Origin of the sequence: Arthrobacter sp. NPDC056493, assembly GCF_042795115.1 — a bacterium.
Classification (GTDB): domain Bacteria; phylum Actinomycetota; class Actinomycetes; order Actinomycetales; family Micrococcaceae; genus Arthrobacter.
This window is the reverse complement of record NZ_JBHTSL010000030.1, coordinates 1587-59257: the sequence shown is the minus strand read 5'-3', so window position 1 is coordinate 59257 and position 57671 is coordinate 1587. Positions and strand designations below refer to the sequence as shown.

The following is a 57671-nucleotide window of genomic DNA, read 5'->3' as shown; positions in this document are numbered from 1 at the left end:
GTCGGCGAGTTCCGGGCCGCCCTCTTCCACAACCTGGCCGTTGACGAACACGTGCACGAAGTCAGGCTTGATGTAGCGCAGGATGCGGGTGTAGTGGGTGATGAGCAGCGTGCCCATGTTGCCGGTGGCGTGTGCGCGGTTGACGCCTTCGGAGACGACCTTGAGGGCGTCGACGTCCAGGCCGGAGTCGGTCTCGTCGAGCACGGCGAACTTCGGCTTGAAGAGCTCCAGCTGCAGGATCTCCACGCGCTTCTTCTCGCCGCCGGAGAAGCCTTCGTTGACATTGCGCTGGGCGAAGTCGGCGTCGATGCGCAGCTGCTGCATGGCGGCCTTGACGTCCTTGGTCCAGGTGCGCAGTGCCGGGGCTTCGCCGTCGATGGCGGTCTTGGCGGTCCGCAGGAAGTTGGTCATGGTGACACCGGGAACCTCCACCGGGTACTGCATGGCCAGGAAGACGCCTGCGCGGGCGCGCTCGTCAACGCTCATGGCCAGCACGTCTTCGCCGTCCAGCGTGATGGTACCGCGGGTGACGTTGTAGCGCGGGTGGCCGGCGATCGTGGACGCCAGGGTGGACTTGCCGGAACCGTTGGGGCCCATGATGGCGTGGGTCTCACCGGTGCGGATGGTCAGGCTGACGCCCTTCAGGATCTCCTTGGTGCCCTGCTCGGTGTCGATGCTGACGTGCAGGTCCTTGATCTCAAGAGTAGACATGTGTCTTGTTCTCCTCTGCACCGTGCCGTTCTGTCGGCGGTGCGGTCTTTGGTCTGGAAGTTGTTAAGTTCTGGTACAGGCCCGTTTGGGCTTCACGCTGGGCTGCGGATTAAGTGAAGTTCGGCGTTTCGGCGCCGTTCAGGACGTTGGTGAAGTCCACGTAGACGTCGTCTCCCTGGATCTCCACCGCGAACACCGGAACGGGGTCGTAGGCCGGCAGCTGCAGGGGTTCGCCGGTGCGCAGGTCGAACTGGGAGCCGTGCCCCCAGCACTCGATGGCGCAGCCTTCCACCTCGCCCTCCGAGAGCGAGATGTCGGCGTGCGAGCAGGTGTCACCGATTGCGTGGATTTCTCCCATGGAGTCCTTGACGATCGCGACCGGGTAGTCGTCGATCAGGATCCGCAGGGCCTGCTTGAGCTGGATCTCGTTCGCCTTGCAGACGAGTTCGCCCTTTGGCTGTTCAGTCATCCGTTGTCCTGTGCTGTTGTTTCCGGCCGGTTGGGCCGGGCCTGGTTCCGTACGGTCAGTTCTCGTTGGCGGCGAGCTCGCGCTCGACTTCCTCGGTCAGGCGCTCTTCGAGTGCCGGAACCTTGATCTGCTGGATGATCTCGTTGAGGAAGCCGCGCACCACGAGGCGCCGGGCCACATCTTCGGGAATGCCGCGGGCCATCAGGTAGAACAGGTGCTCGTCGTCGAAACGTCCCGTGGAGCTGGCGTGGCCGGCACCCTCGATGAGACCCGTCTCGATCTCGAGGTTGGGCACGGAGTCCGCACGGCAGCCATCGGTGAGCACCAGGTTCTGGTTCTTCTCGTACGAGTCGGTGCCCAGCGCCTGCTTCTGGATCAGCACGTCGCCCACCCAGACGGTGTGCGCGTTCTTGCCCTGCAGGGCGCCCTTGTAGAGCACGTTGGACTTGCAGTTGGCCACGTTGTGGTCAACGAAGGACCGGTGCTCCAGGTGCTGGCCGGCGTCGGCGAAGTAGAGGCCCAGCAGCTCGGCCTCGGCGCCCTCACCGGAGAAACGGACGTTGGAGTTCAGGCGCACCACGGAACCGCCCAGCGAAACGGCGATGTGCTTGTAGACGGCGTCCTTGCCCACTTGGGCGTCGTGCTGGCCCAGGTGACGGGCGTCGTCTTCCCAGAGCTGCACGGAGATCACCGTGAGGTGCGCACCGTCGCCGACGATCACTTCCAGGTTTCCGTTGTGGTCCGCCGCGCCCGTGTGTTCCACGATGACGACGCTGCGGGAGTTGGCGCCGGCTTCCAGCACGAAATGTGCGTTGGAGCGGCGGCCTGCGCCCGCGCCGTCGATCAGGATGCGGGCCGGCTCAGCCGGTTCGGCGTTGGCCGGGATGACCACGTGCAGGGCCTCGTCCGTGTTGGCGGAGGCGACGACGGCGGCCCGGTCGGCGGGGGTCAGGACGGTGCCGCGCGGGGCGGCTCCCTGTGCCAGGCTGCCGCGGACGTAGCCTTCGGGGGCTTCCACGGTGAGCGCGGCCGCGGCCTCGTCCGTCGCGGCGTCGGAGAACAGGTTGGCCAGTCCGCGGACCGGGGTGAAGCGCCATTCCTCTTCACGGCCGGTGGGCAGTGCGAAGTCGGCGACGTCGAAGCTCGTGAGCCGCTCGGCGCGCGAGGACATGACGGTGACGCCATGGTTGTGGCTGTGGTCTACCTTAGCGGCGACCAGCCCCTCGCCTTCCTCGGTGAAACCTGCGATGGAAGGCGCTCCGATGCGGGCCTTTTCAGTAGTAATTTCGGCAGTCATTAACCGACGGATCCTTCCATCTGGAGTTCAATGAGGCGGTTCAGCTCGAGGGCGTATTCCATCGGCAGCTCGCGGGCGATCGGCTCGATGAAGCCGCGCACGATCATGGCCATGGCTTCGTCTTCGCGCATGCCGCGGGACATGAGGTAGAAGAGCTGCTCCTCGGAAACGCGCGAGACGGTTGCCTCGTGCCCCAGCTGCACGTCATCCTCGCGGATGTCGATGTACGGGTAGGTGTCCGAGCGGCTGATGGTGTCCACCAGCAGCGCGTCGCAGCGCACCGTGTTCGCGGAGTGCTTGGCACCCTCGCGGATCTGGACCAGGCCGCGGTAAGCCGCGCGTCCACCACCGCGGGCAACGGACTTGGAGATGATCGAGCTCTTGGTGTTCGGCGCAATGTGCACCATCTTGGAGCCGGTGTCCTGGTGCTGGCCCTCGCCGGCGAACGCGATGGACAGGGTCTCGCCCTTGGCGTGCTCGCCCGTCAGGTACACGGCCGGGTACTTCATGGTGACCTTGGAGCCGATGTTGCCATCGATCCACTCCATGGTGCCGCCCTCTTCGCAGATGGCGCGCTTGGTCACGAGGTTGTACACGTTGTTGGACCAGTTCTGGATGGTGGTGTAGCGGACGCGGGCGCCCTTCTTGACCACGATCTCGACGACGGCGGAGTGCAGCGAGTCCGAGGTGTAGATCGGCGCGGTGCAGCCTTCGATGTAGTGGACGTAGGAGTCCTCGTCGGCGATGATCAGGGTGCGCTCGAACTGGCCCATGTTTTCCGTGTTGATGCGGAAGTAGGCCTGCAGCGGGATGTCGACGTGCACGCCCTTGGGCACGTACACGAAGGAACCGCCGGACCACACGGCAGTGTTCAGCGACGCGAATTTGTTGTCGCCCACCGGGATGATGGTGCCGAAGTATTCCTGGAAGATCTCCGGGTGCTCGCGCAGCGCGGTGTCCGTGTCCAGGAAGATGACGCCCTGGGCCTCAAGGTCCTCGCGGATCTGGTGGTAGACAACCTCGGACTCGTACTGGGCTGCCACACCGGAGACCAGGCGGCTGCGCTCAGCTTCCGGGATGCCGAGCTTCTCGTACGTGTTGCGGATGTCCTCGGGCAGGTCCTCCCAGGAAGCGGCCTGCTTCTCGGTGGAACGCACGAAGTACTTGATGTTGTCGAAGTCGATGCCGGAGAGGTCAGCACCCCAGGTGGGCATGGGCTTGCGGTCGAAGTACTTCAGACCCTTGAGGCGCAGGTCCAGCATCCATTCCGGCTCGCTCTTCTTTGCCGAGATGTCGCGGACCACGTCCTCGTTGAGGCCGCGGCGGGCGTTAGCGCCGACGTCGTTCTTGTCGGCCCAGCCGTACTCATAGGTTCCGATGCCGTGGAGCTCGGGATTCTTTTCCAGAATCTCCGCGATCACACCAGGCTCGGCAACCTTCTTCTCTGATAGTTGGTCCGTCATCACGGCCTTTCTTGCAGATGGTTGGATACTTCGTCCAGGTTGTCCGGTGCCCTATCGGCTGTTGCCAGTGTGACGGCCGGACGGCCTGTGGGTATATGGGTGGTGCAGACGTGTCCCCCGCGGGCGAGCGTGGAAAGCCTGCGGACATCGACACCAACGAGGCGCGAAAACATTTCGGTTTCCGCGTCGCAGAACACGGGAAACTGGGTGGCCAGCTGCTGGATGGGGCAATGGCCCTGGCACAGCTGGACGCTGGACAGTGCTGCGGGCAGCGGAGCTTTGGCTTCAATGGTGGCGGTGGAAGCAACAAAGCCGTCCCGGGACAGGGCGGCGGACAGGGCCTGCGCGCGGGCGGTGATGTCCGTTCCGGCCGCGTCCACCTCGGGGGCGTAGCGGCGTTCCATCTCCGCGAAACGCTCGACGGCGAACTGGCGGACGGTTTCATCGCCCGCCACCGCGCCGAGCTGCTTGAGCGCCAGGGTGGCAATATTCAGGTAGTCGTCGCCCAATGAGGACTGGCCCTGGGAGCTGAGGACGTAGCGGCGGGCAGGGCGGCCGGCACCGGCGCCTGCGCGGGCCACTCGCTTGACCTCGATCACGCCCGCGCGGGACAGGTGGTCCAGGTGGCGGCGGACGGCGGCCGGGGTGAACCCGAGCAGGTCGCCCAGTTCCGCGGCGCTGACCGGCCCGTGTTCCAGGACGGCACTGAGGACGCGGTCGCGCGTGCGCTCGTCGGCGTCGGCCGCGGTCGGCACGGAGGCCAGGGCAGCACGTTTTCCACCGCGCAGCGCACCCGCGGGCGCGCCCTGCCCGGCCAAGGGCGCGGGAGTGGTGTTGGTCATGGAATACACAACACAATCATGTCGTAATTTATTGCGGCCTTCCAGTAAGGCAAGGCTGACCTGTGCGCAGCACCCGCCTCCAGCGTGACAGTACTACTTCACGTAGAATATTGGGGTGCGATCCCCCAAATCCCCCGTATTGACCATCGACGGGCTCATCAAGGACGTCGGTCCACTCCCCAGCCTCGATGGCAAGACGCTCAGGGTTGTGAGCGACGTCTCACTCGTCGCCGGCCGCGGCGAGGTTACGGCGCTGCTTGGAGCCAACGGTGCCGGCAAGACTACCACCATCGAATGCGCCCAGGGGCTCCAGAAGCGGACGGGTGGATCTATTACGCTGCTCGGCGCCGATCCCGGCACCGCCGGTGCGGAACTGCGCGCCCGCGTCGGCGTCATGCTCCAGGACGGCGGCCTCCCGCCGTCGGCCCGTCCCATTCCCCTGCTTCGGCACATTGCCGGCATGTACAGCAATCCCAGGCCGCTGGATGAGCTGGTGCAGCGGCTGGGCATCGACACGTTCAGCAGGACCAACGTCCGCCGGCTGTCTGGCGGACAGAAGCAACGGCTGGCCCTCGCGGCCGCCCTGATCGGCAACCCGGAGGTCCTGTTCCTGGACGAGCCGAGCGCCGGCCTGGACCCGCAGTCCCGCCAGCTGGTCTTCGAACTGATTGCCGAACTCCGGGACGGCGGGATGGGGATCATCCTCACGACCCACCTTATGGATGACGCACAGCGGCTGGCCGATTATGTGTACATCATCGACGCCGGCAGGAATGTTGCGGAGGGCACCGTTGCCCAGTTGCTCCAGCACAACATGCCGGAGGCGCCCCACAGGGACCACGTCCGGACGCTGCACTTCGAGGCACTGCCCGGGCTGGACTTCACCGGCGTGCTTCCTGCCGAGATCGAGATCCGCGAGACGCGTTCCGGCAGCTACACGGCCACCGGGGCACTGACCCCCGAGGATCTTGCCGCGCTGACCGCCTGGTGGGCACACCACGGCATCATGCCGGGCTCACTGAGCATGGAGGCCCGGAGCCTCGAAGACGTGTTCCTTGACATTTCCGGAAGGGAAATCCGATGACGACAGCCACGGGCAGCGCACCCGCTCCCCTGCTCCGCCGGATCCTGCTGCAGGGCAAATACGAGGCCACCACCATGCTCCGGAACGGCGAGCAGCTGATCCTCGCAGTGGTCCTGCCGCTCCTTGCCCTGATCGGGCTGACGGTCACCCCGCTCCTCGACGGCATCGGGGACAGCCGGGTCAACGTTGCCGTCCCCGGCATCCTCGCGCTCTGCGCCATGTCCACCGCGTTCACCGGACAGGGCATCGCGACGGGCTTTGACCGCCGGTACGGCGTGCTGCGGTTCCTGTCCACCACGCCCCTGGGCCGTGCCGGCCTCATCGCAGGGAAGATCCTTGCGGTCCTGGCGGTGCTCGTGATCCAGGTGGTCATCGTCGCCGCCGTAGCCTTTCCGCTGGGATGGCGGCCCAATGCGCTGGGGATTCTGCCCGGTCTGGGCCTGCTGGTCCTGGGTGCGGCGGCGTTCACGGCACTTGGCCTGCTGGTGGCTGGCACCGTCCGGCCCGAGGCCACGCTGGCCATCACCAACCTGCTGTGGATCCTGCTGGGGGCACTCGGCGGCATCGTGATCCCCATGCAGCGGCTGCCGGAACTCGCCCAGAATACCGTTCACCTGCTGCCGTCCGGGTCCCTTGGCGAGGGGTTGCGCGACGCGTTCCTGCACGGCGCCGTGAACGGCAACGCTGTCCTTGTCCTGCTGATGTGGACGGTTCTCGCCGGCGCAGCAGCCATCCGCTGGTTCAAATGGAATTGAGAATAAAGTGAGCACGGCTTCGCGCCTCCCCCAGTTCGTCGGCCGCCTGGCATCCAAGCTTCCCGTCACCGTCGACTCGACCGTCCGCCGCCTGGCCGTGCTGTCCCTGATCGGGCAGACGGTCCTGGTGGTCACCGGCGGTGCCGTCCGGCTGACCGCCTCAGGCCTGGGCTGCCCCACCTGGCCCAGGTGCACGAACAACTCCCTGGTGAACACCCCCGAGATGGGCATCCACGGCTTCATCGAGTTCGGCAACCGCCTCCTGACGTTCGCCCTGGCCGCCGTCGCCGCACTCATGCTCGTGTACCTGTGGAACCTGCGCAAGGAGCGCAAGGACCTGTTCCTGCTGGCCCTCGGCCTGCTGGCGAGCATCCCGGCGCAGGCCATCATCGGCGGCATCACCGTGCTTACCCATCTGAACCCGTGGGTGGTTGGCCTGCACTTCCTGGTGTCCATGGCCCTCGTGGTTTTCGCGACGCTGCTGGTGAACCGGGCCTATGGCAGGACCGGCCAGTTCCGGACCTCGCCGCTCGCCGTCTTGCCGGGCGTCCTGCGGCCGGTGCTGACCGCCGTCGCGCTCTTCTCCGCCATCGCCGTGATGCTTGGCGTCGTGGTGACCGGCGCCGGCCCCCACGCAGGTGACGCCAAGGCTCCCCGCAACGACCTGGACTGGGACCTGTTCTCGCACATCCACGCCGTGCCCGCCTACCTGGTCACCGCGGGCACGCTGCTCGCCGTGTACTTCGTGTTCCGCCGCGGCATTTCCGGGACGTTCAGAACGGCTGTGCTGATGCTCCTCGGCGTCACGTTACTGCAGGCCGTCATCGGCTTCACGCAGTACTACAACGGCATCCCGGCGCTGCTCGTCGGCGCGCACATGCTGGGTGCGGCCCTGCTGATGAGCGCGGCAACCAACGCCGCGGACATCGCCCGTTCCAGCCCGGTCAGGTAGCCTCTCCCCGACGCTCGATCAGTTCCTGCGGCCTTTCCCCTGACGCTTCCTCAGATCGCGTCGTGTGAGTCCGGACGCTTCCTCAGATCTCGGCGTGTCGATCGGGACGCGTCCTCACCTCTGGCCGGCCGGCGCCGCTTGTTCCGTTGGTTCCATCTCTCCGGGCTGCTGAAATGCCTCTACCGGCCAATCGGGCGCTGTACCTCACAGGTAGGGCACGATGGGCTGCTCGCACAAAACAGCTTCGCCCTCAGCTTCGAGGGAAGAATCAACTACATGCCAGCCCAGGATCCACCGTTGAACGGACAATTCCATTCGCTACCAGACAAGAAATGCTCCCTCGCATAAGTGAGGGAGCATTTCCATATCCAGCGCAGGAGGTGAGGAAGCGTTGTGGGAAATCCTGCAGGAGGTGATGACGCGTCCGGGGGAAACCTGCAGGAGGTGAGGAAGCGTCGTGGGAAATCCTGCAGGAGGTGAGGAAGCGTCTTTGGGGCGGGGTGGGGCGGGTGCGCTAGCCCATGATCGGCGAGCCGACGAACGGGTCGACGGCCAGCGCGATGAAGAGGAGCGTCAGGTAGCTGATGGAGCCGTGGAAGACCTTCATGGCGCCCTTGTCGGAGAGGTCCCCGCCCTGCGCCCGCTTGTACAGGGCATGGGACTCGTATAGAAACCAGACACCGGCCAGCACGGCAACGGCGGTGTACACCCAGCCCGCGTTGCCGGCAGGGATCATGAGCAGCGAGCACGCAACCATGGCCCAGGCGTAGAGGACCACCTGTACGGACACGACCTTGGCGCCGGCGATGGCCCCGAGCATCGGCACGTTGGCGTTGCGGTAGTCCTCGCCGTAGCGCATGGACAGGGGCCAGTAGTGCGGCGGCGTCCAGAGGAAGATGACCATGAACAGGACGATGGCCGGCCACTCGACCGTGTTGGTCACGGCGGACCAGGCGATCAGCACAGGGAAACAGCCGGCGGCGCCGCCCCAGACGATGTTCTGGGCCGTGCGGCGCTTGAGAATCATCGTGTAGATGACCACATAGAACACGATGGCACCGAGTCCGAGCCACGCGGAGAGCGGGTTCGCGCCGAACCAGAGGATGGCGATGGCCGCGGCGCCCAGCAGCCACGCGAAGATGAGGGCCTCGCGCGGAGTGACCTCACCGGTCACCAGGGGGCGCTTCTCCGTGCGGTGCATGAGCTTGTCGATGTCGCGGTCGATGTAGCAGTTGAAGGCACCGGCGCTGCCGGCAGCGAACGCGCCGCCCACGAGGGTGGCGATGATGAGGCCGAGGGATGGGAAGCCGCGCTGCGCATAGATCATGGTGGGCAGGGTGCTGACCAGCAGGAGCTCGATGACCCTGGGCTTGGTGAGTGCAAGGTACGCCTTGGCCTTGCGGGCTAGTCCGGCTCTTCCGTGAACCCGGGAAGAGGTCAGCGGCGTATCTGTTGTGCTCACGTGGCAGTCACTCTGTTTCTGTCTGGCTGTTTATCTGATCAGTCCGTTTGGACACGCGGTCCGGACCGATCCCTCAACGGCGGTCGGCGGGGCTGGCATGTGCGCACTGAACCCGCCCTGTCCGCCGGTGGCCTCCCGATATCATACCGCGGTCCCGCATGGATCGCTGGCATCGGTGTGTGACGGCAAATCACTGAAAATGATTCGTTCGTGCTTGCTTCAATCACATTAACGCAGCCTCACGGCACGAATGATTCACAAAAGAGAAATTGCGTCCAACTGGTGAGATTTTGGCCGCTCGAAGTGTGGAATAGAGCTAAGCTGTCTGCAGATCAGCGCACACTGGAAGACGGGCAAGAAACCGCATTCCATAACGTCCGGCGACTGAATGAAGATCAACGTTTCAATGGTGAACGGCTGGTAGGCACAAAATGCAGCGGGCACCAATTATGCCCTGCCGCTGTGTGTCATTACCGCTTGCCGTTAACACAGAGAGGGGCCCGGTTACGTGGCACATTTGAAAGAGCAAGAACTGACTTGGACCGACCTCGACCAGCGCGCCGTTGACACTGTGCGCGTCCTGGCCGCCGACGCCGTGGAGAAGGTGGGCAACGGCCACCCCGGCACCGCGATGAGCCTGGCTCCGGCCGCTTACCTTCTGTTCCAGAAGCTGATGCGGCACGACCCGAAGAACCCGGACTGGATCGGCCGTGACCGCTTCATCCTCTCCCCCGGCCACACGTCCCTGACGCTGTACATCCAGCTGTTCCTTTCCGGCTACGGCCTGGAACTGAAGGACCTGGAAGCCCTGCGCACCTGGGGCTCGCTGACCCCGGGCCACCCGGAATACAAGCACACCGCCGGTGTGGAGATCACCACCGGCCCGCTGGGCCAGGGACTCGCCTCCTCGGTGGGCTTCGCGTACTCCCAGCGCCGCCAGCGCGGCCTGTTCGACGCCGACGCTCCCGCCGGCGAGAGCCCGTTCGACCACACCATCTGGGTTATCGCTTCCGACGGCGACCTGCAGGAAGGCGTGACCTCCGAGGCTTCGTCCCTCGCCGGCCACCAGGAGCTCGGTAACCTCGTGGTCATCTACGACGAGAACCACATCTCCATCGAGGATGACACCGACATCGCCTTCACCGAGGACGTCCTGAAGCGCTACGAGGCCTACGGCTGGCACACCCAGCGCGTGGACTGGACCAAGACCGGCGACTACAAGGAAGACGTCCAGGAGCTGTACTCGGCACTGCTGGCCGCCAAGGCGGAAACGTCCAAGCCGTCCATCATCTCGCTGCGCACCATCATCGGCTACCCGGCCCCCAAGAAGCAGAACACCGGCAAAATCCACGGTTCAGCCCTCGGCGCAGACGAAGTCGCAGCCCTGAAGGAAGTCCTCGGCTTCGACCCCGAGAAGTCCTTCGAGGTTGACGAGGACGTGCTGGCCCACGCCCGAGCCGTCGTCGACCGCGGTGCACACGCACGCAAGGAATGGGAAGAGTCCTTCTCCGCCTGGCAGTCCGCCAACCCGGAGGCCGCTGCCCTGCTGGAGCGCGTCGAGGCCCGCCAGCTCCCCGCCGAGCTCGACGGCGTCCTGCCGGTGTTCCCGGCCGGCAAGGACGTTTCCACCCGTGCCGCCTCCGGCAAGGTCCTGAACGCCATCGGTCCGGTTATGCCGGAACTCTGGGGCGGCTCGGCCGACCTCGCGGAGTCCAACAACACCACGATCGAGGGCTCGCCGTCGTTCGTTCCCGCGGGCAAGCAGACCAACGCCTGGTCCGGCAACCCGTACGGCCGCGTCCTGCACTTTGGTATCCGTGAGCACGCCGCAGCCTCGATCGTGAACGGCATCAGCCTGCACGGCAACACCCGCGCGTTCTCCGGCACGTTCCTGATCTTCAGCGACTACCAGCGTCCCGCCATCCGCCTGGGCGCCCTCATGGGTGTGCCGTCCCTCTACGTCTGGACGCACGACTCCATCGGCCTGGGCGAAGACGGCCCGACGCACCAGCCGGTCGAGCAGCTCGCGTCGCTGCGCGCCATCCCGGGTCTCGACGTCGTCCGTCCGGGCGATGCCAACGAGGTCGCGGCAGCCTGGAAGACCATGCTGGAGAACCACGAGAACCCGGCCGGCATCGTCCTGACCCGCCAGAACATCCCCACCTACGAGCGTGGCGAGGGCGCGGCCGAGGGTGACACCTTCGGTTCGACCGCTGGCGTTGCCAAGGGCGGTTACGTCCTGGCCGAGGCGTCCAAGGACGGCAAGACCGTGGACGCGCAGGTCATCCTGATCGGCACCGGCTCCGAGGTCCAGCTGGCTGTCCAGGCCCGCGAGGCACTCCAGGCCGAAGGCATCGCCGCCCGCGTGGTGTCCATGCCGTGTGTCGAGTGGTTCAACAAGCAGGACGCCGCCTACCGCGAGGCGGTCCTGCCCGCAGCGGTCAAGGCCCGCGTTTCGGTTGAAGCCGGCCTGTCCCTGGGCTGGAAGGAATTCGTCGGCGACGCCGGCCGGTCCATCAGCCTCGAGCACTACGGCGCATCCGCCGACTACAAGCGCCTGTTCCAGGAGTTCGGCATCACGGCAGAAGCAGTTGCCGCCGCCGCCAAGGATTCCCTCGCCGGACTCCAGTCCTGACAGCACCCCCACAGTTCAAGGAGATTAGAAATGACTAGCACTCCCACTCAGCAGCTTTCCGACGCCGGCGTTTCCATCTGGCTCGATGACCTCTCCCGCGGCCGCCTCAAGACCGGCACGCTGCAGAAGCTGATCGAAGAGAAGAACGTTGTGGGTGTCACCACGAACCCCAGCATCTTCCACGCCGCCATCACCTCCGGCACGGACTACGACGCCACCATCGCAGCCCAGGCCGCTGCAGGCGCCTCCATCGAAGAGACCATCTTCGAAATCACGACGACGGACGTCGCCGACGCCTGCGACCTCTTCGCCCCGATCGCCGCGGCAACCAAGGGTGTTGATGGCCGCGTCTCCATCGAGGTGGACCCCCGCCTCGCCTGGGACACCGCCGGCACGATCGCCGAAGCGAAGCACCTCTACAAGAAGGTCAACCGCGACAACGTCCACATCAAGATCCCTGCCACGCTTGAGGGCCTGGAAGCCATCACGGCTACGCTGGCCGAGGGCATCAGCGTCAATGTGACCCTGATCTTCTCGCTGGAGCGCTACCGCGCCGTGATCAACGCCTTCCAGAGCGGTCTGGAGCAGGCCAAGGACAACGGCCACGACCTGTCCAAGATCCACTCTGTGGCTTCGTTCTTCGTCTCCCGCGTGGACACCGAAATCGACAAGCGCCTGGACGCGATCGGCACCGAGGAAGCCAAGGCCCTCAAGGGCAAGGCCGGCGTCGCCAACGCCCGCCTCGCCTACCAGGTCTACGAGGAGCTCTTCTCCACCGAACGCTGGGCCGTGCTGGCCGAGGCCGGCGCCCTGCCGCAGCGCCCCCTGTGGGCTTCCACCGGCGTGAAGGATCCGGCGTACCCGGACACCCTCTACGTCACGGAGCTCGTCGCCCCGCACGTCGTGAACACCATGCCGGAGAAGACCCTGGACGCCACGTTCGACCACGGCGTGGTCACGGGCGACACCGTCACCAACGGCTACGATGAAGCGAACGCCACCCTCAACTCCCTCGATGCTCTCGGTGTGTCCTACAACGAGGTCGTCGCCCTGCTGGAATCCGAAGGCCTGGACAAGTTCGTGGCCAGCTGGAAGGAACTGCTGGCCGACGTTGAAGGCGCCCTCGCCACTGCACGGAAGGCTTCCTAACCCAACATGAGCACACTCAGCTACGACGCCACCGGTGCCGCCCGGAAGGCTCTTGAGCAGCACCTGCCCGCCCTCGTGGAGGACCGCGTGGCCACCCGCATCTTCGCCAAGGACCACACGCTGTGGGGTCCGGACGCGGAAGCCGAGTCGGCCATCCGCCTGGGCTGGGTCGAGGCGGCCACCGTCTCCCGGCCGCTGGTGGACGGGATCCTGGAACTCCGGGACGCGCTGAAGGCCGAGGGGGTAACCCGTATTGTCCTGTGCGGCATGGGGGGCTCCTCCCTTGCCCCTGAGGTCATCGCCGGCACCGCTGGCGTCGAGCTGACTGTGCTGGACAGCACCGACCCCGAACAGGTCGGTGCTGCCCTCGCGGACCGTCTGACGGCAACCGCCATCGTGGTCTCCTCGAAGTCCGGTTCAACCCTGGAAACCGATTCGCAGCGCCGGATCTTCGAGCACGCCTTCACCGAAGCCGGCCTCGATGCCAAGAGCCGGATCATCGTTGTCACTGATCCTGGTTCCCCGCTGGACAAGGCATCCCGCGACGCCGGTTACCGCGCCGTCTTCAACGCGGACCCGAACGTGGGCGGCCGCTACTCGGCTCTGACGGCGTTCGGGCTTGTCCCCTCGGGCCTGGCCGGCGTGGACATCGCTTCCCTGCTGGACGAGGCTGAGGAAGCCGCCGAGATCCTGAACGAGGATGCCCCCGAGAACATCGGACTGGTCCTGGGTGCGGCCCTGGGCGGCACCAACCCGCTGCGGAACAAGGTCGTCATCGCCGAAGACGGCTCCGGCATCGTAGGATTCGCTGACTGGGCCGAACAGCTCATCGCTGAATCCACCGGCAAGCTCGGCACCGGCATCCTGCCGGTGGTCGCAGGTCCGAACGCCCCGGAAGTCACCTCCGGCGCTGAAGACGTCCTGGTGGTCCGCCTGGTCAGCGCGGATGCCGACGTCGAACTCGGCGAGAACGAGGTGGCCATTGCCGGCGGCCTCGCCGCGCAGATGATGGTGTGGGAATTCGCCACCGCCGTGGCCGGCCGCCTGCTGGGCATCAACCCGTTTGACCAGCCCGACGTCGAAGCCGCCAAGGTGGCTGCCCGCGGACTGCTGGACGCGCAGCCGGAACCGACGCCTGCCAGCTTCGTCGACGGTGCCATCGAGGTCCGCGGCGGCGAATGGCTGGGCGACGCCACCACCGCAGCCGATGCGGTTGCGGCGCTGCTGGGCCAGCTGGGCAGCGATGGGTACCTGAGCGTCCAGGCCTACTTCGACCGTCTGGCCTACTCGCAGCTCGAGGGCGTCCGTGACGACCTCGCCGCCGTGAGCGGGCGTCCGGTCACATTCGGCTGGGGGCCCCGCTTCCTCCACTCCACCGGCCAGTTCCACAAGGGCGGCCCCGCCATCGGTGTCTTCCTGCAGGTCACGGCGGCGTCCGCACAGGACCTCGCCATCCCGGAGCGCCCGTTCACCTTTGGCGAGCTGATCGCGGCTCAGGCTGCCGGCGATGCCCAGGTGCTCAGCGAGCACGGCCGGCCCGTCCTGCGCCTGCACCTCACCGACCGCGCAGCGGGCGTTACCCAGCTGCAGGAGATCGTTTCGTCGCTGGCCAGCAAGGCAGCATCCGCCACTGAGAGCTAAGGCACCGATTCAACCATGCCAGATACTTTGAACGGCAAAAGGTCAGCGGGCCGGTCCGGGAACCCCTTGCGGGATCCGCGGGACCGGCGGCTGAACCGGATTGCCGGACCGTCCTCGCTTGTGCTCTTCGGAGTCACCGGGGACCTTGCCCGCAAGAAGCTCATGCCCGCCGTGTATGACCTCGCCAACCGTGGCCTGCTGCCGCCCAGCTTCGCGCTGGTCGGTTTCGGCCGGCGGGACTGGGACAACGAGGACTTCGCCTCCGAGGTGAAGGACGCCGTGAAGTCCTACGCACGGACCCCCTTTGATGAGGCGGTCTGGAACCAGCTGTCCGAGGGCATCCGGTTCGTGCAGGGCGCCTTCGACGACGACGCCGCGTTTGAGCGGCTCGGCGAGACAATCAAGGAACTCGACGAGAACCGCGGCACCCGCGGCAATCACGCGTTCTACCTCTCGATCCCGCCGAAGGCCTTCGAACAGGTCTGCCGCCAGCTGTCCAAGCACGGCCTGGCGCAGGCCGAGGGCGAGAAGTGGCGGCGCGTGGTGATCGAGAAGCCGTTCGGGCACGACCTCGAGTCGGCCCGGCAGCTGAACGACATCGTGGAGTCGGTGTTCCCGCAGGACGCGGTGTTCCGGATCGACCATTACCTGGGCAAGGAGACGGTCCAGAACATCCTGGCGCTGCGTTTCGCGAACCAGCTGTTCGAGCCGCTCTGGAACGCGAACTACGTGGACCATGTGCAGATCACCATGGCCGAGGACATCGGCACCGGCGGCCGTGCCGGGTATTACGACGGCGTGGGTGCTGCCCGCGACGTGATCCAGAACCACCTCTTGCAGCTCCTCGCGCTGACGGCAATGGAGGAGCCCATTTCCTTCAACGCCGATGACCTGCGTGCGGAGAAGGAAAAGGTCCTCGCCGCGGTCCGGCTCCCGGAGGACCTGTCCACGCATTCGGCCCGCGGGCAGTTCGCCGGCGGCTGGCAGGGCGGGGAGCAGGTCCAGGGGTACCTGGAAGAAGAGGGCATCCCGGCCGATTCCACCACCGAAACCTACGCCGCGATCCGGGTGGACATCAACACCCGGCGCTGGAATGGCGTGCCGTTCTACCTGCGCGCGGGCAAGCGTCTGGGCCGGCGGGTCACCGAGATCGCGGTGGTGTTCAAGCGGGCACCGAACCTGCTGTTCCGTGACCACGGCGACGACGACTTCGGCCAGAACGCCGTCGTCATCCGGGTCCAGCCCGACGAGGGCGCCACGATCCGCTTTGGTTCCAAGGTCCCCGGCACCCAGATGGAAGTCCGGGATGTCACCATGGACTTCGGTTACGGGCACTCCTTCACCGAGTCCAGCCCCGAAGCGTATGAGCGGCTGATCCTGGACGTGCTCCTGGGCGAGCCGCCGCTGTTCCCGCGGCACGAGGAAGTGGAGCTGTCCTGGAAGATCCTGGACCCCTTCGAAGAGTACTGGGCCGGCCTGGGCGAACAGCCCGAGCCGTACGCGCCCGGCAGCTGGGGCCCGGCCTCCGCTGACGAGCTGCTCGCCCGTGACGGACGCACCTGGAGAAGGCCATGATTGTAGATCTCCCCAACACCACCACCTCCAACGTTTCCAAGAAGATCCAGTCCCTGCGCGAGCAGGGCGGCGTGATCGCCCTCGGCCGTGTCCTCACGCTCGTGGTGGTCACCAAGTCCGGGCTGGAGGAAGAGGCGATCGAGGCGGCCAATGAGGCCAGCCGCGAACACCCCTGCCGGATCATCGTGCTCGCCGACGCCGGCTCGTCCGCGCCGAACCGGCTCGACGCGCAGATCCGGGTCGGCGGTGACGCCGGCGCCTCCGAGGTCATCGTGCTCCGCGGTTTCGGGGAACTCGCCGAGGAAAGCGAATCCCTCGTGGCCGCGCTGCTGCTGCCCGACGCCCCGATCGTGGCCTGGTGGCCGCACGGTGCACCGAAGAACGCCAGCGAGACTTCGATCGGCCGGATCGCGCACCGGCGCATCACGGACTCGGCGAACGAGGCCGAGCCGCAGGTGGCGCTGGAGAACATCCGGAACACCTACAAGGCCGGCGACACCGATCTCGCCTGGACCCGGCTGACCAACTGGCGGATCCAGCTAGCCGCCGTCCTGGACCAGGCCGGCTCCTCGCCCGTCACCGCCGTCGCGGTCGAAGGCGCCTCGGACTCGCCCAGCACCATCCTGCTCGCGGCGTGGCTGACCCTGTCCCTGGACGCTCCGGTCACGATCGTCGCGGACCCCGCAGGCACCGGCATCCGGCGCGTCCGACTCACCCGCTCCAGCGGCGACGTGCAGCTCTTCCGCCCCGGACTCTCCATCGCCGAGCTCACCCAGCCCGGGCAGCCCGCGCAGCGGATCTCCCTCCCGCGGCGCAGCCTCCGCGACTGCCTCGCCGAAGAACTCCGGCGCCTGGACCCCGACGAAGTATTCGGCGAAGTGATTACTATTGGACTGCCACGTACCAATCTAAGGAGTGTCCGTCCCAGTGAGCGCTGAGCCCAGAGTAAGCATCCATCCTGACTCTTCCGTGCTGATGGCCGCCATCGCGGCCCGCCTGATCACCAAACTCGTGGATGTGCAGGACCGATTCGGTGAAGCGACGGTGGTGCTTACCGGAGGCACGGTGGGCATCGGAACGCTGAAGGCTGTGGCCGATTCGCCGGCCGCGCCCGCAGTGGACTGGGCCAAAGTGAACTTCTGGTGGGGCGATGAACGCTTTCTGGGCTCCCAGGACCCCGACCGCAATGCGCTTCAGGCCCACGAAGCTCTTTTGAAGCACATCGATGTTGATCCCGCGCGCGTCCACGTGCCCGGGTCGACAGATGACTTTGAAACTCCGGAAGAGGCTGCAGAGGACTACGCACGCAGGCTCAGCGAGTCGGCAGCGGCCGAGCACGCCGCGGATACCTCGGACGACCGTCCCGAAGAACCCGGCCGGCTCCCCCGCTTCGACGTGGTGCTGCTGGGTGTGGGTCCCGACGCTCACGTGGCGTCCCTGTTCCCGGAGCAGGGCGGCATCCGCGAGAAGCAGCTGACGGTGGTGGGGGTGCGCAACTCCCCCAAGCCGCCGCCCGGGCGGATTTCCCTGACCCTGCCGGCGATCAACACCTCCGCGGAGGTGTGGATGGTGGTGGCAGGCGAGGACAAGGCGGGTGCCGTGGGCCTGGCCCTCGCCGGGGCCAACCCCGTGCAGGTGCCTGCGGCCGGTCCGGCGGGCCGGTCCCGGACGCTGTGGCTGATCGACGAGAACGCAGCCTCGCGTGTCCCTGAACAGCTAGTCAGGAAGGCGCCGGCTGGCTCTTAGCCGCTGCAGCGCTCCGGCCAGAACGTCTTCGGCGTCCTGGCTGGAGCGTCTTTCTTTAACGTATTCCAGATGGGTCTTGAAGCCCTCTTCCTGGGCTTCGCCGGGCACGTACAGACCGGGATTGCGCGACGCCGGCCGGCCGCAGCGGCGGCAGTCCCATGCGTCCGGAATCTGGTCGTCCGGCAGCCGAAGAAAAACAGGCCGCGTCTCATGTCCCATGGCGCACCAATACGAGACACAAATACGCGGCAGGGGCTCCCCGAGAGGATCATCCCCCTGGTTCTTCAATCCGGCCCCTTGAATGACACCCACACGGGTGCCGCGGAATCCTGAAGAGGAATGCACCATGGGAGAACTCCCTCGCTACTAATGGCGGCGCTGCCGTTAGATCCGATACCGACAGTTTAGTGCGTGCTCTCCCCTGACGGCAGGGAAAAGCCCGGCCCAATCAGGAATGGATCCTGATCGGGCCGGGCTTTTGGTGCAGGACGGCTGTGTCAGCCCTAGGAGTCAGCCACGCCCGTGAAACGCATCAGCAGGCCGAGCGCGATGATCACAACGCCCCAGGTGACGCCGAGGATGATGGTGAACCTGTTCAGGTTGCGCTCAGCAACACCGGAGGAGGCCAGCCCGGAGCTCATTCCGCCGCCGAACATGTCCGACAGGCCGCCGCCGCGCCCCTTGTGGAGCAGGATGAGCAGGGTCAGCAGAAGGCTGGTAATGCCCAGCAGGATCTGCAGAATCACATGAAGAACGTCCACGACGGCCTTTCCAAAGTTGGTGGATGCGGGAGCTTGCCGGATGAACGGACTAGTCCGTTACGAGGTGGCTCTCGAACTTGACAATATTAGCAAACTCAGCGGGATCAAGGCTCGCACCGCCCACCAGCACGCCGTCGACGTCGCGTTCCTTGAGGATGGCGGCAGCGTTGCTGGCCTTGACCGAACCGCCGTACAGGAGGCGGGTCTTGGCGGCCACATCGGCGTCGAACAGTTCGGTCAGTTCGGCACGGATCGCGGCGCACATTTCCTGGGCGTCCTCCGGGCCCGCAACCTCACCCGTGCCGATGGCCCAGACAGGCTCGTAGGCGACGACGAGCTCGGCCGCCTGGTCGGCGGTGAGGCCTTCGACGTCGGCGCGGAGCTGGTCCAGCGTGTGCTGGACGTGGGTGCCGGCCTGGCGGATCTCCAGGCCCTCCCCGACGCACAGGACGGGGATGACGTTGTGGCGGTAGGCCGCCTTGACCTTGGCATTGAGGACTTCGTCCGACTCGGCGTGGACGGTCCGCCGTTCGCTGTGGCCCACGAGGACGTACTTGCAGCCGAGCTTGTTCAGGAACTGGCCGGAGATGTCCCCGGTGTAGGCGCCGGAGTCGAACTGGGACAGGTCCTGGCCGCCGTAGGCGATGTCGAGTTCGTCGCCCTGGACGAGGGTCTGCACGCCGCGGAGGTCGGTGAAGGGCGGGAAGACAGCAGCTTCCACACGGCTGTAGTCGTGCTTGGCGTCGGACAGTGTCCAAGCCAGCTTCTGCAGGAGGGTGATGCCCTGGACGTGGTCCATGTTCATCTTCCAGTTGCCTGCGATCAAAGGCGTGCGGTCAAAGGTGCCGTTGGTTGACGTAGTCACGTGTTCTCCAATAGTGCCGGTCAATCTGCTGATCATGTGAACAGCCGGCAGGGCGCCTTTCGCGGTGCGGAAGGTGCCCTGCCGGCTGGTGTGTCTCTAGCGGTCCAGAACGCTCAGGCCGGGAAGTTCCTTGCCTTCAAGGTATTCCAGGCTGGCGCCGCCGCCGGTGGAAATGTGGCCGAACTGGTCATCGGCGAAGCCGAGCGTACGGACAGCAGCCGCGGAGTCGCCGCCGCCGACGACGGTGAACGCGTCCGTCTCCGTCAGCGCCTGGGCGATGGCCCGGGTGCCTGCAGAGAACGCTTCGAACTCGAATACGCCCATGGGACCGTTCCAGAACACCGTCTTGGCGCCCTTGATCTGCTCGGCGAACGCCCGGGCGGACTCGGGTCCGATGTCCAGGCCGATGCCCTGCGCCCCGAAGCTGCTGCTTTCGATGGCGTCGGCGCTGACCGTCTCATGGTCGGCGTCGGCGGCGAACTTGGCGGCCACCACGACGTCCGTGGGGATCACGAATTCCGTGCCGGCGTCGGCTGCGCGCTTGAGGTAGTCCTGGACGACCGGGATCTGGTCCTCTTCCAGCAGGCTGCCGGCCACTTTGTGGCCGTCGGCTGCCAGGAAGGTGAACAGCATGCCGCCGCCCACCAGGATGGTGTCTGCCTTGCCGAGCAGGTTGTCGATGACCGCGAGCTTGTCCGAAACCTTCGAACCGCCCAGCACCACAACGTAGGGGCGCTGCGTGTCTGCGGTCAGCTTGCGGAGGACTTCCACCTCGGTGCCCACGAGGTCACCGAGGTACGACGGGAGCCGGGTGGCGACGTCGTAAACGCTGGCGTGCTTGCGGTGCACGGCGCCGAAGGCGTCGTTCACGAAGGCGCCGTTGTCACCGGTGAGTCCCACCAGCTCATCTGCGAAGGTGCCCCGCTCGGCCGCGTCCTTGCTGGTCTCGCGTGCGTCGAACCGCACGTTCTCGAGCACCAGGACCTGGCCGTCCTGCAGCGCGGCTGCCTTCTCCTTGGCCGAGGGTCCCACCGTGTCCGCCGCGAGCGAGACAGGGAAGGAAGCCAGCTCGGCCAGGCGGGCGACCGCCGGCTTGAGCGAGTACTTGTCTTCAGGGGCGCCCTTGGGGCGGCCGAGGTGGGCTGTTACCAGCACGCGGGCACCGGCGTCCGTGAGCTTTCCCAGCACTGGCAGTGAGGCCCGGATGCGGCCGTCGTCAGTCACTGTAGAGCCGTCGAGCGGCACATTCAGGTCACTTCGAACCAGAATGTACCGCCCGCGGACACCTTCAGCGATCAGTTCGTTGAGGGTGTGAGATGTCATGTAGCTAACCCTAGCCCAGCTTCGCGGCAACAAGCTCCGTGAGGTCCACGAGGCGGTTGGAGTAGCCCCATTCGTTGTCATACCACGAAACAACCTTGACCTGGTTGCCAATGACCTTGGTCAAACCGGAGTCAAAGATGGACGAGGCGGGGTCGCCGACGATGTCCGAGGAGACGATCGGGGCGTCGGTGTAGGTCAGGATGCCCTGCCACTCGTCAGACTCTGCGGCCTTCTTGAGCGTGGCGTTGACTTCCTCGACGGTGGTCTCGCGGGAGACCGTGACGGTGAGGTCGGTGGCGGAGCCGGTGGGGACCGGAACGCGGATGGCATAGCCGTCCAGCTTGCCCTTGAGCTCCGGCAGGACCAGGCCGATGGCCTTGGCTGCACCCGTGGAGGTGGGGACCATGTTGATGGCGGCGGCACGGGCACGGCGGAGGTCGTTGTGCGGGCCATCCTGCAGGTTCTGGTCTGCGGTGTACGCGTGGACCGTGGTCATCAGGCCGCGCTCGATGCCGAACGCCTCGTTAACCACCTTGGCCAGCGGGCCGAGGCAGTTGGTGGTGCAGGAAGCGTTGGAGATGATGTGGTGGTTCTCGGGATCGTACAGGCCGTCATTGACGCCCATCACGATGGTGATGTCCTCGTCCGAGGCGGGAGCGGAGATCAGGACCTTCTTGGCGCCGGCTTCGATGTGCTTCTTCGCAGCAGCTGCCTTGGTGAAGAAACCGGTGGACTCGATGACGATGTCAACGCCCAGGTCCTTCCAAGGGAGGTTCGCGGGGTCGCGCTCGGCCAGGACCTTGATGGCGTTGCCGTTGACGACGAGGTTGCCTTCCTTGACCTCGATGGTCTCGGCCAGGCGCCCACCGACGGAGTCGTACTTGAGCAGGTGGGCCAGCGCCTCGGGGCTGGTGAGGTCGTTGACGGCAACGATCTCAAGGTCCGCACCCTGAGCAAGTGCAGCGCGGAAGTAGTTGCGGCCGATGCGGCCGAAGCCGTTGATACCAATACGGGTGGTCACTTTTTAGTCTCCTTTGTGCCTTGGAAGCACAACTAGTAAGCGGGCGTTCAAGCCAACTAACAGATCCCGCACGCCATTGGGCAGAGATATTTTTCAGATCGGAGGGCGACCAGCCTCATTGCTGAAGGCTAACCGCCTTCCGTGATCCATCTTACGTTTAAGTAGGTCTACCCCCGCAAGTGCGGGGGCAGACCGTCCAGAATTCGGCCCTAAAGTCGCCGAATGTGAAGTTTGTTACTGCTTTGTGTACGCCAGGTCACACTTAGAGGGTGATGAGTCCCGTTGCGTTGGCGCGCGCCGCGGCGAAGCGGGCGGACACATCAGCCCAGTTGACGATGTTCCAGAACGCCTTGACGTAGTCGGCCTTGACGTTGACGTAGTCCAGGTAGAAAGCGTGCTCCCACATGTCCAGCATCAGCAGCGGGGTGGTGCCCAGCGCGACGTTGCCCTGCTGGTCGTAGAGCTGCTCGATGACGAGGTTGCCACCGATGGGCTCGTAGGCCAGGAAGCCCCAGCCCGAACCCTGCAGGCCGAGGGCGGCTGCGGAGAACTGGGCGCGGAAGGCATCGAACGAGCCGAAGGCGTCGTCGATGGCGGCGGCGAGCTCACCTTCAGGCTTGTCGCCTCCGTCCGGGGAGAGGTTGTTCCAGAACACGGAGTGGTTGATGTGGCCGCCGGTGTGGAAGGCCAGGTCCTTGGAAAGACGGTTGATGTTGGCGAAGTCGCCCTTATCGCGCGCCTCTGCCAGCTGGGCCAGCGCGTTGTTGGCACCCGCTACGTACGCGGCGTGGTGCTTGCTGTGGTGCAGCTCCATGATCCGTGCAGAGATGTGGGGCTCGAGCGCTGCGTAGTCGTAGCTGAGTTCGGGCAGAACGTACTCGGTCACAAAATCCTCCAATGTCGTGGACAGTTTGTCCGGTTGTGCTAACTCTCGGATTGTGCATCCCGGACGACGGGTCATCCGGAAAACTCCGATGGCGGCAACAGCCGCCATCTGGTCTTGATTCTATGGGCGCCGTTTACTCGTCCAGCATTTCCGGCGTCACATTGGCATCCGTACCCGGGATGCCAAGATCCGAGGCGCGTTTGTCCGCCATGGCCAGCAGCCGGCGGATGCGCCCGGCGATGGCGTCCTTCGTCATGGGCGGATCGGCGAGCCGGCCAAGTTCGTCGAGGCTGGCCTGCTTGTGGGCGACGCGGAGTTCACCGGCGTACTTGAGGTGGTCAGGGACGTCGTCGCCGAGGATTTCCAGGGCCCGGTCCACCCGGGCGCCGGCCGCCACGGCGGCCTGCGCGGAACGGCGGAGGTTGGCGTCGTCAAAGTTGGCGAGCCGGTTCGCCGTCGCCCGGACTTCCTTGCGCATGCGCCGCTCTTCCCAGACCATCAGCGCGTCATGGGCGCCCATCCGGGTGAGCAGCGCCGCGATGGTATCGCCGTCGCGGATTACCACGCGGTCCACTCCCCTGACTTCCCGTGCCTTGGCCTGGATCCCCAGCCGGCGCGCCGCGCCAACGAGTGCGAGGGCCGATTCCGGGCCGGGGCAGGTGACCTCCATGGAGGAGGACCGGCCGGGTTCGGTGAGGGAACCGTGCGCCAGGAAGGCGCCCCGCCACACGGCTTCGGCGTCGGCGGCTGAACCGTTGACGACGGCGGACGGCAGCCCGCGTACGGGCCGTCCCCGGCCGTCAAGGAGGCCGGTCTGCCGGGCCAGCGCCTCGCCGTCACGGACAACGCGGACCACGTAACGGCTGCCGCGGCGCAGGCCGCTGCCGGAGACCACGATGATCTCGCTCTGGTGTCCGTAGACCTCGGCGATTGCGGCGCGCAGGCGCCGGGCGGTGGAGGCAAGGTCCACCTCGGCCTCGATGACGATCCGGCCCGAGATGATGTGCAGTCCCCCGGCGAAGCGGAGCATGGCCGAGACCTCAGCCTTGCGGACTGATGATTTCTTAATGTCCAGGCGGGAGAGTTCTTCCTTGACTGATGCTGTCAGTGCCATGGCACCTTTCCTAACTGTTCCCGAAAATATCCTGGTAGGCCGTAGCCAGCCGCAAGGGGTCATGGACCGGTCGCCGGCCCGAAGCCCCTACTCTACCCAAGACAACCTCGGCGCCGATCATCCCCGCTGCCCGCTCAAACTCGGCCAGGTCCGAAACCGAAGCCGGGTCCGCGAGCACCACGTCGGCACTGAACTCCGGGGCGTAGTCGCGCAGGACATGAAGGTGGTCGGCGGCGGACATGCCGGACGTTTCCTTGGTGTCCATGGCCAGGTTCATGGTGAGGCAGCGCTTGGCAGGCGTATCGCAGAGCGCCTGCCGCATTTCCGGCAGCAGCAGATGCGGGAGCACGGACGTGTACCAGGAACCGGGACCCAGCACCACCCAGTCAGCAAGCTCGACGGCGGTCAGGGCCTCAACACAGGCCGGAGCCTGCTCGGGAAGCAGACGGACGCTCTCCAGCGAGCCCGCCACCGCACAGCGTGCCTGACCGGTGATGGTGGTGACCGTGCTGCTGCCGTCCGGGGCCGTCACGCGTACGTCGCCCTCGATGGTGAGCGGAACGGTGGACATGGGCAGCACCTGTCCGCGGGCACCGAGCAAGGCGCCCGCCCATTTCAGGCCGGCCACCGCGTCCCCGAGCAGTTCCCAGAGGGTGACGATCAGCAGGTTGCCCATGGCGTGTTCATCCAGCGAGGCGCCGCCGCGGGCGGACCGGAACCGGTGCTGCATGACGTCGCGCCAGGTGCGGCCCCAGTCAGTGTCGTCGCACAGGGCGGACAGCGCCATCCGGAGATCACCGGGCGGAAGGACGCCGTACTCCTCCCGGAGACGGCCGGAAGACCCGCCGTCGTCCGCCACGGTGACCACCGCTGTCAGTTCGGACGTAAGCAGCCGCAGCGCCGAGAGGGAGGCCGAAAGGCCGTGGCCGCCGCCGAGCGCGACGACGGTGGGCCCCTTGGCCTGTTGGGAACCGGTCAGGCCGGCCGGCGGAATCAGGGGCAACGGGCCGGTAAGAACGCCCATTACTCGCGGCCCAGGTCCCGGTGCGTCGTGGTCACGGTAACCCGCGGATACTGCGCGAGCCGTTTGGACAGCTCCATGGCGACCGCCACCGAGCGGTGCTTTCCGCCTGTGCATCCGACGGCAATGGTGGCGTAGTGCTTGTTTTCCCGGCGGTAGCCCTCCAGGACAGGCTCGAGGGCGAGGACGTAGCGTTCCACGAAGTTCGGCACGCCTTGGGCTCCAAGGACGTACTCGCTGACGTCCTGGTCCAGGCCGGTGTGCGGCCGGAGCGCGGGCACCCAGTGCGGGTTCGGGATGAACCTGACGTCGGCCACGTAGTTGGCGTCCACGGGCAGGCCGTACTTGAAGCCAAAGCTCATGATGTTCAGGCGGATCGCGATGGGTCCGGTTTCGGTGAACAGCTCGGTGATCGCAGTGGCGAGCCCGTGCACGTTGAGGGACGAGGTGTCCAGGACAAGGTCGGAGGAGTCGCGCAGCTCCTTTAGGAGTTCACGTTCCGCGGCGATGCCGTCGAGGATCCGGCCGCCGCCCTGCAGCGGGTGCGGGCGCCGGCCCTGCTCGAAGCGGCGGACCAGGACGTCGTCGCTGGCGTCAAGGAACAGCACCCGGAAGGTGACGCCGCTGACTTCGAGGGCCCGCAGTGCCGCGCGGATGTCCGCGAACAGGGCCTTGCTGCGCACGTCCATCACCACGGCAAGCTTGGGGATGGACTGGGGGGCGTGGGACACGAGTTCGGCCAGCGTCCCGAGCATCTGCGGCGGAAGGTTCTCGACGACGTACCAGCCGTGGTCCTCCAGCGCATCGGAGGCGGTGCTGCGGCCCGCGCCGGACATTCCGGTCACGATGAGCAGTTCCGCTTCGGCGGGCTTGACCGGTGTCAGGCCGTCCTCTTCCGTGCTGGACTCCGCCGTCGACTCTGCCATTGATTCCAGCCTCATTCCTGCTGTGGCCTCCCGCGCGCGGTTGCTGCGCGGTAGCCGTTTGCTAGTGTTTGCGGCACACGCCGATTTCCCGTACTTACCCTAACCAAGTTTCCGGGCCCGGGCTAAGTTTCCAGCACTTCCCCGGTGGTCATGTTGATCGCCGGAACGGAGTCGCCCGAGTCGCCGCCGGCTCCGCCCGGGCTGAAGTGCGTGACGATGGCAGCGGCCAGTGCCGGCCCGACCCCCTTGGCGGCTGTCAGTTCCTCCGCCGATGCCGCCTTGATCTTCTTGAGGGAACCAAAGTGGGCGAGCAGGGCCTTCCGCTTGGAATCGCCCAGCCCGGGCACGCCGTCGAGGACCGAGACGGTCATCGCCTTGCCGCGCTTTTGCCGGTGGAACGAGATGGCGAAGCGGTGGGCCTCGTCGCGGATGCGCTGCAGCATGTAGAGGCCCTGCGAGGAGCGGGGAAGGATGACCGGGAAGTCGCTGTCCGGCAGCCAGACCTCCTCGAGGCGCTTGGCGAGCCCAACAACGTAGACGTCGTCGACGCCCAGTGATTCGAGGGCCTTGGCGGCCGCGTTGACCTGGGGCTGGCCGCCGTCCACCACCACGAGGTTGGGCGGGTAGGCGAATTTCGTGCGCGGCGCCGGCGTGGTGGTGTCGGACAGCGCGGCCTCTGCCAACGCTGCGTCTGCAGGGATAGCGCCGTTGGCGCCGGCGGTACCGTTGGAGGCCGGCGTCGCGACCAGTTCGGCGGCTTCGACCTGGGCCGTCTTGTCCACGAGGTAGTGCCGGAAGCGCCGCGTCAGGACGTCGTGCATCGCAGCGGTGTCGTCCGTGGCCGCCGCCCCGGTGATGGAGAACTTCCGGTAGTCCGACTTCTTGGGGAGGCCGTCCTCCACCACCACCATGGAGGCCACCACGTTGGTGCCCTGGACGTGGGAGACGTCGTAGCATTCGATGCGCAGCAGCGGCACGGGGAGTTCCAGCGCCTCCTGGAGCTCCTGCAGCGCCTGCGACCGGACGGTCAGGTCGCCGGCCCGCCGGGTCTTGTGGAGCCGGAGCGCGTGCTCGGCGTTCTCGCGGACCGTGGACATGAGGGCGGCCTTGTCGCCGCGCTGCGGAACCCGGATGTCCACTTTGGCCCCGCGGATGCCGCCGAGCCACTCGGCCAGGTCCTCCACGTTGCTCGGCTCGACAGGCACCAGGACCTCGCGCGGAAGCCGGCCCTGGACCTCGGCGTCCTCGCCGTAGACCTGCTGGAGGAGGTGTTCGACGAGGTCGGGGGTGGTGAAGTCCTCCACCTTTTCGACTACCCAGCCGCGCTGGCCGCGGACCCGTCCGCCCCGGACGTGGAACACCTGGACGGCCGCTTCGAGTTCGTCCTCGTGCAGGGCGAAAACGTCGGCGTCGGTGTCTTCGGCGAGCACCACGGCGTTGCGCTCGAAGACCTTGCGAAGGGCGGTGATGTCGTCGCGCAGCCGCGCAGCGCGTTCATAGTCCAGGACGGCGACGGCGGCAGCCATCTCCTTTTCGAGCCGCGAGATGAACCGCTTGGCCTCGCCTCCCATGAACGCGCAGAAGTCCTCGGCCAAGGCGCGGTGTTCCTCGGGCGTGACGCGGCCGACGCAGGGGGCCGAGCATTTGTCGATGTAGCCCAGCAGGCAGGGCCGGCCGCTGGCCTGGGCACGCTTCAGGACGCCCGCGCTGCAGCTCCGCACCGGAAAGACCCGCAGCAGGGTGTCCATGGTTTCCCGGATGGCACCGGCCGTGTAGGGGCCGAAGTACCGGGTGCCTTTCCGCCGCTCGCCGCGCATGACCTGCACGCGGGGCAGCTTCTCGCCCATGGTGACGGCGAGGTACGGATAGGTCTTGTCGTCCCGGAAAACCACGTTGAACCGCGGCTTGAATTCCTTGATCCAGGTGTATTCCAGCTGGAGGGATTCCAGCTCGCTGCCCACAACAGTCCACTCGACGCTGCTGGCCGCATACACCATGGCGTGGGTCTTGGGCAGCAGTCCTGCCGGGTTCGCGAAATACGAATTCAGGCGCGACCGGAGGTTCTTGGCCTTGCCGACATAGATGACCCGCCCATGGGGATCCCTGAACCTGTAAACGCCCGGATTGGTCGGAATCTCACCCGTCTGGGGTCTATAACTCGATGGATCTGCCACGTTTCCAGTCTACTGAGCTGAGGGGCTGCGGATTGCCGCTTCGCTTCCTGAGGGACCGGCCGGGCCGCCGAGAGAACAACCGGCCTACTCGATGACCTTGCTCTGGTTGTAGCTGGTGGAGCGCTCCTGGCCGCTGAGCTCGGCGATGGCGTCCATGATCCGGTCGGTTACCTGGCGGCGCGCGGGAAGCGAATGGTCCGGCCCGGTCTTGTCGAAGTAGATCGGCTCCCCCACCTTCATGGTGAAGTGCTGGGGCTTAACGGCGTTGCGGCCGGCGGGCTGCAACTTCTCGGTGCCGATCAGTCCCACCGGGATCACCGGCGCGCCGGTGGTGAGGGCCAGCCAGCCGACGCCGGTCCGGCCGCGGTACAGGATGCCGTCACGGGACCGGGTTCCCTCGGGGTAGATGCCGATCCCCCTGCCGTCTTCGAGGATGTCCAGGAGCGTCTTGAGGGCCTGCACGCTCGCGGCCTGCTCACCGCGCTCGACCGGAATGGAGCCGACGGCCGTGAAGAAGGACTTCATCACGCGCCCCTTGAAGCCCTTGGTGGTGAAGTATTCCGCCTTGGCGAAGAACGCCACAGGACGGGGCATGAGCGCCTGGACAATCACGCTGTCCAGGAAGGAGAGGTGGTTGGGCGCCACAATGAACGGCCCGCTCTTGGGCACGTTCTCCAGCCCAATGACTGTTGGCCGGCAACTGCCGGAGATGAGGGTCCGCGTGGTCCAGCGGACGCCGTCAAACAGCTCCATCGTTACGCACCTCGCTCAGGGCTGCGGCACGGACGTTCTCCAGCTCCTCGACCTTGGCGCGCAGGCCGGCGGTATCGTGCACGACGGCCACGGCTCCCGCTGCCTCCAGTTCGCCGTCGGGCGCAAAACCCCAGCTGACGCCGATGCAGTCGAGTCCGTTGGCCAATGCCCCGGCCACATCCTGCGCGCGGTCGCCCACCATCACCGCGTGCTGCGTGCGGAGGTCGGTCATGGCAGCGGCAATGATCCCGGTCTTGCCGACCGGGCCTGCCGCGGCCGCAGTCTCGTCCGCGGCTGATCCCCTGATGGCGCGGAACCGTCCGGCGATCTTGTGGTGCTGAAGCACCAGTTGGGCAAGGCCTTCCGGCTTCTGTGTTGCCACCGCTACGGGCCGTCCAGCCTCTACGTAGGCGTCCAACAGGTCGACGATGCCCGGGTACAGGCGGCTCTGGGAAATGCCAACGTCCAGGTAATGCATCCGGTAGGTCCGGATGACCGCCCTGAGCATGGCCGGCGGTACAGCGGCGACGTTCAGCAGGGAGTCGCTCAGCTTGGGACCCACCATCGCTTCTAGAAGGTCCTGGCTGGGGACAGCAAGGCCATGTTCCGTGAGGGCCGCGGCAATTCCGTCTGTTATCCCGCCGGCCGGATCGACAAGAGTGCCGTCCAGGTCGAAGATCACGGGCACTGTTGTTGAAGTCACCGGCTTAGTTTCTCACGATGGCACGCCTGCTCAAACTCGTATGCCGTCCGAGGAATACTTCTGCGCCTATGGAGGAGTTTTTGTCCACGTATCGCGACTTCCGAGGCATTTAGCGGCCAATATCTGGACAAAAACTCCAAACTGGCGGAGGACGACGGCGGCCCGCCAGTTAATCTGGCGGGCCGCCGTGGCGTTGTGGGTCCTCGTGTTGGGTCGTCGTGTTGGGTTCCGCGTTGTGGGCCGTGGCGTAGTGGCCGGGCGCCCCTAGCCGAGGATTTCGGCCAGGAACTTCGCGGTGTAGCTTTCCGAGGACTTGGAGACCTGCTCGGGGGTGCCTGTGGCGATGATCCGGCCGCCGCCGGAGCCGCCGTCCGGGCCGAGGTCCACGATCCAGTCGGCGCTCTTGATGACGTCGAGGTTGTGTTCGATGGTGATGACCGTGTTGCCCTTCTCCACCAGGCCCTGCAGCACCATGAGCAGCTTCCGGATGTCCTCGAAGTGAAGTCCGGTGGTGGGCTCGTCCAGGACGTAGACGCTGCGCCCGTTGGACCGCTTCTGGAGTTCGGCCGCGAGCTTCACGCGCTGCGCCTCACCGCCGGACAGCGTGGTGGCGGGCTGCCCGAGCCGGACGTAGCCGAGGCCGACATCCACGAGAGTCTTGAGGTGGCGCGCAATCGGGGAGAAAGCGGCGAAGAACTCGGCGCCCTCCTCGATGGGCATGTTCAGCACGTCGGCGATGGTCTTGCCCTTGTAGTGCACCTCAAGGGTCTCGCGGTTGTAGCGCGCACCGTGGCAGACCTCGCACGGCACATAGACGTCCGGCAGGAAGTTCATCTCGATCTTCAGCGTGCCGTCACCGGAGCAGGCTTCGCAGCGCCCGCCCTTGACGTTGAACGAGAACCGTCCGGGCAGGTAGCCGCGGACCTTGGCCTCGGTGGTCTCGGCGAAGAGCTTCCGGATGTGGTCGAACACGCCGGTATAGGTCGCGGGGTTGGAGCGCGGCGTGCGGCCGATCGGGCTCTGGTCCACGTGCACCACCTTGTCCAGGTGCTCGAGGCCCTGGACAGTGCGGTGGCGCCCGGCCACCTGCTTGGCGCCGTTGAGCTTGTTGGCCAGCACCTTGTACAGGATTTCGTTCACAAGCGTGGATTTGCCGGAGCCGCTGACACCGGTCACCGCGGTGAACAGGCCCAGCGGGAACGCGGCATCTACGTTGACGAGGTTGTTCTCGCGGGCGCCAACCACCTTCAGCTCGCGCTTCTTGTCGTACTTGCGGCGCTTCTTGGGGACGTCGATGCTCTTCCTGCCGGAGAGGTAGTCGCCGGTGAGGGACTTCGTGTTCGCCAGGAGTTCCTTGTAGGACCCGGAATGGACCACCTGTCCGCCATGCTCGCCGGCTCCCGGGCCGATGTCCACGATCCAGTCCGCTTCATGGATGGTGTCCTCATCGTGTTCGACCACGATGAGGGTGTTGCCCAGGTCCCGCAGCCGGGTCAGAGTCTCGATCAGGCGCCGGTTGTCCCGCTGGTGCAGCCCGATGGACGGCTCGTCCAGGACGTAGAGGACGCCCACGAGGCCGGAACCGATCTGGGTGGCAAGCCTGATGCGCTGGGCTTCGCCGCCGGACAGGGTGCCGGAGGGGCGCTCCAGGTTCAGGTACTCAAGGCCCACGTCCAGCAGGAAGGTCAGGCGGGCCTGGATCTCCTTGAGGACCTGGTGGGCGATTTGCGCCTCACGGCCGGTCAGCACGAGGTTGTCCAGGAATGCTGCGCATTCACGCATGGGGAGCCGAGCGACGTCGGCAATGGACTTGCCGTTGATGAGAACCGAAAGCGACGCCGGGTTCAGCCGGGCGCCGTCGCAGGCGGGGCAGGGGATCTGCCGCATGTATTCCTCATAGCGGTCCCTGGCGTAGTCGGACTCGGTTTCGGTGTGCTTGCGGTGCACGTACTGCACCACGCCCTCGAAGCCAGTGCTGTACTTGCGCTCCCGGCCGAAACGGTTGCGGTACTGCACCACGACCTTGTGGTCCTTGCCGTGCAGGACGGTCTGACGGACGTCGGAGGAAAGGTCCTGCCACGGCGTGGTCATGGAGAACCCGAGCTCCTTGGCGAGCCCGCCGAGCAGCCGGTTCCAGTACTCGGTGGTTGCCGTGCCCAGGGACCACGGCGCAATGGCCCCGTCCTCCAGCGCCAGCTCCGGGTTGGGGATGATCAGGTCCTCGTCGACTTCCAGCCGGGTGCCGATGCCGCTGCAGGCCGAGCAGGCACCGAAGGGGTTGTTGAACGAGAAGGACCTGGGCTCGATCTCATCGATGGCCAGCGGGTGCTCGTTGGGGCACGCCAGGTTTTCCGAGAAGGCACGCGTGCGGAGGGGATCGTCGGACTCAAGGTCGACGAAGTCGGCCAGGACGCGTCCCTCGGCGAGGACAAGAGCCGTTTCGATGGAGTCGGTCAACCGCTGGCGGATGCCTTCCTTGACCACGAGCCGGTCCACCACCACCTCGATGGTGTGCTTGAACTGCTTGCCCAGCTTGGGCGGATCGCTCAGCTGGATGAGGTCGCCGTCGACGCGGGCGCGGGAATAGCCCTTGGCCGTCAGTTCCTTGAAAAGGTCGACAAATTCACCCTTGCGGCCGCGCACCACCGGAGCGAGGATCTGGAATCGGGTGCCGTCCTCCAGCTCGAGCAGCTGGTCCACGATCTGCTGCGGGGTCTGCTTGATGACGGGTTCACCGCAGACGGGACAGTGCGGGCGGCCTACGCGCGCCCAGAGGAGACGCATGTAGTCGTAAATCTCGGTGATTGTGCCCACGGTGGAGCGCGGGTTCTTGCTGGTGGACTTCTGGTCGATCGAGACCGCCGGCGACAGGCCCTCGATGAAGTCGACGTCGGGCTTGTCCACCTGGCCCAGGAACTGCCGGGCGTAGGCGGAGAGCGATTCCACGTAGCGGCGCTGGCCCTCGGCGAAGATGGTGTCGAAGGCGAGGGACGACTTTCCGGAGCCGGACAGGCCCGTGAAGACGATCATGGCGTCGCGCGGCAGGTCGAGGTCGACGTTGCGGAGGTTGTGCTCGCGGGCGCCCTTGACCACCAGCCGGGAAAGGTCCGGGCGCGCCGGTTTGGCGGGGCTCAGGGGGACGACGGCGGAGGGGGCAACAGCGGTTTCTTCAGCTACGGCTTTAGGCACCCACTAATGCTAGTCGAAAACTTCTTCGAATATCCACGCGGGTGTGCTGCGCCACCTTCGTTACTCGGCGTCGTAGGCGGCCGCCAGCAGGTGCACGGCCTGGGCAAACGTTGCGCCCTGCGACTTGGCGGCTGCGGCATAATCTGCTGCGGCCCCGGACAATGCGCCCCAGCGCTCGTCGCGGGCGGAGACCACCGTCCCGTTCCGGCCCTTGGTGGCGACGACGCCCGCGGCTTCGAGCTCCTTGTATGCCCGTGCGACGGTGTGGGGTGCGACGCCGAGGGTTCCGGCGAGGGCCCGCACTGCCGGCAGCCGCGTGCCGGGGGCAAGCTTGCCCTGGTCCGCCTGTTCGATCACGTGGAGCCGCAGCTGCTCAAACAGGGCCACGGAGCTGCCGGTGTTCGGCTTCCACTGCCCCGGGAACCCATCGGCGGCGGTCACAGGCCGGACTCCCGGTAGCGCTGCTGGCCGGCAGCGTGCCTGCCGTGGTGCCGGCGGATGGCGCCGAGTTCGCGGTCCACGCCGCGGAACTGGGCCTCATACAGGTGCCTGTATTGGCCGTCCACGGACAGCAGGCTGCTGTGCGTCCCCTGTTCAACAATGCGTCCGTGATCCATGACGAGAATTAGATCAGCGTCGCGCACCGTGGACAACCTGTGGGCAATGATGAAGCTCGTCTTACCCTGCCTCAGCCGGTTCATGGCGAGCTTGATCTGCACCTCGGTCCGGGTGTCCACGGAGCTTGTTGCCTCGTCCAGGATCAGGACGCTGCGGTCGGCGAGCCGTGCCCGGGCGATGGTTATCAGTTGCCGCTGACCCTGGCTCAGCGAATCGCCGTCGTCCCCCAGGACCGTGGCGTAGCCGGCCGGCAGCGACCGCACAAAGTGGTCCACGTGGCTGGCCTCGGCGGCTGCCAGGACCCGGTCATCATCCGCCCCGGGCCAGCCGTATTCGATGTTGTCGCGGACCGTGCCGCTGAACAGCCAGACGTCCTGCATGACCACGGCGAAGTTGGACCGCAGGGAGTCCACGGGCACCGTGGCTATGTCCGTGCCGTCGATCGTGATGCGGCCCGAATCCAGTTCATAGAAGCGCATGAGGAGGTTCACCACGGTGGTCTTGCCGGCACCGGTGTGCCCGACGATGGCCACGGTCTGGCCGGGCAGGACGGAGAACGACAGCCCGCTGACGGCCGGTGCCCCTGGCGTGTAGGCGAAGCTGACGTCCTCGAAGTCAATCCGGCCCCGCAGGTTCTCCCGCTGGGCCGGAACCCCGTCCTCGCGCGGGATCTCAGGCTCGTCGAGCAGGGCGAAGACCCGCTCCGCGGAGGCCGCACAGGACTGCATCAGGGTGAGCATGCCGCCGATCTGCCCCATCGGCTGGGTGAACAGGCGGCTGAACTGGATGAACGCCTGGATGCCGCCGATGGTCATGGTTCCCGCTGCTACCTGCAGTGCGCCCACGACGGCCACCGCCACATAATTGATGTTGGCGACGAAGACCATCAGCGGCTGCACGGCCCCGGATACGAACTGGGCACGAGCGCTGGCGCGGGCCAGCCGGTCGTTGCCGTGGCCGAAGATGGCCGAGGCCGTGTCCTGCTGCCCGAACGCCTTAATCACCTCGTGTCCGGTGATGAATTCCTCGATGTGGGCGTTCAGCTCGCCGGTGGAGGCCCACTGGGCCGCGAAATAGGTCCGGGACTCCCGCGCCATGAACACCGTTATCAGCGTGGAGATGGGAACGGAAACGAGGGCGATGGCTGCCAGCAGCGGCGAGATCCACAGCATCATGGCCAGCGAACCGCACAGCATCAGAACGGACATGATCAGTTGTGTGAGCAGCTGGTTGAGTGCCTGGGAGATGTTGTCGACGTCGTTGGTGGCACGGCTAAGGACGTCACCCCGGGCCTGCTCGTGGAAGTGCGACGACGGCAGCCGGTGCAGCTTGTCCTCGACGGCGGCGCGGAGGCCGAAGACCAGCCGCTGCACCGCCTGGGCGGTCAGGGCTCCCTGGACCCAGTTGAAGACGGACGTCCCGACGTACATCAGGGACACTGCGGACAGCAGCGCGGCGAGCTTGCCGGCGTCGAACGTGCCGTGCATGAAACCTTCGACGACGACGTCGGTGGCGTCACCGAGGAGCTTGGGAGCCGCCACGTTGAGGGCGGCGAAGCCGCATGTCGCCGCGACGGCCAGGGCCATCCTGCCCTTGGATGGCCGAAGCAGGCCCAGGAGCCGCTTGGCCGCCGGCAGGAAACTGCCGGTGGTGCGTCTGGCTGCGTGTGTGCCCTTCATGCCGGCCCGCCGCTCACGGCTGTTCGTCCAGGGCCAGCTGGGACTCGGCGATCTCCCGGTAGGTGGGCGACGATGCCAGGAGTTCGGCGTGGGTTCCGTGGGCCACCAGCCGGCCTTCCTCCAGCACCAAAATCTGGTCGGCGCCCATGATGGTGGGAATGCGTTCGGCCACCATGAGCACCGTGGCCGTCTCCAGCGCAGGCGCCAGTGCCTGCCGGACCGCGGCTTCGGTGGCATAGTCCAGGGCGGAAAAACTGTCGTCGAAGAGGTACAGGTCCGCAGTGCGGAGCATGGCGCGGGCGATGCAGAGCCGCTGCCGCTGCCCGCCCGAGAGGCCGGCCCCGCCCTGGGCGACGGCTGCATGAAGGTTGTCCGGGAACTTCCGGACGAAGTCCTCGGCCTGCGCCAGCTGCAGGGCCTGCCACAGCTCGTCCTCGGTGGCTCCGGGCGCGGCCATCCGCAGGTTGCTCGCCACCGTGCCGGAGAACAGATAGGAATGCTGCGGTACCGCGGAAATCCGCTGGCGCACGCTGCCGGCGGGCAAGGTCCGGACGTCGGTCCCGCCCAGCCGGACCTCACCGGAGGTGGCGTTCAGGAACCGCGGCAGCAGATTCAGCAGCGTGGTCTTGCCGCTGCCGGTGGCGCCGATGACGGCCGTGGTGGTGCCGGGGCGGGCAGAAAATGAGATGTCGGCCAGGACCGGGGACTCCGCCCCGGGGTAGGCGAACCAGACATGGCTGAATGCCACTCCCCCGCCGTCCGGGGTTGCAGGCCTTGCCCGCTTCGCCAGTGCAGGCGCCGCCAGCGCCGGGGTCACGTCCAGCACGTCCTGGATGCGTTCCGCGCAGACGGCCGCGCGGGGTGCGGTGCTGAACACGTACATGGCCATCATGATGGCCAGCAGGATCTGGAGGATGTAGGCGATGAAGGCAGTCAGGGCGCCCACCTCCATGCCCCCGCTGCTGATCAGGTGCCCGCCGAACCACACCACTGCCACGGAGGAGAGGTTCACCACGATCATGATCATCGGCAGCATGCCGGCCACCAGGAGCGCGGACTGGAGGTTGTTCCGGGTCAGCCGCCGGTTGGCTTCGGCGAAACGGGCAACCTCATGCTTCTGCCGGACGAAGCCCCGGATGACGTTGGCGCCGATGATCTGTTCGCGGAGGATCCGGGTGATGCCATCGATGAGCGCCTGCCCCTGCCGGTAGAGCGGGATGAGCCGCCGCACGATCAGGTACATGATGAGCACCAGCACCGGGACGATGACAATCACGATGGAGGACAGGACCGCGTTCTGCTCGACGGCCAGGATGATTCCGCCGATGCCCATCACCGGCGCCGCGGCGAGCATGGTGAAGGCCAGGACCGCAAAAGTCTGAATCTGCTGGACGTCGTTGGTGGCCCTGGTAACCAGGCTGGGCGTGCCGAACGTGCCGATCTCCTGTGACGACATCGCCTGGACCTGGGAGAACAGCTCGCGTCTCAGACGGTGGCCAATCTTCATGGCGACGCCGGCGCCGAGGTACCCGGCACCCAGGGCGGCTGCGGCCTGCACGGCGGTGAGCACCAGCATCCAGCCGCCAAGCCCCAGGATCACCCCGGGCTGATTGGCCAGGATGCCGTCGTCGATGATGCTGGCGTTCAGCGTCGGCAGCAGCAGGTTTCCTGCCGTCTGCACCACCTGCAGCACGATGATCGCCCAGACTGCGGCCCGGTGCTCGCCGAGGAGGCGGAGCATTAAGCGAATCAGCACCGCGCCTCCTTCGTCGCCAGGGCGTACGGGAGCCTGGGCAGGCCCCCAAATAGCCGCTTGGCCATTGTAAGCCAGATCACATGGGACCGCGCGGGACAGTGCCCGCGCGGCGGGTGCGGCTGCCCTATAGCTTGCGGGCCACCGCGAAAATCCTGCGGAACGGGTACACCGTGCCGTGCTGCGTTGCCGGAAACGCCTCGGTGAGCCGGGCGCCGTATTCGGCTTCGAACTCGGCGGCGTCCTCCGGCGACAGCGCGGCCAGCACGGGCCGCAGGCCGGCGCCGCGCACCCAGTCCAGCACGGGGTTTTCGCCAATGAGTACCTGCTGGTAGGTGGTCTCCCACGCGTCGGCGGCGCACCCGGCGTCGAGCATGATTTCCAGGTATCGCCCGGGCGGGGCCACAGCATCCTCGTGCCGCAGCAGGCCGGCGAGCCTGCCTGCCCACCTGGGTGACTCCGCGACGTCGCGCATCAGGGTGTGGGACGCGGAAGTGAAGTTGCCCGGCACCTGGAGGGCGAACCACGCGCCCGGCTTCAGTGCCTCGAGCCAGCCGGCCAGCAGTTCGGGGTGCCCGGGAACCCACTGCAGTGCCGCGTTGGTCACCACCACATCGGTGTCCGCGGAAGGCAGCCAGGAAGCGATGTCCCCGAGGCTGAACTCCAGCCCCGGCGCGGACTGCCGGTGCTGTTCGGCGGTGGCCAGCATCTCGGCGGAGGAATCCAGGCCCACCACCCGCGCGTCGGGCCAGCGGGCCGCGAGCGTGGCGGTCAGGTTGCCTGGGCCGCAGCCCAGGTCCACCACCTGCCGCGGGGCGTCCGCGAGGACGCGGCCGGTCAGGTCAAAGAACGGACGCTGCCGGTAGTCCCCGAACTGGACGTATTTGGCGGGATCCCACACATGGCCTCCGGTTGTTCGTTCGAGCTTGCCCATTGACGTTTTGTCCTGGCAGCGAGCCTAGCGCCGGGCACGCCTGAAAACGTTGAGGGACGCGCTGGCACTAAGCTGGAAGGCAATGAAACTCGTTGAACAGCTCCCCGCCCCGTCCGCACGGATCGCCACCGGAACCGGCGCGGACCCGGACACGCTGTACGAGCGCTTCGTGGAGTGGACCGAAAGCCGCGGCCTGCAGCTCTACCCGGCCCAGGACGAAGCGATCATGGAGCTCGCCTCCGGCGCCAACGTGATCCTCGCGACGCCCACCGGATCAGGCAAGTCCCTCGTCGCCATAGCCGCCCACTTCCAGGCGATGGCCCGCGGCGAACGCAGTTACTACACCGCGCCCATCAAGGCCCTGGTGTCCGAGAAGTTCTTTGCCCTCTGCGAGATCTTCGGTGCGGAGAATGTCGGCATGATCACCGGCGACTCCGGCGTGAACCAGGACGCGCCGATCATCTGCTGCACGGCAGAGATCCTGGCCAACACCGCCTTGCGCGAAGGCGCCGCGGCCGAGCTTGGCTCGGTCATCATGGACGAGTTCCATTTCTACTCCGATCCGCAGCGCGGCTGGGCGTGGCAGGTTCCGCTGCTGGAGCTTCCGCAGGCACAGTTCCTCCTGATGTCCGCCACGCTGGGCGACGTCAGCCGCTTCGAAGCCGGCATGACCGAGCTCACGGGACGGCCCACCACCACCGTCAGCTCGGCCGAGCGGCCCATTCCGCTGCACTATTACTACCGCGAGACACCGGTCCACGAGACGCTCGAAGAGCTGCTGGGCACCAGGGAGGTGCCGGTCTACGTCGTCCATTTCAGCCAGGCGGAAGCGATCGAGCGCGCCCAGACGCTCATGAGCATCAACGTGTGCACGCGTGAAGAGAAGGACAAAATCGCCGAGCTGATCGCGAACTTCCGCTTCGCGGCAGGCTTCGGCAAGACGCTGAACCGCCTGGTCCGGCACGGCATCGGCGTGCACCACGCGGGCATGCTGCCCAAGTACCGCCGGCTCGTGGAGCAGCTGGCCCAGGCCGGCCTGCTCAAGGTCATCTGCGGCACGGACACGCTGGGCGTGGGAATTAACGTGCCCATCCGCACCGTTGTGCTCACCGCACTGAGCAAGTACGACGGCGTACGCACCCGCCTGCTCAACTCCCGTGAGTTCCACCAGATTGCCGGGAGGGCCGGGAGGGCCGGCTACGATACGGCCGGCACCGTGGTGGTGCAGGCGCCCGAGCACGTGGTGGAGAACGTCAAGGCGATGGCCAGGGCCACCGCGAAGTTCGGCGACGACCAGCGGAAACTGCGCCAGGTGGTGAAGAAAAAGCCGCCTGAGGGGTTCGTGTCCTGGGGCCAGCCCACCTACAACCGCCTGGTGGAGTCCGTACCCGAGCCGCTGAACTCCAGTTTCACCGTCACCCATGCAATGCTCATGAACCTCATGGAGCGTCCGGGCGACCCGTTCGCCGCGGCCCGGCGCCTCCTCACCGAGAACCACGAAAACCGCCCCTCCCAGCTGCGGCTCATGAAGAAAGCCCTCGGGATCTACCGGGAGCTGCTCGCGGCCGAGGTTGTGGAGCGCATCCCGGCTGCGGAGCAGGGGGCGGACGGCCGGACGGTGCGCCTGACCGTCCACCTGCAGCCGAACTTCGCCCTGAACCAGCCGCTTTCCCCGTTTGCCTTGGCCGCGCTGGACCTGATGGATCCCGAGTCGCCGTCCTACGCCGCCGACGTGGTCTCCGTCATTGAAGCCACGCTGGAGAAGCCGCGGCAGATCCTTTCTGCGCAGCAGAAGAAGGCACGCGGCGAAGCCGTGGCCGCCATGAAGGCCGACGGCATCGAGTATGACCAACGGATGGCCATGCTTGATGAGGTGACCTATCCCCAACCGCTCGCGGAAATCCTGGGCGAGGCGTTCGAGGTCTACCGCAAGGCGGCTCCGTGGGTTGGCGACTTTGAACTGGCGCCCAAGTCGGTCATCCGGGACATGTACGAGCGCGCGATGAACTTCGGCGAGTTCGTGCAGTTCTACGGCCTTGCCCGCTCCGAGGGCATCGTGCTGCGCTACCTGGCGGACGGCTTCAAGGCACTCCGGCAGACAGTGCCGCAGGATGCGCTGCGGGAGGACCTCGAGGACCTGATCGCCTGGCTCGGCGAGCTGGTGCGGCAGGTGGACTCCAGCCTGCTGGACGAATGGGAGGAACTGACCTCCGGTGCCGCCCCGACGCCGCACGACGCACCGCCTCCCCCGCCGCCGTCGCTCACGTCCAACATCCGGGCGTTCCGCGTCATGGTCCGGAACGAGATGTTCCGGCGCGTCGAGCTTTTTGCCGACGAGGACGCCACGGCCCTGGGCGAGCTCGACGGCGACGCCGGTTGGGATGCGGATCGCTGGGAAGACGTCCTGGACGACTACTTCGACGAGCACGACGACATCGGCACCGGCCCTGACGCGCGTGGCCCCGGGCTGCTCATCATCACCGAGGAACCCGGCGTCTGGAAGGTCCGGCAGATCTTCGATGATCCGGCGGGCAACCACGACTGGGGAATCTCCGCGGAGGTGGATCTGGCCGCCTCGGACGAAACCGGCACTGCGGTGGTCCGGGTAACCGGGGCGAACCGGCTCTGACCGGGAGCCCGGGCTGTCAAGGGCCGGGGGGCTAGCCGGCCTGGGCCTCGTTTTCCAGCCCGTCCTGGCGGCCACTGATTCCGGAGCCACTGACTCCGGCGCCTTCCTCGGCCACAAGTTCGGCGGCGTCAATGGCACCGCCCAGGATCAGGGCGGTCAGGTCGGCCACGGCTTCCATATAGCTTCCGCGCTTGGGATTGTCCGCAAAGTCTTCGAGCCATTTCATGGCGACCCGTCCGACGAACTCCATGGTCCTTGTGTCATCGGCCATTGCGTTCTCCTAAGCTGAGGCTGGCTGACCCGTTCAGGCTATTTCGGCAAACTGAAACCTCCGTGTGAACGAGCAGTGTAATACCAAACACCGGGAGCCGTAAACGGCTTTCTCGGGGCGTACCTCAGCAGCTTCAGGACAAGACTGGCCCGGTCGGAGGAGAACCGCTCCCCCGACTCAGGATCAAGCCATGGCGCCGGGTCCTCCAGGGGCCCGGCAAGCTCCAGGACCGGCAAGGGCAGGGCGGGTGCCCCACCGGTCCCGGTGAACAACAGGTCCGCCCTGGTGGCGGGGTCATAATAGACCCGGCGCTGGCGTTCCCGGGTAATTTCGTCGGGGCTGTGGCAGGTGTAGCCGGCCCAGTGGACAGGGCCTGTCTGGTTATCCGTGCCGGGCTGCATGTCCTGGCCGCCCTGCGGATGCGGGCCCGGTGTGGTGAGGACCACCGGGGCGTCCGCCGCCGTCGCGCCCGACGCCGGGGCGCCCGGCGCCGTCGCGCCCGACGGCGGGGCGGACTTTACGTACTCCACCCACTGACCGTCGACCGCAACGTAGAGCAAATTCTGCTCGCCGCCCAGGAAATAGACAGTGACGCCCGCCTGCACATTCGCTGCGGGATCCGCCTGGACTGGGGGCGGCATGCTGCTGCCTGTCGTCATCTCATGCATCTGACTAACCACCGTCGGTACCGGTTCCTGCTGCTTGGCGGTGGCCGTACTCAGGAACGCGCGGGTTCCGGCGACGGAAGACGGCGCTTCCATGGGCCTGACAGTTCCATCACCGTGGCACCGTCCTCCCGTGCCGGTGGGACCGGGCGCGTGACCGCCCGTGCGAATCTTCCCTGACCGTCGTCGCCCCTTCATGGCCCGCATCGGCGCTTGCCCGGTGGCGCGGGCCAGAGGAAACGGCCTGTGCCGGGACCGGAGCCGTTGCCGCCCGCTGCCGGGTCACGTCCCGGGCCGGGTTGCCCACGAACACGGCGTCCTCCGGAACTTCAGTTCCTTTCATCAGGAACGCATCGGCCCCGACCGCCGACCCATTGCACATCGTCACGCCGTAGTGGACAAATGCCCGCACGCCAAGGGAGCACCGGTCGCCCAGGACCACGTAGCCGGACTTAAAGGTGCCGTCCTCCAGGGAATGGCCCTGGATGATGGACCTTTCGTTGAACGCGCAGTCATCGCCGATGGTCACCAGTGTCTTCTCAGGCAGGTTGACACCGGCATCGTAGAGCCGCTTGCCAACCCTCACACCGAAAAGTCGCCAGATAAGGGGCTTGAAAGGAGTTCCGTTGAACGTCGCAGCCGCCATCATCTTCCACACCCGCTCGTGGTGCCAGAAATACGGTTCGTAGATGGAACAGTACTGCGGCTTCAGGCGGCGGAAACCAAGGACGAGGCCTTCCACCAGTCCAGCACAGAGGATACGGAACACCATAAAGCCAACAAATGCCAGGGATATCGCCAGCGCTCCAAGGACCATCTGACCGGCCACAGCAATGCCAGCGTCGATGGTGCCGACAAACAACATGAACCAGTTCTCGGCGAGGTAGAGCAGGATGGTCAGGATGTTATGCCGGTTTTTCGCCGGCAGGAGCCGGTTCTTGGCCTCTTCCGTCTTAAGGTGATCAAACTGGGCGTCGCGCTGGACAGACCGGGGAATCTCGAATGCCGGGGAGCCCAGCAGTCCCACGTCCGTCCGGACCGGACCGTCGATTGGAACCATCACCTTCGTGGCCAGAAGGCAGTTCTCCCCAATCCGGGCCCCCGCCGGAATGCAGATGTCATTTCCAAGGAAGTTACGCCCGGGAACACGGACCCGTGAAAGGCGGAACGACGTGTTTGAAAAGTCGGCGTTCATCATGTTGAGGCCGTCCGAGACCATGGTTCCTGTCCCCACCGCACTGAGGAACGGGGATTCGTGGGCGACGCCGGGGCCAAAGTTTGAACCTGTCTGCTCCACTCTGCCGAGGTTGTAGCCCAATGCAAGCAGGTAGTGCACGATGTAGGAGCTGTCACCGAAGAGGATCAGGTACGCCCCGGCGTTGGAAATCCGGGAGATCATCCTCTGGATGGAGAAGTGCACGCCGTAGAGCGGGTAGACCTTGTCCGGCTTGAGGAAGAGATTGAGCAGCCGCGGAACGCTAATGACGAAGAGAAGCCCAACGATCAGCGTGCCTATGAACAGGACGAGCGTGGCGACGAATAGCTGGAAAAGCAGATTCGGGTCGTTCACCTGCATATCCGCGATGTGCAGATAAGAAGGAAGGAAACCGGAAAACGCGAGGATGGCGGCCGGAACAAACACGACAAACCGGCTGACCAACTGGAAAACGCTATAAGTCACTCTCCGCCAGCTGGTGCATTTCGCTGCGGGGACCCGTCCGTAGCTGGTGCTGCTGGGAACGGCGGGGGAACCATGCCAGACCTGTCCGTCAGGGACAGCCTGCGATGTCTGCAACGAGGAGGCATGGCCCAGTTGGGCGTCGTTCCCCATGGAGGTCCCAATATCCAGAACAGCGCTTTCGGAAACCAGGACATTGTTGCCCAGTGTCACCGGGCCGGTCTCTATGTAGCCGGTCCGAGCCCGGTAGCAAAGGAAGTAGGAGTTTTTTTGGATCACGGTGTTGTCGCCGATGGTGAGCAGGTCGGGGCACGCCGGTACCGCCCGGGCAAAAATGACCACGCCCTTGCCAATCTTTGCCCCGAGGAGGCGCAGATAGAGCACGTAGAGCGGCGAACCGGCGAACAGCACGAAGGGGTTTACCCGTGTTAAAGTCTTGATCGCCCAAAACCGCAGGTAGTCCATGCTCCACATCTGAATTTGCCGCGGCTTCCATCGCCCGATCAGAACCCACTTCAGAATGATCGGCGTCACCGCCAGCGCCGCGAATATGGCAGCCCCGAAGCCGACGCAACGCAGCCACGTGTCAAGCAGGTCGCGTCCGCCTGCTGTCCACTGCATGCCCACGACCAACAGCCAGGCGGCGTAGGTTGTGTAGATCAGGTAAATGGCCAGCTGGATGATGCCGCAGCGAACGTACTGGAAACTGCCGGGCAACGGCAACGGCAACGGCAGCGCGGGCTCCGTCGCCACGTCAGGCCCGGCTCCTGCCGGCGCCATGGTGGCTTCCGGTTCAGCTGTTGTTTCCGCGGCTGTGAGCACACCTGCGAGCTGGCGGACAGTCGGGTTCCGGTAAATGTCCTGCATGGCGGGCGGCATCAGGTCGGTGTTGTTTCTGACACGGGCGCAAAAATGGGCCATCAGCAGGGAATTGGCACCCAGATCACTGAAGAAATGCGCGTCGGCGGAGACACGGGCAAGACCCAGGATCGCGCCCAGTTGCTCAGCCAGCGAGACTTCTGCAGGCGTTTCGGGGGCGGTATATGCGCCGGAGGCGGCCAGGCTAACGCGCTCGGACGGCCGCGGCAGCCGCTTCCGGTCAGCCTTGCCGCTGGCCATCGTCGGAATGGAGTCGAGCTGCTCATAGTAGGCCGGCACCATGTAGCCCGGCAGCCTGGTGCGGAGCATCTGATATATGTCAGGTGCCTCGATGGTCCCGGCGTCGTGGCGTGGCGTGAAATAGGCCGCGAGTTCAACGAGCCCGGGTTCCGGTTCAAAGGTGTCCACGACTGCCTGGGCGATGCCCGGGAACTGCAAAAGGAACGACTCGATCTCCGCGAGTTCGATGCGGTAGCCGCGGATCTTGACCTGGGTGTCAATGCGGCCCAGGTACTCAATTTCCCCGGCCTTGTTAATTCTGCCCAGATCACCGGTGCGGTAGATCCTGCCCGATGGATTGTTGCTGATGTTGAGGAAGTCCGGAACAAAGGCCTTCTCTGTCAGGTCCGGGCGGTTGACATACCCCCGTGCCAGCCCGACGCCGGCAAGTCCGATCTCCCCTGACTCACCTCGGGGAAGCGAGCGGCCGTCGGCGGGATCCAGGATGACTGCAGAGTAGGTGGGAAGCGGGACGCCCAGGGAGACAGGACCGTCCGGGTCCACGAGGGCCCAGGTGGCCGTGACCGTTGCCTCCGTCGGGCCGTAGACATTCAGGAAGCGGCGTCCGGGAATGTGCCAGCGCGTCACCAGGTCCCGCGGGCAGGCTTCGCCGGAGACCAGGAGGAAACGCAGCTCGGGAAGGTCCTCGTCGATGGTGGCCAGCAGCGTGGGCACGCAGCATAGCGCGCTGATCCGCTCCGCCACCAGATAAGCCGCAAGGTCGGCGCCAAGAAGGGTGGTCCCGGTGGGTTTGGGCACCAGCGTTGCTCCGGCGAGCCAGGAAACCCAGATTTCCTCAACGGAGAAATCAAAGGCGATCGTCATGCCCTGGTAAACGCGGTCGGTAGGCTCGATCCCGTAGAGGGCGGAGGCCACCCGCACGAAGTTACAGATGCTTGCGTGCTCAATTGCCACGCCTTTCGGCCTGCCCGTCGACCCTGACGTGTAGATAATGTAGGCCAGCTCATCCTTCGTTCCGTCCGGCAGGGATTCATCATCCAGGCGGTTGGGGTCCTGGGCCTCCACATGTTCGCGGACGTCGTCCAGGCATAATGTCAAGGCGGCCACTTCCGGCAGCAGGTCCCGCAGGTGCGACAACGTTAGGACGGCGGTCACGTCGGCGTCCTCGACAATGTACTTGAGGCGGTCCGGCGGGAAGCCTGGATCCAGCGGCACGTAGGCTGCGTGGATCTTCAGCACGCCAAGCATCGAGACATAAGCGAAGGACGGCTGATCAAACAGCAGTGCTATCCGGTCCCCCGGCCGCGCGCCGGAGTCGAGCAGGTAGCGTGCCAGCTGATTGGCGCGCCGATCCAGCTCCGTGTAGGTAAGGACGGTGTCCTCGGCGTCGACGGCGAGCTGATCCGCCCGGCCCTGCTCGGTGTAGGCGTCGCAGCGGTCCTCAAACAGCTGGTTCAGCCGTTCGCCGCTGCTCCACCGCGCCACATGGTCGGGAAAGGCCGACGTCAGGACCGGCCCCTCCCCGTTCTGGCCTGACGTCAGGATTCCACGCAGCTCTGCGGGGCGGAGGCCGACGCGGCTCCGCGTCTTCACGTTTTTGGTCATTGTGCTGATTCCTTCACTGGAATTGGTCTCCTGCAGCCCGGCCTACGTTCGCCGTGTCAGCTGGGCGGGCGCGCTTCGTGAAGGGTGTTGAAGGCTGGCCAGGCCGGGCCGCGGGCCGCGGGCAACTGCGAGCCGCGTGCCCCCTGAAGTCTTCGCCGCAGCCGCGTCCGCGCTGAGGCCGAAGGCCGACCGGACTGCCCGGACGGCGTTCTCCAGTTGGTCGGCCCGGGTCAGTGCCCCGAGGCCGGTCTCCGAAATCTCGATGAGGTCCAGGTCCACCCGGGCCTTTGACAGTGCGGTGAAAAACGTTGAGAAGACTGCGGGCGACGACCTCATGCCGAGCCCGGACAGCATGACCTTGCCCGCTATGCCATTGTGCTGGAGCCCCTCGAAACCCAGATCGGCCTGCCGGGCGCGGAGCAGGGACAGGGCACCGGCGGCCTGGGCGGCCGGCAGTGAAAAAACGACGTCGGCACGCCGGGCCGTGCCCGGCCTCTTCTCGACAATCGACTGGACGCCTATTCCCCGCTGGGAAAGGCTGCGGAAGAGGTCCGACACGCTGGCGGCGTCGTCGGGCAGTCCGGCAACGGTGATTTCCGCCAATGCCTCGCATCCGGACACCTCGCTGATGACTGCCCGCTCCGGGGCGGGCCTTTGGAAGGGGCTGCGGTCAAGGCCGGGCAATATCAGGGTTCCCATCTCATCGGTGAACGATGACCTGACATGGATGGGAAGGCCGAAGCGGCGGGCGTACTCTACGCTCCGCAGGTGCATGACCTTGCTGCCGCAGGCAGCGAATTCAAGCATTTCCTCGCTGGACAGGGCGGCGATCTTCCGCGCCGTCGGAACAATGCGGGGATCCGCCGTGTAGACGCCTTCCACGTCCGTGTAAATTTCGCAGATGCCTGCTCCGAGGGCGGCGGCAAGGGCCACCGCTGTCAGGTCCGACCCGCCCCGTCCGAGCGTCGTCACCCGCCGGGCCTTTTGCGTCCTGCCCTGGAAGCCCGCCACGATCGGTACGGTGTCATGGTCAAGACAGGTCCGGATCCGTCCGGGCCGAACATCGGTAATGCGCGCCTTGCCGTGAACGCTGTCCGTTATCAGTCCGGCCTGGCTTCCGGTGAAAGTCCGCGCCGCTTGGCCGCAGTCCACCAGGGCCATCGCCAGCAGCGACGACGAGACGGCCTCACCCATACTGAGCAGGGAATCCAGCGCCCCTGGATTCGGCTTCTGGGCAACACCGGCTGCCAGTTCACACAGCTGGTCGGTGGTGTCGCCCATGGCGGACACCACCGCCACCACCTGGTATCCCGCCTCGCGTGTCTTGGCTATCCTGCGGGCGGCCCGGCAAATGCCGGCGGCGTCGGCTACTGATGAGCCGCCGAACTTCTGCACGATCAGCGAACCTCTGGGAACTGTAGGGCCAGTGTCCGCATAAATGGAGCGGGTCCACTCGGTCCAGAGCGGTGCCCTGGCTGTGGCGTCGATCGGACTTCCAGGACGTGCAGATCCGATGGAATCGGCATCTGCCGGACGTTCAAATGGCATGCTCATTGGATTTCCCGCGTTCCTTACGTCGTTGTACGGCGGTTTTTCCTGTTCAGGCACAATCGGGTGGCACTGACGGGTCAGGCGACAGTTTTGAGTACGGTCCTGCGGCCGGTGACAGATTCGGCGGCGCCGGCGAGGATCGCCAGGCCACGGCCCAGGTCCTCGGCGCTGATGGTCAGGGCAGGCATGGTCTTGAGGACCTCATCTTCCGGCCCCGAGGTCTCCACCAGCAGGCCGCGGGCAAATGACTCGGCTGCGATCTTGCCTGCCGCCTTGGCGTCGGCATAGTGGATTCCGGCCAGCAGGCCCCGGCCCCGGACGGTGGCGCCCTCGGTTGCGTCTGCGATCCGTGCCAGTCCGGCCCACAATTGCTCTGCACGCGCCGCTATCCTGGCCTCGAAATGGCTGTCCGGCCAGAAATGCTCCAGCGCAGCGGCGCCCGTGACAAATGCCAGGTTGTGCCCCCGGAAGGTTCCGTTGTGCTCCCCCGGCTTCCAGATATCCAGTTCGCGCTTGAACAGCGTGAGGGCCAGCGGCAACCCGAAGCCTGAAATCGATTTGGAGAGGCACACAATGTCCGGGACGATGCCCGAATCCTCGAAACTGAAGAAGGTCCCCGTCCGCCCGCATCCGGCCTGTACGTCGTCCACGATGAGCAGGATCCCGTGCTGATGGCAGATGCCGGAAAGCTCCCGAAGCCAGGAGGCCCGGGCCGCCCTGAGACCGCCCTCGCCCTGGACGGTTTCAACAATGATGGCGGCCGGTTTTTCCAGTCCTGAGCCGCGGTCGTCCAAGGCCATGCGCAACCATTGGAAGTCGGGGGCACGGCCATCGAGGAAGCCGTCGTACGGGATGCTGGATGCGTTGGTCAGCGGGACTCCGGCGCCGTGCCGCTTCATGGAGTTCCCTGTCACGGCCAGCGATCCAAGCGTCATCCCGTGGAATGCGTTGGTGAAACCCAGGACGTGCGGACGCCCCGTCACTTTTCTGGCCAGCTTCAGCGCTGCTTCCACACAGTTCGTCCCGGTTGGCCCGGGAAACATGACCTTGTAGTCGAGGTCCCGTGGCTTCAGGATCAGTTCATGGAACGTCTCCAGGAACCGCCGCTTTGCGGCAGTTTTCATGTCAAGGGAGTGGACCACCGCTCCGGAAAGCAAATATTCCACGAGTGGGCGAAGAAGCGCCGGGTGGTTGTGCCCATAGTTCAAGGCGCCGGCGCCGGAAAAGAAATCGACGTACTCGCGCCCATCCTCGCTGTAGATCATGCTGCCGGCCGCACGCTCGAAAACGGTGTTCCAGTTACGGCAATAGCTACGGACTTCGGATTCCAGGGATTCAAAAATATCCATCATTGGGGATGTTCCTGCCAGCTTGTGTGTGAAGGGTGGCGGACATCAGCGTCCAGACCCAGTTCACTTGTCAAGATGCGCCGCCCAGAGCGGCATGTACGGAACACTGCGGGCACCACCGCTACCCCCAGCAGCGAATACCTGGCTTTCCCCACCGCGAGTGATCCGGGATGCAGTTGAGGCTTCAAACCTGCTGCTTCGACAGTAGGCAGATGTAGTGGCCTAGCGCAACCACTTTGAGTACCTGCATCCTTGACGGGGAGACTACCTACTTACCCGCACGCGCAGCCTTTTCTCCGGCACCCTACCTGACTCTCGTTTAAGTCCTTTCGAGCTCCTTGGAACAAGGGGTAACTTTCAACCATGAACGCGTTCCGCTTGATGCGCCGACCGCGAAAGACCACAGCAGGAGCCGTATTTGCTGTGGTCGTTGTGTTGCTGGCAGCGTGTTCGTCGCCTGCCGGAAAGGCCCCGGAACAGGCACCGCCCGCTGTGACAGTGCCGGCGAAAGAATCGCCGCAGCCGCCCACGCCTACGGCAGGGCCTCAGACTGTCACCCCGGCGCCGAAGGCCAAGGCCAGCCGGGTGCATGCGGCTTTCGCCGGCAGGAATCTGATGAAGCACCTCGAGGCCCTGCAAAAGGCCGCTGACGCATCGGGGGGTAACCGTGCTTCGGGCACCTCCGGTTACGAAGCCTCCGCCCGGTACGTTGAAGAGCAGCTGCGCGCTGCCGGGTACAAGCCGGTCCGGCAGGTGTTCACTTACCGGGACAACAACCGGGACGCAGACGTCGAGACGTTCAACATCCTTGCGGACACCGCGGGCGATCCCGCACACACCATTGTGGTGGGCGGACACCTGGACTCCGTTCGCCGCGGTCCCGGAATCAACGACAATGGCAGCGGCGTGGCCGCCATGATCGAAACAGCACGCTGGATGGCGGAAACCGGAATCCGGCCGAAAAACAGGGTGCGCTTTGCCTTCTGGGGCGCCGAAGAGGTTGATCTGCTGGGTTCCAAGCACTACGTGGACTCCCTCAGCAGCGCCGAAATCTCCCAGACGATGGTGAACCTCAACCTGGACATGGTCGCCTCGCCCAACGGCGGACGATTCGTCCACGACGGCGACGGGTCAACGTTCGGGGATGCCGGCCCTGCCGGCTCGGACCGGATCGAGCGGACTTTCATGGACTACTTCGCGCAAAATGGACTCGCGGCGGAAGCCACGGTGTTTGATGGCGGCTCCGACTATCAACCCTTCCTGCGAGCCGGCATCCCGACCGGCGGGCTCTTCAGCGGGGATGTTGACCGGAAGACGTCAGAACAGGTGGAGGAATTCGGCGGGGTTGAGGATGACGATCTCGATCCCTGCTATCACAAGAGCTGCGACACCATATCGAACATCAACCCGAAGCTGCTCAACGAAATGGCGGGCGCCCTGGGTTACGTCACCGTCGCCTACGCAATGGTGGCCCGCCTTGACTGAGGATAAGGCGGGGGCTGCGGCTACGCATGAGGCTTCAGAAGAACCGCCACTGCCGCAGTGAAGGAATCCGGCAGTCCCACTGAACTTGGATCCACGGCCTCGACCAGCCACCGAGGACGGCCCCCTTCCTGGCTCCCCACCAGAGGCGCATCCGTCACCGCCGGCGGGTCGAGCGTCGAGCCAAAGGTTGGCGCCCGCAGAAAGGCCGGCAGCAGAGGAACAGGCCCGGCAACGTCCACGAGACTTGGGTCGACGACGGCAAGACCCCTGCCCAGGGCCTTGAGCACTGCCTCTTTGCGCGTCCACAGGAGCGTCTGCACACGCGGCCGGAGGGCGGGGTCTACGCCATCAAGATGTTCCCGCTCCCGCTCCGAAAGGGCAACCGCCCCGAAACCGTCGAAGCCTGCGGCTGTGCTGCCCTCCAGGTCCACGCCGACTCCCACCACCTGTTCGTCGGTTGTAGCGGCCAGCAGGCACCAGTCCCCCGCCCGGCTCAGGCTCGCCAGGACCGTGGGCCCGGACCGACCGGCCTGGTACCGGGGAGTGCCGTGCACGTGATCGTCCCGGGTGCACTCCCGGCAGACGTAGCAAGCCTGCAGTGCACCAGCACCGACTCCAGCAGCCGTGGCGGCATGGCGCCGCAACGCTATGCGTCCGGCCAGGAACCTGTCCCGCTGCAGTTCGGAACGCAACGACGCCGCCCGCTGGCGTTCACCGTCGTTCAACGTATCGGCATGGCGGAGATCTACGCTGGACAGCTTCACAGCGGCCAGGAGGATTCGGTCAATTTCTGGCTCGGCCGGCCTGTCCACACCGCCTCCGGAAGGGTTGCTGCACGGTTGATAAGTCATTGGAACCAACAGCCTATACTCAGGTGCATCCTGCCTGCGTGCTGCCGGCCTGATCCAGCAGGCCCGGACCCAGTAAGCTCGGACGCATGAGTGTAATCCGTCCCGCAACGCCCGCCGACGTTCCCGTAATCCTCCAGCTGATCCACGAATTGGCAGTCTACGAAAAGGAGCCGGACGCCGTCCGCAACACCCCCGAGATGCTGACCGAGGTGCTCTTCGGCAGCAACCCGCGCGTGTACGCCAACATGGCCGAGAACGAGGACGGCGAGGTGCGTGGCTTCGCACTCTGGTTCCTGAACTATTCAACGTGGGAGGGCGTACACGGGATCTACCTGGAGGACCTCTACGTCACCCCGGAGGCGCGCGGCGAGGGCCACGGAAAGGCCCTGTTGCGGCATCTGGCGGCCACCGCCGTCGAGCGCGGCTATGCACGCGTCGAATGGAGCGTGCTGGACTGGAACGAACCGTCGATCAACTTCTACCGCAGCCTCGGCGCATTCCCGATGGAGGAATGGTCCACGTTCCGGCTGACCGGAACGGCCTTGGCCGAATTCGGCAGCCGCAGCGAGGTCGGTGCCCATGGCTGAGGCAACCCTGGATACCGGCGTCCACACAGTCCGCGCCCGGCACAGCTTCCGCGGCATGCGCACTGCAGAACACTTCTTCACGCTGCCGCTGAACCATTTTGCTGGCCCGGAGGAAGAGGACGCGGCAGAGACCATCACGGTCTTCGCCCGCGAGTACGTGTCCGCCGAGCACAGCGAGGCCGAGGCGGCCGGGCTGCCGTGGCTTCTATACCTGCAGGGCGGACCGGGCGGCCGCGGCAACCGCTTCGCGTCGCTGGGCGGCTGGAGCAAGGCGGCGGCCAAGGACTTCCGCATCCTGATGCTGGACCAGCGGGGCACCGGCCTCTCCTCCCCGGTTGACCGCAACACCCTGCCCCTGCGGGGGGATGCCGCGGCGCAGGCGAGGTACCTTGAGCATTTCCGCGCCGACTCGATCGTTGCCGACGCCGAGCTGATCCGCCAGGCCCTCGGCTCCGGGCCGTGGACTGTGTACGGGCAGAGCTACGGCGGCTTCTGTGCGCTTACGTACCTGTCGTTCGCGCCCGCCGGCCTGCGCGAGGTGCTGATCACCGGCGGACTCGCTCCGCTGACCGGTTCCCCCGACCGGGTTTACCGCGAGACGTTCAAGCGGGTGGCGGCCCGCAACGCAGAATACTTCGGCTGGTACCCCGAGGACCGGGAAGCGGCAAACCGGATCGCCCGCCACCTCCGCGGCACGGCGGAAGCCCTTCCGGACGGCTCGCCGCTCACAGTGGAGAGGTTCCAGATGCTGGGGTCGTTCCTCGGCGGGAATACCCGGGTGGACAACCTGCACAACCTGCTGGAGGACGCCTTCGTGGAGTCGCCCGAAGGACCCCGCCTCTCAGACCCGTTCCTGGAACAGGTCCGCACCCTGGTCTCCCGGGCAGCCAACCCGCTGTACGCGCTGATGCACGAATCCATCTACGGCCAGGGCACGGCCACGGGCTGGGCGGCCTGGCGGGTCCTCGAGGAGTTCCCCGAGTTCCATCCGGACGCTGCCGAGGTACTCCTCACCGGCGAGATGGTCTACCCGTGGTACTTCGAACAGGATCCCGCCCTTAGTCCGCTGAAGGACGTGGCGGATCTGCTGGCGGGCAAGGCTGACTGGAAGCCGCTGTATGACACGCACCAGTTGGCGGCCAACATCGTGCCAGCGGCCGCCGCGGTCTACCGCGACGATATCTACGTGGACCACGGGCTCTCCCTGGAGACCGCCGCTGCGGTCCGCAAGCTGCAGACCTGGGAGACCGGGGAGTTCCACCACGACGGCATCGCCGACGACGGTGAAGCCATCTTCGGCCGGCTGCTGGGCATGGTCCGCTCCGCCCGCTGATACCCGCGCGAACGGACACACAAGCCCCGCGAACTGGCAGATAACGCCCTCAAAACGGGAATTTAAGGGCAGTACCTGCCAGTTCGCGCTTCGACCCCCCCCTGACCGTGCCGGCAAGAAACTGGACATGCCAGCAAACAAAGCAACCCCGGCCACCAGGTGGCCGGGGTTGCTATTTCGCTGAGACGGGTCAGTACAACCTAATCGACGTCGCTCAGGCTCTTCCGGGCGTCCTCCTCGAGGCGGGCGTCCAGCTTGGCCTTCTGCGCGCCGGAGCTCACCAGGCTGGCGATGACAGCGATGATGATGGTGCCGATAATAACCGCGAGGGACACGTACGTCGGGATTTCCGGGGCCCACTCGATGTGGTGGCCGCCGTTGATGAACGGCAGTTCGTTGACGTGCATGGCGTGCAGGACCAGCTTCACGCCGATGAACGCCAGGATGATGGACAGCGCGTGCTTCAGGTAGATGAGGCGGTTCATCAGGCCACCAAGCAGGAAGTAGAGCTGCCGCAGGCCCATCAGGGCGAAGATGTTCGCCGTGAAGACGATGAAGGCGCTCTGCGTGAGGCCGAAGATCGCGGGGATGGAGTCGACGGCGAACAGCAGGTCGGTCATGCCGATGGTGATGAAGACGATCACCATCGGGGTGAACACCTTTTTGCCGTCTACGGTGGTGCGCAGCTTGCCGCCGTCGAACTTCTCGGACATCGGGATGACCTTGCGCAGCCTGCCGATGAGGGCGTTTTCCTTGTCCTCTTCGTCCTCGCCCTCGTCCTGCGCCTGCTTCCAGGCGGTCCAGAGGAGGAAGGCGCCGAAGATGTAGAAGACCCAGCTGAACTGCTCGATCACGATGGCGCCGAGCATGATGAAGATGCCGCGCAGGATCAGCGCGATGATGATGCCCACCATCAGCACTTCCTGCTGGTACTTACGCGGCACCGAGAAGCGGGCCATGATGATGATGAAGACAAACAGGTTGTCGATGCTGAGGCTGTACTCAGTCACCCAGCCGGCCACGAACTGGCTGCCGTACTCGGGTCCCGTGAACATGAACATGGCACCGGCGAACACGAGGGCCAGTGCCACATAGAAGGCCACCCAGAGGCCGGCTTCCTTCATGGAGGGTTCGTGCGGACGGCGCACAACCAGAAGCAGGTCCATAAGGAGGATGATGCCGAGGACGACGAACGCGCCGACCTCGAACCAGACGGGAAGTTCCACAAAGATGCCTTTCGCAGGGTACAGAAAACCGGTGTAAGTCTCTCCGGCGAACCTGTGCACTTTGTGCTGATGTGGCTGCCCGCTACGCCCGGCAAGGCATCTGTGCCTTGCGTGTTGACGTTCGTAGCGCTTGGGATACTCCCCTACGTGACCTCAACTTTACCCTAGAGGCGGCGTCCGCTGCGCCAGGTGACGCACCGGGCGCTAGGCGTGCCCGGCCGACTGCATCTGGCGCAGTTCCTTCTTCAGTTCGGAAACTTCGTCGCGGATCCGGGCGGCAACTTCGAACTGCAGCTCGGCGGCTGCACCGTGCATCTGCTCGGTCAGCTGTTCTATCAGGCCCACCAGGTCCTCGGCAGGTGCCGCGGCCAGCCCGTCGGCCCGCACCATGGCGGCGCCCTTCTTGGCCCCCTTGCCGGCCTTGGCGCCGGGTTTGGCCGCCGAGGTGATGCCGCGCTTGCCCTTGCCATAGTCGAAGCTGCCCAACAGCGCATCGGTGTCGGCGTCTTCCTTGGCCAGCTGGTCCGTGATGTCGGCGATCTTCTTCCGCAACGGCTGCGGATCGATGCCCTTTTCCGTGTTGTACGCCACCTGGATGGCCCGGCGCCTGTTTGTTTCGTCGATGGCGTGCGCCATGGAATCCGTGATGCGGTCCGCGTACATATGAACCTGCCCCGAAACGTTACGGGCTGCGCGGCCGATGGTCTGGATCAGCGACGTGGACGACCGGAGGAAGCCCTCCTTGTCCGCATCCAGGATGCTCACCAGCGAAACCTCGGGCAGGTCAAGGCCTTCCCGGAGCAGGTTGATACCCACCAGGACGTCGAACGTGCCCATCCGCAGTTCCCGGAGCAGTTCCACACGGCGGAGAGTGTCCACATCCGAGTGCAGGTACTCCACCTTCACTCCGTGGCCCAGCAGGTAGTCCGTGAGGTCCTCCGCCATCCGCTTGGTGAGCGTGGTGACCAGGACGCGTTCGTTCTTCTCCGTCCGGGTCTTGATTTCGCCCAGCAGGTCATCGATCTGGCCCTTGGTGGGCTTGACCACCACCTCGGGGTCGATCAGGCCGGTAGGCCGGATGATCTGCTGCACGAAGCCGTCAGCCTTGCCGAGTTCGTACTTGCCGGGCGTCGCGGACAGGTAGACGGTCTGGCCTGTGCGTTCGAGGAATTCATCCCATTTGAGCGGGCGGTTGTCCATGGCCGAGGGCAGGCGGAAGCCGAAGTCCACGAGGTTCCGCTTGCGCGACATGTCACCCTCGTACATGGCGCCGATCTGGGGCACAGTGACGTGGGATTCATCGATCACCAGCAGGAAGTCGTCCGGGAAGTAGTCGAGGAGGCAATGCGGAGCTGTCCCGCGGGCGCGGCCGTCAATGTGCGATGAGTAATTCTCGATGCCGTTGCAGAATCCCATCTGCTGCATCATCTCAAGGTCGTAAGTGGTGCGCATCCGGAGCCGCTGGGACTCCACGAGCTTGTTCTGGCTCTCCAGTACCTGCAGCCGTTCGGCAAGTTCGTCCTCGATGCGCTTGATGGCACGGGCCATCCGCTCGGGTCCGGCCACATAGTGCGAGGCCGGGAAAACGTACATTTCCTCTTCATCCCGGATCACTTCGCCGGTCAGCGGATGCAGGGTGTGGATGTTTTCAATCTCATCCCCGAAAAATTCGATCCGGATGGCCAGTTCCTCATACATGGGGATGATTTCCACGGTGTCCCCGCGCACCCGGAAAGTGCCGCGGTGGAAGTCCATGTCGTTGCGCACGTACTGCATGGAGACGAATTTCCGCAGGAGGTCGTCGCGGTTCATCTCGGCGCCCTTGCGGAGCGTGACCATGCCGGCGATGTATTCCTCCGGCGTACCCAGGCCATAGATGCAGGAGACCGTGGCCACCACAATGACGTCGCGGCGGGTCAGCAGGGCGTTGGTGGCCGAGTGCCGGAGCCGTTCCACTTCCTCGTTGATGGAGGAGTCCTTCTCGATGAAGGTGTCCGTCTGCGCCACGTAGGCTTCGGGCTGGTAGTAGTCGTAATACGACACGAAGTACTCCACCGCATTATTGGGAAGCAGTTCGCGGAACTCGTTGGCCAGCTGCGCGGCCAGGGTTTTGTTCTGCACCATGACCAGGGTGGGCCGCTGGATCTGCTCCACCAGCCACGCCGTGGTGGCGCTCTTGCCGGTACCCGTGGCGCCGAGCAGGACCACATCCTTTTCACCGTTCCTGATGCGTTCGGTGAGTTCGGCGATGGCCGCCGGCTGGTCGCCGGCCGGCTGGAACTCGCTGATGACCTCGAAGGGCGCAACGACGCGGTTGATATCCTGCGCAAGACTCATGTATCTAATCTACAGCCGGCCACTGACAGGATTTCCTGATTCCGCTTTGGGCTGTACAGGGTCTTTGAGCTGTGTAAGGTCACCTTTGGCTGGCGTTGGCGGAGGTGGAAACGTACGACGGCGGCAGCCAGCCGCTGCTTTCGGCCCACCGTTCCATGCCAGGGGCGGCGACGTCGCGGAACCAGGCCTCCTTGTCCTCGGCGTAGCCGGAGGTGGTGGCGTCTGAGGCATGCAGGGCGGCCACACGCCGCTTCTCGGCGGCATACTCTTCCCGCGCAGCCGGATCGGCGCGCAGCCAGTCGCGGAAGCAGAGGGCAAACCGCCAGCCCGGCGAGCCGGCCACCCGGACATGGAGATTCACCGGCCGCGCGGGATCCGCGTTGCCGTGCAGGCGCTTGGACCAGGCAGCGGGGTCCGGGCGGCCGTGCGGGCTGTCCATCAGGATCCCCGGCCAGAGCGGGAACCCCGCGGCACCCAGCAGGGGCGCAATCCGGTCTGCCGTCGCGAGATCGGCGACCGCAAGCTGCAGGTCGATGACGTCCTTCGCCTCGAGGCCGGGAACCGCCGTCGACCCGATGTGGTCCACGGCCAGGACGTCCTCAGGCGCCGCGGCCTTTAGCCGCCCGGCCAGGCCGGCAGCCTGGCGCGGCCAGTCGGAGTCCGGGGCAGCCAAGACTGGCGCGCCGCTGCGGGCGGCCACCGTGGCCCGGCTGATGTTCCGCGCGTAGGGCACCAGCCGTTCGTCCCACAGCCGGTCCACCGAGGCCAGCAGCTCTTCGCGCGTGCCGGAATTGGAGAGGACCGCGTCCGCCGCGGCGAGCCGCTCCTGCCGGGACGCCTGGGCGGCCATCCGTGCACGGGCGTCCGCCTCAGTCATGCCACGGTATTCGGTCATGCGCTGCAGCCGGACGTCCTCGGGCGCATCCACCACCAGCACGAGGTGGAAATTCATCTGCTGTCCGGTCTCCACCAGGAGCGGGATGTCCTGCACCACCACCGCATCCTCCGGCGCCGCGGCGATCACCGCGGCGGCGCGTTCGCGGACCAGCGGATGAATGACGCCATTGAGCTCGGCCCGCCGCTCCGGGTGCTGGAAGACGATGGCCCCGAGCCGTGGCCGGTCGAGCCGCCCCGCGCCGTCGAGGATCTCCGGGCCGAACGCGGCCACGACGGCGGCCAGGCCCGGAGTCCCCGGTTCCACCACGTCCCGGGCGATCGCGTCGGCGTCGACGAGCACCGCCCCCAGTTCCGCCAGGCGTGTTGCCACCAGCGACTTCCCCGAGGCGATTCCGCCGGTCAACCCAATCTTCAGCACACCCCAAGACTAATCCCCACCGCCTCCCCAATCTCGCAAGCTCGATTGGGGCCCCTCGGCAGCGTGGGCCCATCCACCGCCTCCCCAATCTCGCAAGCTCGATTGGGGCCCCTCGGCAGCGTGGGCCCATCCACCGCCTCCCCAATCTCGCAAGCTCGATTGGGGCCCC

45 protein-coding genes (1 of these 45 only partly in view) are annotated in these 57671 nt (G+C 65.9%); 13 read left to right on the top strand and 32 right to left on the bottom strand.

Annotated elements, in window-relative coordinates; all coding sequences use genetic code 11:
- The 5 genes from sufC to ACFQ50_RS13485 form a co-directional block, all read right to left on the bottom strand.
- Nucleotides 1-711, bottom strand: the 5' portion of a protein-coding gene (gene sufC / locus ACFQ50_RS13505) for a Fe-S cluster assembly ATPase SufC (protein ID WP_331571291.1). Its footprint begins 78 nt before the window's first position; only the first 711 of its 789 coding nucleotides appear in the window; it begins with the start codon at nucleotides 709-711; its stop codon lies off the left edge, out of view.
- 109 nt (nucleotides 712-820) lie between these two features.
- Complete coding sequence (locus tag ACFQ50_RS13500) at nucleotides 821-1180, bottom strand: non-heme iron oxygenase ferredoxin subunit (protein ID WP_377996054.1); 360 nt, start codon at nucleotides 1178-1180, stop codon at nucleotides 821-823.
- A 55-nt stretch (nucleotides 1181-1235) separates the two neighbouring features.
- The gene (sufD, locus tag ACFQ50_RS13495; RefSeq protein ID WP_377996053.1) at nucleotides 1236-2477 is read right to left on the bottom strand and encodes a Fe-S cluster assembly protein SufD; all 1242 of its coding nucleotides are present in this window, start codon (nucleotides 2475-2477) and stop codon (nucleotides 1236-1238) included.
- Nucleotides 2477-3940, bottom strand: coding sequence for a Fe-S cluster assembly protein SufB (gene sufB / locus ACFQ50_RS13490; RefSeq protein ID WP_236803307.1), 1464 nt, complete (start codon nucleotides 3938-3940; stop codon nucleotides 2477-2479). The genes sufD and sufB overlap by 1 nt, the downstream gene beginning before the upstream one ends.
- A complete protein-coding gene (locus ACFQ50_RS13485) occupies nucleotides 3940-4791 on the bottom strand; it encodes a helix-turn-helix transcriptional regulator (RefSeq protein WP_377996052.1) in 852 nt (283 codons plus the stop codon). The genes sufB and ACFQ50_RS13485 overlap by 1 nt, the downstream gene beginning before the upstream one ends.
- Before the next feature lie 106 nt (nucleotides 4792-4897).
- On the opposite strand from ACFQ50_RS13485, the gene ACFQ50_RS13480 reads away from it, so the two are divergent.
- Genes ACFQ50_RS13480 through ACFQ50_RS13470 form a run of 3 tightly spaced genes read left to right on the top strand, consistent with a single transcriptional unit; the run spans nucleotide 4898 to nucleotide 7573 of the window.
- Nucleotides 4898-5866, top strand: coding sequence for an ABC transporter ATP-binding protein (locus ACFQ50_RS13480; protein ID WP_377996051.1), 969 nt, complete (start codon nucleotides 4898-4900; stop codon nucleotides 5864-5866).
- Nucleotides 5863-6621 carry an ABC transporter permease gene (locus ACFQ50_RS13475; RefSeq protein WP_377996050.1) on the top strand — a complete coding sequence of 253 codons (759 nt, stop codon included), beginning with the start codon at nucleotides 5863-5865 and terminating at the stop codon, nucleotides 6619-6621. The genes ACFQ50_RS13480 and ACFQ50_RS13475 overlap by 4 nt, the downstream gene beginning before the upstream one ends.
- A gap of 7 nt (nucleotides 6622-6628) precedes the next feature.
- Complete coding sequence (locus tag ACFQ50_RS13470) at nucleotides 6629-7573, top strand: heme A synthase (protein ID WP_377996049.1); 945 nt, start codon at nucleotides 6629-6631, stop codon at nucleotides 7571-7573.
- A 514-nt stretch (nucleotides 7574-8087) separates the two neighbouring features.
- Here the strand turns inward: ACFQ50_RS13470 and ACFQ50_RS13465 are convergent.
- Nucleotides 8088-9035 carry a heme o synthase gene (locus tag ACFQ50_RS13465; RefSeq protein WP_377996048.1) on the bottom strand — a complete coding sequence of 316 codons (948 nt, stop codon included), beginning with the start codon at nucleotides 9033-9035 and terminating at the stop codon, nucleotides 8088-8090.
- Between the two features lie 517 nt (nucleotides 9036-9552).
- On the opposite strand from ACFQ50_RS13465, the gene tkt reads away from it, so the two are divergent.
- Genes tkt through pgl form a run of 6 tightly spaced genes read left to right on the top strand, consistent with a single transcriptional unit; the run spans nucleotide 9553 to nucleotide 17781 of the window.
- Nucleotides 9553-11670 carry a transketolase gene (gene tkt / locus ACFQ50_RS13460; RefSeq protein WP_377996056.1) on the top strand — a complete coding sequence of 706 codons (2118 nt, stop codon included), beginning with the start codon at nucleotides 9553-9555 and terminating at the stop codon, nucleotides 11668-11670.
- A 30-nt stretch (nucleotides 11671-11700) separates the two neighbouring features.
- Complete coding sequence (tal, locus tag ACFQ50_RS13455; RefSeq protein WP_377996047.1) at nucleotides 11701-12819, top strand: transaldolase; 1119 nt, start codon at nucleotides 11701-11703, stop codon at nucleotides 12817-12819.
- 6 nt (nucleotides 12820-12825) lie between these two features.
- Nucleotides 12826-14460, top strand: a complete 1635-nt coding sequence (locus tag ACFQ50_RS13450; RefSeq protein WP_377996046.1) for a glucose-6-phosphate isomerase — start codon at nucleotides 12826-12828, stop codon at nucleotides 14458-14460.
- 15 nt (nucleotides 14461-14475) lie between these two features.
- Entirely contained in the window at nucleotides 14476-16035 is a 1560-nt protein-coding gene (zwf, locus tag ACFQ50_RS13445; RefSeq protein ID WP_377996045.1) for a glucose-6-phosphate dehydrogenase, read from the top strand.
- Nucleotides 16032-16973, top strand: a complete 942-nt coding sequence (locus ACFQ50_RS13440; RefSeq protein WP_377996044.1) for a glucose-6-phosphate dehydrogenase assembly protein OpcA — start codon at nucleotides 16032-16034, stop codon at nucleotides 16971-16973. The genes zwf and ACFQ50_RS13440 overlap by 4 nt, the downstream gene beginning before the upstream one ends.
- Nucleotides 16963-17781, top strand: coding sequence for a 6-phosphogluconolactonase (gene pgl, locus ACFQ50_RS13435; RefSeq protein WP_377996043.1), 819 nt, complete (start codon nucleotides 16963-16965; stop codon nucleotides 17779-17781). Before ACFQ50_RS13440 ends, pgl begins: the two co-directional genes overlap by 11 nt.
- Here the strand turns inward: pgl and ACFQ50_RS13430 are convergent.
- The 17 genes from ACFQ50_RS13430 to ACFQ50_RS13350 all read right to left on the bottom strand — a co-directional run bounded on the left by ACFQ50_RS13430 (nucleotide 17752) and on the right by ACFQ50_RS13350 (nucleotide 37501).
- Nucleotides 17752-18129 (bottom strand): RNA polymerase-binding protein RbpA, encoded by a 378-nt coding sequence (locus ACFQ50_RS13430; protein WP_377996042.1) that lies wholly within the window; start codon nucleotides 18127-18129, stop codon nucleotides 17752-17754. The genes pgl and ACFQ50_RS13430 overlap by 30 nt on opposite strands.
- 155 nt (nucleotides 18130-18284) lie before the next feature.
- Nucleotides 18285-18542 (bottom strand): preprotein translocase subunit SecG, encoded by a 258-nt coding sequence (secG, locus tag ACFQ50_RS13425; protein WP_306923517.1) that lies wholly within the window; start codon nucleotides 18540-18542, stop codon nucleotides 18285-18287.
- A gap of 49 nt (nucleotides 18543-18591) precedes the next feature.
- On the bottom strand, nucleotides 18592-19407 hold the full coding sequence (tpiA, locus tag ACFQ50_RS13420; RefSeq protein ID WP_377996041.1) for a triose-phosphate isomerase: 816 nt from the start codon (nucleotides 19405-19407) through the stop codon (nucleotides 18592-18594).
- A 96-nt stretch (nucleotides 19408-19503) separates the two neighbouring features.
- Nucleotides 19504-20730: a phosphoglycerate kinase gene (locus ACFQ50_RS13415; protein ID WP_377996040.1), complete on the bottom strand. Its 1227-nt coding sequence runs from the start codon at nucleotides 20728-20730 to the stop codon at nucleotides 19504-19506.
- A gap of 10 nt (nucleotides 20731-20740) precedes the next feature.
- Complete coding sequence (gene gap, locus ACFQ50_RS13410) at nucleotides 20741-21751, bottom strand: type I glyceraldehyde-3-phosphate dehydrogenase (protein WP_377996039.1); 1011 nt, start codon at nucleotides 21749-21751, stop codon at nucleotides 20741-20743.
- 262 nt (nucleotides 21752-22013) lie between these two features.
- A complete protein-coding gene (locus ACFQ50_RS13405) occupies nucleotides 22014-22637 on the bottom strand; it encodes a superoxide dismutase (RefSeq protein ID WP_377996038.1) in 624 nt (207 codons plus the stop codon).
- 133 nt (nucleotides 22638-22770) lie between these two features.
- Nucleotides 22771-23751 carry a DNA-binding protein WhiA gene (gene whiA, locus ACFQ50_RS13400; protein ID WP_377996037.1) on the bottom strand — a complete coding sequence of 327 codons (981 nt, stop codon included), beginning with the start codon at nucleotides 23749-23751 and terminating at the stop codon, nucleotides 22771-22773.
- 10 nt (nucleotides 23752-23761) lie between these two features.
- On the bottom strand, nucleotides 23762-24775 hold the full coding sequence (yvcK, locus tag ACFQ50_RS13395) for a uridine diphosphate-N-acetylglucosamine-binding protein YvcK (protein ID WP_377996036.1): 1014 nt from the start codon (nucleotides 24773-24775) through the stop codon (nucleotides 23762-23764).
- Nucleotides 24775-25698, bottom strand: a complete 924-nt coding sequence (gene rapZ, locus ACFQ50_RS13390; RefSeq protein ID WP_377996035.1) for an RNase adapter RapZ — start codon at nucleotides 25696-25698, stop codon at nucleotides 24775-24777. Before rapZ ends, yvcK begins: the two co-directional genes overlap by 1 nt.
- 122 nt (nucleotides 25699-25820) lie before the next feature.
- On the bottom strand, nucleotides 25821-27872 hold the full coding sequence (gene uvrC, locus ACFQ50_RS13385; protein ID WP_377996034.1) for an excinuclease ABC subunit UvrC: 2052 nt from the start codon (nucleotides 27870-27872) through the stop codon (nucleotides 25821-25823).
- 84 nt (nucleotides 27873-27956) lie between these two features.
- Nucleotides 27957-28625: a lysophospholipid acyltransferase family protein gene (locus tag ACFQ50_RS13380; RefSeq protein ID WP_377996033.1), complete on the bottom strand. Its 669-nt coding sequence runs from the start codon at nucleotides 28623-28625 to the stop codon at nucleotides 27957-27959.
- Complete coding sequence (locus ACFQ50_RS13375; protein WP_377996032.1) at nucleotides 28612-29328, bottom strand: HAD hydrolase-like protein; 717 nt, start codon at nucleotides 29326-29328, stop codon at nucleotides 28612-28614. The genes ACFQ50_RS13380 and ACFQ50_RS13375 overlap by 14 nt, the downstream gene beginning before the upstream one ends.
- A gap of 264 nt (nucleotides 29329-29592) precedes the next feature.
- Complete coding sequence (gene uvrA, locus ACFQ50_RS13370) at nucleotides 29593-32517, bottom strand: excinuclease ABC subunit UvrA (protein WP_377996031.1); 2925 nt, start codon at nucleotides 32515-32517, stop codon at nucleotides 29593-29595.
- Nucleotides 32518-32577: 60 nt separating this feature from the next.
- Nucleotides 32578-32958, bottom strand: coding sequence for a GntR family transcriptional regulator (locus ACFQ50_RS13365; RefSeq protein ID WP_377996030.1), 381 nt, complete (start codon nucleotides 32956-32958; stop codon nucleotides 32578-32580).
- Complete coding sequence (locus tag ACFQ50_RS13360) at nucleotides 32955-34814, bottom strand: ABC transporter ATP-binding protein (protein ID WP_377996029.1); 1860 nt, start codon at nucleotides 34812-34814, stop codon at nucleotides 32955-32957. Before ACFQ50_RS13360 ends, ACFQ50_RS13365 begins: the two co-directional genes overlap by 4 nt.
- A gap of 13 nt (nucleotides 34815-34827) precedes the next feature.
- Nucleotides 34828-36570: an ABC transporter ATP-binding protein gene (locus ACFQ50_RS13355; protein ID WP_377996028.1), complete on the bottom strand. Its 1743-nt coding sequence runs from the start codon at nucleotides 36568-36570 to the stop codon at nucleotides 34828-34830.
- A gap of 124 nt (nucleotides 36571-36694) precedes the next feature.
- Nucleotides 36695-37501, bottom strand: a complete 807-nt coding sequence (locus tag ACFQ50_RS13350) for a trans-aconitate 2-methyltransferase (protein WP_377996027.1) — start codon at nucleotides 37499-37501, stop codon at nucleotides 36695-36697.
- 82 nt (nucleotides 37502-37583) lie between these two features.
- Here ACFQ50_RS13350 and ACFQ50_RS13345 point away from each other — a divergent pair, with 82 nt between their 5' ends.
- The gene (locus ACFQ50_RS13345) at nucleotides 37584-40130 is read left to right on the top strand and encodes a DEAD/DEAH box helicase (RefSeq protein WP_377996026.1); all 2547 of its coding nucleotides are present in this window, start codon (nucleotides 37584-37586) and stop codon (nucleotides 40128-40130) included.
- A 31-nt stretch (nucleotides 40131-40161) separates the two neighbouring features.
- On the opposite strand, the gene ACFQ50_RS13340 is transcribed toward ACFQ50_RS13345, so the two are convergent.
- From ACFQ50_RS13340 to ectB, 5 genes are all read right to left on the bottom strand, one after another.
- Nucleotides 40162-40401: a hypothetical protein gene (locus tag ACFQ50_RS13340; RefSeq protein WP_377996025.1), complete on the bottom strand. Its 240-nt coding sequence runs from the start codon at nucleotides 40399-40401 to the stop codon at nucleotides 40162-40164.
- Nucleotides 40402-40439: 38 nt separating this feature from the next.
- Complete coding sequence (locus tag ACFQ50_RS13335) at nucleotides 40440-41162, bottom strand: hypothetical protein (protein WP_377996024.1); 723 nt, start codon at nucleotides 41160-41162, stop codon at nucleotides 40440-40442.
- Nucleotides 41163-41178: 16 nt separating this feature from the next.
- The gene (locus ACFQ50_RS13330; protein WP_377996023.1) at nucleotides 41179-45468 is read right to left on the bottom strand and encodes a Pls/PosA family non-ribosomal peptide synthetase; all 4290 of its coding nucleotides are present in this window, start codon (nucleotides 45466-45468) and stop codon (nucleotides 41179-41181) included.
- A 42-nt stretch (nucleotides 45469-45510) separates the two neighbouring features.
- Nucleotides 45511-47022, bottom strand: a complete 1512-nt coding sequence (locus ACFQ50_RS13325; protein ID WP_377996022.1) for an aspartate kinase — start codon at nucleotides 47020-47022, stop codon at nucleotides 45511-45513.
- 74 nt (nucleotides 47023-47096) lie between these two features.
- The gene (gene ectB / locus ACFQ50_RS13320) at nucleotides 47097-48368 is read right to left on the bottom strand and encodes a diaminobutyrate--2-oxoglutarate transaminase (RefSeq protein WP_377996055.1); all 1272 of its coding nucleotides are present in this window, start codon (nucleotides 48366-48368) and stop codon (nucleotides 47097-47099) included.
- Between the two features lie 615 nt (nucleotides 48369-48983).
- Here ectB and ACFQ50_RS13315 point away from each other — a divergent pair.
- Complete coding sequence (locus ACFQ50_RS13315) at nucleotides 48984-49853, top strand: M20/M25/M40 family metallo-hydrolase (RefSeq protein ID WP_377996021.1); 870 nt, start codon at nucleotides 48984-48986, stop codon at nucleotides 49851-49853.
- Nucleotides 49854-49873: 20 nt separating this feature from the next.
- On the opposite strand, the gene ACFQ50_RS13310 is transcribed toward ACFQ50_RS13315, so the two are convergent.
- Nucleotides 49874-50704 carry a 4'-phosphopantetheinyl transferase family protein gene (locus tag ACFQ50_RS13310; protein ID WP_377996020.1) on the bottom strand — a complete coding sequence of 277 codons (831 nt, stop codon included), beginning with the start codon at nucleotides 50702-50704 and terminating at the stop codon, nucleotides 49874-49876.
- A gap of 86 nt (nucleotides 50705-50790) precedes the next feature.
- Between ACFQ50_RS13310 and ACFQ50_RS13305 the strand changes: the two genes are divergently transcribed.
- Both ACFQ50_RS13305 and ACFQ50_RS13300 read left to right on the top strand, forming a co-directional pair.
- Complete coding sequence (locus ACFQ50_RS13305; RefSeq protein WP_377996019.1) at nucleotides 50791-51291, top strand: GNAT family N-acetyltransferase; 501 nt, start codon at nucleotides 50791-50793, stop codon at nucleotides 51289-51291.
- On the top strand, nucleotides 51284-52624 hold the full coding sequence (locus ACFQ50_RS13300) for an alpha/beta fold hydrolase (protein WP_377996018.1): 1341 nt from the start codon (nucleotides 51284-51286) through the stop codon (nucleotides 52622-52624). The genes ACFQ50_RS13305 and ACFQ50_RS13300 overlap by 8 nt, the downstream gene beginning before the upstream one ends.
- A 200-nt stretch (nucleotides 52625-52824) precedes the next feature.
- On the opposite strand, the gene ACFQ50_RS13295 is transcribed toward ACFQ50_RS13300, so the two are convergent.
- From ACFQ50_RS13295 to coaE, 3 genes are all read right to left on the bottom strand, one after another.
- Nucleotides 52825-53850, bottom strand: a complete 1026-nt coding sequence (locus ACFQ50_RS13295; RefSeq protein WP_377996017.1) for a TerC family protein — start codon at nucleotides 53848-53850, stop codon at nucleotides 52825-52827.
- A 204-nt stretch (nucleotides 53851-54054) separates the two neighbouring features.
- Entirely contained in the window at nucleotides 54055-56187 is a 2133-nt protein-coding gene (gene uvrB / locus ACFQ50_RS13290; protein WP_377996016.1) for an excinuclease ABC subunit UvrB, read from the bottom strand.
- Between the two features lie 79 nt (nucleotides 56188-56266).
- The gene (gene coaE / locus ACFQ50_RS13285; RefSeq protein WP_377996015.1) at nucleotides 56267-57502 is read right to left on the bottom strand and encodes a dephospho-CoA kinase; all 1236 of its coding nucleotides are present in this window, start codon (nucleotides 57500-57502) and stop codon (nucleotides 56267-56269) included.
- Between the last annotated feature and the right edge of the window lie 169 nt (nucleotides 57503-57671).

Excerpts from the sequence above, each read along its gene's own strand:
- ACFQ50_RS13500 (WP_377996054.1), bottom strand. The coding sequence starts at position 1,180 with ATGACTGAACAGCCAAAGGGCGAACTCGTCTGCAAGGCGAACGAGATC.
- sufD (WP_377996053.1), bottom strand. The coding sequence starts at position 2,477 with ATGACTGCCGAAATTACTACTGAAAAGGCCCGCATCGGAGCGCCTTCC.
- sufB (WP_236803307.1), bottom strand. The coding sequence starts at position 3,940 with ATGACGGACCAACTATCAGAGAAGAAGGTTGCCGAGCCTGGTGTGATC.
- ACFQ50_RS13475 (WP_377996050.1), top strand. The coding sequence starts at position 5,863 with ATGACGACAGCCACGGGCAGCGCACCCGCTCCCCTGCTCCGCCGGATC.
- tal (WP_377996047.1), top strand. The coding sequence starts at position 11,701 with ATGACTAGCACTCCCACTCAGCAGCTTTCCGACGCCGGCGTTTCCATC.
- ACFQ50_RS13450 (WP_377996046.1), top strand. The coding sequence starts at position 12,826 with ATGAGCACACTCAGCTACGACGCCACCGGTGCCGCCCGGAAGGCTCTT.
- zwf (WP_377996045.1), top strand. The coding sequence starts at position 14,476 with ATGCCAGATACTTTGAACGGCAAAAGGTCAGCGGGCCGGTCCGGGAAC.
- ACFQ50_RS13440 (WP_377996044.1), top strand. The coding sequence starts at position 16,032 with ATGATTGTAGATCTCCCCAACACCACCACCTCCAACGTTTCCAAGAAG.
- ACFQ50_RS13430 (WP_377996042.1), bottom strand. The coding sequence starts at position 18,129 with ATGGTGCATTCCTCTTCAGGATTCCGCGGCACCCGTGTGGGTGTCATT.
- ACFQ50_RS13415 (WP_377996040.1), bottom strand. The coding sequence starts at position 20,730 with ATGACATCTCACACCCTCAACGAACTGATCGCTGAAGGTGTCCGCGGG.
- whiA (WP_377996037.1), bottom strand. The coding sequence starts at position 23,751 with ATGGCACTGACAGCATCAGTCAAGGAAGAACTCTCCCGCCTGGACATT.
- yvcK (WP_377996036.1), bottom strand. The coding sequence starts at position 24,775 with ATGGGCGTTCTTACCGGCCCGTTGCCCCTGATTCCGCCGGCCGGCCTG.
- rapZ (WP_377996035.1), bottom strand. The coding sequence starts at position 25,698 with ATGGCAGAGTCGACGGCGGAGTCCAGCACGGAAGAGGACGGCCTGACA.
- ACFQ50_RS13380 (WP_377996033.1), bottom strand. The coding sequence starts at position 28,625 with ATGGAGCTGTTTGACGGCGTCCGCTGGACCACGCGGACCCTCATCTCC.
- ACFQ50_RS13360 (WP_377996029.1), bottom strand. The coding sequence starts at position 34,814 with ATGAAGGGCACACACGCAGCCAGACGCACCACCGGCAGTTTCCTGCCG.
- ACFQ50_RS13350 (WP_377996027.1), bottom strand. The coding sequence starts at position 37,501 with ATGGGCAAGCTCGAACGAACAACCGGAGGCCATGTGTGGGATCCCGCC.
- ACFQ50_RS13345 (WP_377996026.1), top strand. The coding sequence starts at position 37,584 with ATGAAACTCGTTGAACAGCTCCCCGCCCCGTCCGCACGGATCGCCACC.
- ACFQ50_RS13340 (WP_377996025.1), bottom strand. The coding sequence starts at position 40,401 with ATGGCCGATGACACAAGGACCATGGAGTTCGTCGGACGGGTCGCCATG.
- ACFQ50_RS13335 (WP_377996024.1), bottom strand. The coding sequence starts at position 41,162 with ATGGAAGCGCCGTCTTCCGTCGCCGGAACCCGCGCGTTCCTGAGTACG.
- ACFQ50_RS13330 (WP_377996023.1), bottom strand. The coding sequence starts at position 45,468 with ATGACCAAAAACGTGAAGACGCGGAGCCGCGTCGGCCTCCGCCCCGCA.
- ACFQ50_RS13325 (WP_377996022.1), bottom strand. The coding sequence starts at position 47,022 with ATGAGCATGCCATTTGAACGTCCGGCAGATGCCGATTCCATCGGATCT.
- ectB (WP_377996055.1), bottom strand. The coding sequence starts at position 48,368 with ATGGATATTTTTGAATCCCTGGAATCCGAAGTCCGTAGCTATTGCCGT.
- ACFQ50_RS13315 (WP_377996021.1), top strand. The coding sequence starts at position 48,984 with ATGAAGCACCTCGAGGCCCTGCAAAAGGCCGCTGACGCATCGGGGGGT.
- ACFQ50_RS13310 (WP_377996020.1), bottom strand. The coding sequence starts at position 50,704 with ATGACTTATCAACCGTGCAGCAACCCTTCCGGAGGCGGTGTGGACAGG.
- ACFQ50_RS13305 (WP_377996019.1), top strand. The coding sequence starts at position 50,791 with ATGAGTGTAATCCGTCCCGCAACGCCCGCCGACGTTCCCGTAATCCTC.
- ACFQ50_RS13300 (WP_377996018.1), top strand. The coding sequence starts at position 51,284 with ATGGCTGAGGCAACCCTGGATACCGGCGTCCACACAGTCCGCGCCCGG.
- uvrB (WP_377996016.1), bottom strand. The coding sequence starts at position 56,187 with ATGAGTCTTGCGCAGGATATCAACCGCGTCGTTGCGCCCTTCGAGGTC.